The 55,922-nt window shown below is 69.4% G+C and carries 53 protein-coding genes and 3 pseudogenes; 29 read left to right on the forward strand and 27 right to left on the reverse strand.

Features of this window, described 5'->3' with window-relative positions:
• Positions 1-110: 110 nt before the first annotated feature.
• Positions 111-1,307 (reverse strand): ATP-grasp domain-containing protein, encoded by a 1,197-nt coding sequence (locus tag ABZX90_RS11145; RefSeq protein WP_351119134.1) that lies wholly within the window; start codon positions 1,305-1,307, stop codon positions 111-113.
• A gap of 251 nt (positions 1,308-1,558) precedes the next feature.
• On the opposite strand from ABZX90_RS11145, the gene ABZX90_RS11150 reads away from it, so the two are divergent.
• Positions 1,559-2,467 (forward strand): metallophosphoesterase, encoded by a 909-nt coding sequence (locus tag ABZX90_RS11150; RefSeq protein WP_351119135.1) that lies wholly within the window; start codon positions 1,559-1,561, stop codon positions 2,465-2,467.
• The gene (locus ABZX90_RS11155; RefSeq protein WP_355203635.1) at positions 2,415-3,134 is read left to right on the forward strand and encodes a 4'-phosphopantetheinyl transferase superfamily protein; all 720 of its coding nucleotides are present in this window, start codon (positions 2,415-2,417) and stop codon (positions 3,132-3,134) included. Before ABZX90_RS11150 ends, ABZX90_RS11155 begins: the two co-directional genes overlap by 53 nt.
• 561 nt (positions 3,135-3,695) lie before the next feature.
• On the opposite strand, the gene ABZX90_RS11160 is transcribed toward ABZX90_RS11155, so the two are convergent.
• The 3 genes from ABZX90_RS11160 to ABZX90_RS11170 all read right to left on the reverse strand — a co-directional run bounded on the left by ABZX90_RS11160 (position 3,696) and on the right by ABZX90_RS11170 (position 6,289).
• On the reverse strand, positions 3,696-4,340 hold the full coding sequence (locus ABZX90_RS11160) for a hypothetical protein (protein ID WP_351119137.1): 645 nt from the start codon (positions 4,338-4,340) through the stop codon (positions 3,696-3,698).
• Complete coding sequence (locus ABZX90_RS11165) at positions 4,318-5,322, reverse strand: hypothetical protein (RefSeq protein WP_351119138.1); 1,005 nt, start codon at positions 5,320-5,322, stop codon at positions 4,318-4,320. Before ABZX90_RS11165 ends, ABZX90_RS11160 begins: the two co-directional genes overlap by 23 nt.
• Positions 5,323-6,052: 730 nt before the next feature.
• Positions 6,053-6,289 (reverse strand): hypothetical protein, encoded by a 237-nt coding sequence (locus ABZX90_RS11170; RefSeq protein ID WP_351119139.1) that lies wholly within the window; start codon positions 6,287-6,289, stop codon positions 6,053-6,055.
• Between the two features lie 254 nt (positions 6,290-6,543).
• On the opposite strand from ABZX90_RS11170, the gene ABZX90_RS11175 reads away from it, so the two are divergent.
• Positions 6,544-7,587 carry an alpha/beta hydrolase gene (locus tag ABZX90_RS11175; RefSeq protein WP_351119141.1) on the forward strand — a complete coding sequence of 348 codons (1,044 nt, stop codon included), beginning with the start codon at positions 6,544-6,546 and terminating at the stop codon, positions 7,585-7,587.
• Between the two features lie 170 nt (positions 7,588-7,757).
• On the opposite strand, the gene ABZX90_RS11180 is transcribed toward ABZX90_RS11175, so the two are convergent.
• From ABZX90_RS11180 to ABZX90_RS11190, 3 genes are read right to left on the reverse strand one after another with little or no spacing between them, the layout of a single operon-like run.
• On the reverse strand, positions 7,758-8,984 hold the full coding sequence (locus tag ABZX90_RS11180; RefSeq protein WP_355203640.1) for an MAB_1171c family putative transporter: 1,227 nt from the start codon (positions 8,982-8,984) through the stop codon (positions 7,758-7,760).
• 14 nt (positions 8,985-8,998) lie between these two features.
• A complete protein-coding gene (locus ABZX90_RS11185) occupies positions 8,999-9,529 on the reverse strand; it encodes a toxin-antitoxin system, toxin component (RefSeq protein WP_351119383.1) in 531 nt (176 codons plus the stop codon).
• A 32-nt stretch (positions 9,530-9,561) separates the two neighbouring features.
• Entirely contained in the window at positions 9,562-10,218 is a 657-nt protein-coding gene (locus tag ABZX90_RS11190; RefSeq protein WP_351119145.1) for a helix-turn-helix transcriptional regulator, read from the reverse strand.
• A 269-nt stretch (positions 10,219-10,487) separates the two neighbouring features.
• Between ABZX90_RS11190 and ABZX90_RS11195 the strand changes: the two genes are divergently transcribed.
• Positions 10,488-11,147, forward strand: coding sequence for a hypothetical protein (locus ABZX90_RS11195; protein WP_351119147.1), 660 nt, complete (start codon positions 10,488-10,490; stop codon positions 11,145-11,147).
• Positions 11,148-11,292: 145 nt separating this feature from the next.
• On the opposite strand, the gene ABZX90_RS11200 is transcribed toward ABZX90_RS11195, so the two are convergent.
• Both ABZX90_RS11200 and ABZX90_RS11205 read right to left on the reverse strand, forming a co-directional pair.
• On the reverse strand, positions 11,293-12,072 hold the full coding sequence (locus tag ABZX90_RS11200; protein WP_351119149.1) for a cache domain-containing protein: 780 nt from the start codon (positions 12,070-12,072) through the stop codon (positions 11,293-11,295).
• Positions 12,029-12,847 carry a GntR family transcriptional regulator gene (locus tag ABZX90_RS11205; RefSeq protein ID WP_351119151.1) on the reverse strand — a complete coding sequence of 273 codons (819 nt, stop codon included), beginning with the start codon at positions 12,845-12,847 and terminating at the stop codon, positions 12,029-12,031. The genes ABZX90_RS11200 and ABZX90_RS11205 overlap by 44 nt, the downstream gene beginning before the upstream one ends.
• A 122-nt stretch (positions 12,848-12,969) precedes the next feature.
• Here ABZX90_RS11205 and ABZX90_RS11210 point away from each other — a divergent pair, with 122 nt between their 5' ends.
• The 4 genes from ABZX90_RS11210 to ABZX90_RS11225 are packed head-to-tail and all read left to right on the forward strand — an operon-like array spanning position 12,970 to position 16,984.
• Complete coding sequence (locus ABZX90_RS11210) at positions 12,970-14,025, forward strand: ABC transporter ATP-binding protein (RefSeq protein WP_351119153.1); 1,056 nt, start codon at positions 12,970-12,972, stop codon at positions 14,023-14,025.
• A gap of 26 nt (positions 14,026-14,051) precedes the next feature.
• The gene (locus tag ABZX90_RS11215) at positions 14,052-15,260 is read left to right on the forward strand and encodes an ABC transporter substrate-binding protein (protein WP_351119154.1); all 1,209 of its coding nucleotides are present in this window, start codon (positions 14,052-14,054) and stop codon (positions 15,258-15,260) included.
• Between the two features lie 7 nt (positions 15,261-15,267).
• Positions 15,268-16,158 (forward strand): ABC transporter permease, encoded by an 891-nt coding sequence (locus tag ABZX90_RS11220; protein ID WP_351119156.1) that lies wholly within the window; start codon positions 15,268-15,270, stop codon positions 16,156-16,158.
• Positions 16,159-16,168: 10 nt separating this feature from the next.
• Positions 16,169-16,984, forward strand: coding sequence for an ABC transporter permease (locus tag ABZX90_RS11225; RefSeq protein ID WP_355203647.1), 816 nt, complete (start codon positions 16,169-16,171; stop codon positions 16,982-16,984).
• A gap of 73 nt (positions 16,985-17,057) precedes the next feature.
• Here ABZX90_RS11225 and ABZX90_RS11230 read toward each other — a convergent pair whose 3' ends face one another.
• Positions 17,058-18,467: an aminopeptidase P family protein gene (locus ABZX90_RS11230; protein WP_355203650.1), complete on the reverse strand. Its 1,410-nt coding sequence runs from the start codon at positions 18,465-18,467 to the stop codon at positions 17,058-17,060.
• 156 nt (positions 18,468-18,623) lie between these two features.
• Between ABZX90_RS11230 and ABZX90_RS11235 the strand changes: the two genes are divergently transcribed.
• The 11 genes from ABZX90_RS11235 to ABZX90_RS11285 all read left to right on the forward strand — a co-directional run bounded on the left by ABZX90_RS11235 (position 18,624) and on the right by ABZX90_RS11285 (position 30,598).
• Entirely contained in the window at positions 18,624-19,775 is a 1,152-nt protein-coding gene (locus ABZX90_RS11235) for an FAD-binding oxidoreductase (protein WP_355203653.1), read from the forward strand.
• Positions 19,772-20,071 carry a (2Fe-2S)-binding protein gene (locus tag ABZX90_RS11240; protein WP_355203656.1) on the forward strand — a complete coding sequence of 100 codons (300 nt, stop codon included), beginning with the start codon at positions 19,772-19,774 and terminating at the stop codon, positions 20,069-20,071. Before ABZX90_RS11235 ends, ABZX90_RS11240 begins: the two co-directional genes overlap by 4 nt.
• Positions 20,064-21,476, forward strand: a complete 1,413-nt coding sequence (locus ABZX90_RS11245; RefSeq protein WP_355203659.1) for an FAD-dependent oxidoreductase — start codon at positions 20,064-20,066, stop codon at positions 21,474-21,476. The genes ABZX90_RS11240 and ABZX90_RS11245 overlap by 8 nt, the downstream gene beginning before the upstream one ends.
• A 233-nt stretch (positions 21,477-21,709) precedes the next feature.
• Positions 21,710-22,609, forward strand: coding sequence for a dihydrodipicolinate synthase family protein (locus ABZX90_RS11250; protein ID WP_355203662.1), 900 nt, complete (start codon positions 21,710-21,712; stop codon positions 22,607-22,609).
• A gap of 60 nt (positions 22,610-22,669) precedes the next feature.
• Complete coding sequence (locus ABZX90_RS11255; RefSeq protein WP_355203665.1) at positions 22,670-23,671, forward strand: proline racemase family protein; 1,002 nt, start codon at positions 22,670-22,672, stop codon at positions 23,669-23,671.
• 113 nt (positions 23,672-23,784) lie between these two features.
• Positions 23,785-24,474 carry a GntR family transcriptional regulator gene (locus ABZX90_RS11260; protein ID WP_351119171.1) on the forward strand — a complete coding sequence of 230 codons (690 nt, stop codon included), beginning with the start codon at positions 23,785-23,787 and terminating at the stop codon, positions 24,472-24,474.
• 79 nt (positions 24,475-24,553) lie between these two features.
• The gene (locus ABZX90_RS11265) at positions 24,554-25,552 is read left to right on the forward strand and encodes a LacI family DNA-binding transcriptional regulator (protein WP_351119172.1); all 999 of its coding nucleotides are present in this window, start codon (positions 24,554-24,556) and stop codon (positions 25,550-25,552) included.
• 203 nt (positions 25,553-25,755) lie between these two features.
• A complete protein-coding gene (locus tag ABZX90_RS11270; RefSeq protein ID WP_355203669.1) occupies positions 25,756-27,105 on the forward strand; it encodes a sugar ABC transporter substrate-binding protein in 1,350 nt (449 codons plus the stop codon).
• An 8-nt stretch (positions 27,106-27,113) separates the two neighbouring features.
• Positions 27,114-28,085 (forward strand): sugar ABC transporter permease, encoded by a 972-nt coding sequence (locus tag ABZX90_RS11275; RefSeq protein WP_351119176.1) that lies wholly within the window; start codon positions 27,114-27,116, stop codon positions 28,083-28,085.
• Entirely contained in the window at positions 28,082-28,957 is an 876-nt protein-coding gene (locus ABZX90_RS11280; protein WP_351119177.1) for a carbohydrate ABC transporter permease, read from the forward strand. Before ABZX90_RS11275 ends, ABZX90_RS11280 begins: the two co-directional genes overlap by 4 nt.
• 39 nt (positions 28,958-28,996) lie before the next feature.
• Positions 28,997-30,598 (forward strand): alpha-amylase family glycosyl hydrolase, encoded by a 1,602-nt coding sequence (locus tag ABZX90_RS11285; protein WP_355203673.1) that lies wholly within the window; start codon positions 28,997-28,999, stop codon positions 30,596-30,598.
• 67 nt (positions 30,599-30,665) lie between these two features.
• Here the strand turns inward: ABZX90_RS11285 and ABZX90_RS11290 are convergent, their stop codons facing one another.
• The 4 genes from ABZX90_RS11290 to ABZX90_RS11305 are packed head-to-tail and all read right to left on the reverse strand — an operon-like array spanning position 30,666 to position 34,091.
• A complete protein-coding gene (locus tag ABZX90_RS11290; RefSeq protein ID WP_351119179.1) occupies positions 30,666-31,478 on the reverse strand; it encodes an ABC transporter ATP-binding protein in 813 nt (270 codons plus the stop codon).
• A 20-nt stretch (positions 31,479-31,498) separates the two neighbouring features.
• A complete protein-coding gene (locus ABZX90_RS11295; RefSeq protein WP_355203677.1) occupies positions 31,499-32,317 on the reverse strand; it encodes an ABC transporter permease subunit in 819 nt (272 codons plus the stop codon).
• Positions 32,314-33,123: an ABC transporter permease gene (locus tag ABZX90_RS11300; protein WP_355203680.1), complete on the reverse strand. Its 810-nt coding sequence runs from the start codon at positions 33,121-33,123 to the stop codon at positions 32,314-32,316. The genes ABZX90_RS11295 and ABZX90_RS11300 overlap by 4 nt, the downstream gene beginning before the upstream one ends.
• Complete coding sequence (locus tag ABZX90_RS11305) at positions 33,120-34,091, reverse strand: ABC transporter substrate-binding protein (RefSeq protein ID WP_355203683.1); 972 nt, start codon at positions 34,089-34,091, stop codon at positions 33,120-33,122. The genes ABZX90_RS11300 and ABZX90_RS11305 overlap by 4 nt, the downstream gene beginning before the upstream one ends.
• 186 nt (positions 34,092-34,277) lie before the next feature.
• Here ABZX90_RS11305 and ABZX90_RS11310 point away from each other — a divergent pair, with 186 nt between their 5' ends.
• Positions 34,278-35,093 carry an IclR family transcriptional regulator C-terminal domain-containing protein gene (locus ABZX90_RS11310; protein WP_355203686.1) on the forward strand — a complete coding sequence of 272 codons (816 nt, stop codon included), beginning with the start codon at positions 34,278-34,280 and terminating at the stop codon, positions 35,091-35,093.
• Here ABZX90_RS11310 and ABZX90_RS11315 read toward each other — a convergent pair.
• From ABZX90_RS11315 to ABZX90_RS11330, 4 genes are all read right to left on the reverse strand, one after another.
• Positions 35,044-35,979, reverse strand: coding sequence for a PDR/VanB family oxidoreductase (locus ABZX90_RS11315; RefSeq protein ID WP_355203689.1), 936 nt, complete (start codon positions 35,977-35,979; stop codon positions 35,044-35,046). The genes ABZX90_RS11310 and ABZX90_RS11315 overlap by 50 nt on opposite strands.
• Positions 35,976-36,188: a hypothetical protein gene (locus ABZX90_RS11320; protein ID WP_355203692.1), complete on the reverse strand. Its 213-nt coding sequence runs from the start codon at positions 36,186-36,188 to the stop codon at positions 35,976-35,978. The genes ABZX90_RS11315 and ABZX90_RS11320 overlap by 4 nt, the downstream gene beginning before the upstream one ends.
• Entirely contained in the window at positions 36,185-37,249 is a 1,065-nt protein-coding gene (locus tag ABZX90_RS11325; protein WP_355203695.1) for an aromatic ring-hydroxylating dioxygenase subunit alpha, read from the reverse strand. The genes ABZX90_RS11320 and ABZX90_RS11325 overlap by 4 nt, the downstream gene beginning before the upstream one ends.
• Before the next feature lie 622 nt (positions 37,250-37,871).
• Positions 37,872-38,783, reverse strand: coding sequence for a LysR substrate-binding domain-containing protein (locus ABZX90_RS11330; RefSeq protein WP_351119187.1), 912 nt, complete (start codon positions 38,781-38,783; stop codon positions 37,872-37,874).
• A gap of 209 nt (positions 38,784-38,992) precedes the next feature.
• Between ABZX90_RS11330 and ABZX90_RS11335 the strand changes: the two genes are divergently transcribed.
• The 6 genes and pseudogenes from ABZX90_RS11335 to ABZX90_RS11360 form a co-directional block, all read left to right on the forward strand.
• Positions 38,993-39,727, forward strand: a complete 735-nt coding sequence (locus ABZX90_RS11335) for an SDR family oxidoreductase (RefSeq protein WP_355203698.1) — start codon at positions 38,993-38,995, stop codon at positions 39,725-39,727.
• A 238-nt stretch (positions 39,728-39,965) separates the two neighbouring features.
• On the forward strand, positions 39,966-40,589 hold the full coding sequence (locus ABZX90_RS11340) for an NAD(P)-binding domain-containing protein (protein ID WP_355203701.1): 624 nt from the start codon (positions 39,966-39,968) through the stop codon (positions 40,587-40,589).
• An 89-nt stretch (positions 40,590-40,678) separates the two neighbouring features.
• A complete protein-coding gene (locus ABZX90_RS11345) occupies positions 40,679-40,882 on the forward strand; it encodes a hypothetical protein (RefSeq protein ID WP_351119191.1) in 204 nt (67 codons plus the stop codon).
• 96 nt (positions 40,883-40,978) lie between these two features.
• Complete coding sequence (locus ABZX90_RS11350) at positions 40,979-41,914, forward strand: SDR family oxidoreductase (RefSeq protein ID WP_355203704.1); 936 nt, start codon at positions 40,979-40,981, stop codon at positions 41,912-41,914.
• A 72-nt stretch (positions 41,915-41,986) separates the two neighbouring features.
• A pseudogene (locus ABZX90_RS11355) lies at positions 41,987-42,334 on the forward strand (NAD(P)-binding domain-containing protein); the annotation flags it as partial.
• A 180-nt stretch (positions 42,335-42,514) separates the two neighbouring features.
• Positions 42,515-42,733: pseudogene (locus ABZX90_RS11360) on the forward strand (VOC family protein); the annotation flags it as partial.
• Here the strand turns inward: ABZX90_RS11360 and ABZX90_RS11365 are convergent.
• Positions 42,685-43,632 (reverse strand): SDR family NAD(P)-dependent oxidoreductase, encoded by a 948-nt coding sequence (locus ABZX90_RS11365; RefSeq protein ID WP_355203707.1) that lies wholly within the window; start codon positions 43,630-43,632, stop codon positions 42,685-42,687. The pseudogene ABZX90_RS11360 and the gene ABZX90_RS11365 sit on opposite strands and share 49 nt — an antisense overlap.
• Positions 43,633-43,738: 106 nt before the next feature.
• Here ABZX90_RS11365 and ABZX90_RS11370 point away from each other — a divergent pair, with 106 nt between their 5' ends.
• The gene (locus ABZX90_RS11370) at positions 43,739-44,404 is read left to right on the forward strand and encodes a TetR/AcrR family transcriptional regulator (RefSeq protein ID WP_355203710.1); all 666 of its coding nucleotides are present in this window, start codon (positions 43,739-43,741) and stop codon (positions 44,402-44,404) included.
• 917 nt (positions 44,405-45,321) lie between these two features.
• Here ABZX90_RS11370 and ABZX90_RS11375 read toward each other — a convergent pair.
• Complete coding sequence (locus ABZX90_RS11375; protein WP_351119195.1) at positions 45,322-45,597, reverse strand: hypothetical protein; 276 nt, start codon at positions 45,595-45,597, stop codon at positions 45,322-45,324.
• Positions 45,598-45,815: 218 nt separating this feature from the next.
• Between ABZX90_RS11375 and ABZX90_RS11380 the strand changes: the two genes are divergently transcribed.
• Complete coding sequence (locus tag ABZX90_RS11380) at positions 45,816-47,321, forward strand: GMC family oxidoreductase N-terminal domain-containing protein (RefSeq protein WP_355204156.1); 1,506 nt, start codon at positions 45,816-45,818, stop codon at positions 47,319-47,321.
• Positions 47,322-47,783: 462 nt separating this feature from the next.
• On the opposite strand, the gene ABZX90_RS11385 is transcribed toward ABZX90_RS11380, so the two are convergent.
• From ABZX90_RS11385 to ABZX90_RS11395, 3 genes and pseudogenes are all read right to left on the reverse strand, one after another.
• The gene (locus ABZX90_RS11385) at positions 47,784-48,821 is read right to left on the reverse strand and encodes a helix-turn-helix domain-containing protein (protein WP_355203713.1); all 1,038 of its coding nucleotides are present in this window, start codon (positions 48,819-48,821) and stop codon (positions 47,784-47,786) included.
• 110 nt (positions 48,822-48,931) lie between these two features.
• Positions 48,932-49,415, reverse strand: a pseudogene (locus tag ABZX90_RS11390) (IS5 family transposase); the annotation flags it as partial.
• Between the two features lie 65 nt (positions 49,416-49,480).
• Positions 49,481-50,494, reverse strand: a complete 1,014-nt coding sequence (locus tag ABZX90_RS11395) for an NADP-dependent oxidoreductase (RefSeq protein ID WP_355203716.1) — start codon at positions 50,492-50,494, stop codon at positions 49,481-49,483.
• Between the two features lie 109 nt (positions 50,495-50,603).
• Here ABZX90_RS11395 and ABZX90_RS11400 point away from each other — a divergent pair, with 109 nt between their 5' ends.
• The gene (locus ABZX90_RS11400) at positions 50,604-51,197 is read left to right on the forward strand and encodes a helix-turn-helix domain-containing protein (RefSeq protein WP_355203719.1); all 594 of its coding nucleotides are present in this window, start codon (positions 50,604-50,606) and stop codon (positions 51,195-51,197) included.
• Positions 51,198-51,714: 517 nt separating this feature from the next.
• Here the strand turns inward: ABZX90_RS11400 and ABZX90_RS11405 are convergent.
• From ABZX90_RS11405 to ABZX90_RS11420, 4 genes are all read right to left on the reverse strand, one after another.
• Positions 51,715-52,248 carry a hypothetical protein gene (locus ABZX90_RS11405; protein WP_355203722.1) on the reverse strand — a complete coding sequence of 178 codons (534 nt, stop codon included), beginning with the start codon at positions 52,246-52,248 and terminating at the stop codon, positions 51,715-51,717.
• Between the two features lie 725 nt (positions 52,249-52,973).
• Positions 52,974-53,996, reverse strand: coding sequence for a LacI family DNA-binding transcriptional regulator (locus tag ABZX90_RS11410; protein ID WP_355203725.1), 1,023 nt, complete (start codon positions 53,994-53,996; stop codon positions 52,974-52,976).
• Between the two features lie 76 nt (positions 53,997-54,072).
• Positions 54,073-54,909 (reverse strand): ATP-binding cassette domain-containing protein, encoded by an 837-nt coding sequence (locus tag ABZX90_RS11415; RefSeq protein WP_351119201.1) that lies wholly within the window; start codon positions 54,907-54,909, stop codon positions 54,073-54,075.
• The gene (locus ABZX90_RS11420) at positions 54,909-55,901 is read right to left on the reverse strand and encodes an ABC transporter permease (RefSeq protein WP_351119202.1); all 993 of its coding nucleotides are present in this window, start codon (positions 55,899-55,901) and stop codon (positions 54,909-54,911) included. Before ABZX90_RS11420 ends, ABZX90_RS11415 begins: the two co-directional genes overlap by 1 nt.
• Between the last annotated feature and the right edge of the window lie 21 nt (positions 55,902-55,922).

The raw sequence follows: 55,922 nt of genomic DNA on the forward strand, positions 1-55,922 counted from the left end.
CTTTCACACGGGTCACGCTGCTGCGCAACTATCGCAGCGGAGCTCAAGAACCCTGGACTGAGTGCGGTCTCCTACCGTCAAAGAGACAGGCTCTAGGCGGGCTAGGCGGGCTAGGCGGGCGCGGTGGCCGCGGACGCGGCTGCGGTGGCCTGGGCGGACGCAGCGGAAGAGACGGAAACGGTCGTGTCGACCGGGGCGGAGACCGCGGACACGGACTCGACAGCCTGCGCGGGCACCGCCGGCAGTGTCGTCACGGGCACCTCGGTCCGCTGGTGGACCAGCGACACCGGACGCACCGGACGCGGCCCCGAGACCACCGTGTAGTCCTGCCCGAGGAACGGCGGGACCACCTCGCCCGTCTCCTCGCCCAGCGCCAACTGCACAGCCGCCCAAGGGGCGTTCACCCCGCACTGGGAGAGCTGGTGCAGCCCGCCCGCCGGACGGGTGTTCACGTCCATCAGGACCGGCTCGTCGCCGTACATACGGAACTGGATGTTCGACAGATAGTGCAGCCCGAACGCCTCCGCGAGCAGCCGCGCGGGCTCGATCCACGCGTCGTCGAGGGTGAATCCGCGACGCCGCCCGTTCTTGGTGCGGCCGATCGCCATCCGGACCCGGCCGTCCGGCCCGGTCAGGCAGTCCACCGACACCTCAGGCTGACCGAGGTGCGGCATCACCAGCCAGTCGACGGGCTCGTCGGCCGCGCGCAGCGCCTCCACGACCAGCTCCAGAGGCACGTACGCGCTCGGGAAACCGTTGAGATGCATGAGCGAGAAGGGAGTGCGGGTGATCACCCGGAAGCCCACGCCGCCGGCTCCGGCCGCGGGCTTGAAGCAGGCCCGCTGACCCGCGGCCTCCAGTGCCTCGACCGCCTCGACCAGCTCGTCCTCCGTACGCACCCGCCACCACGGAGGGACCGGAACACCCACGGCCTCGACGGCCTGGTACGCGGTTGCCTTGTCGTGGAAGACCGCGACGGCCTCCGCGGGCGGCGCCAGCAGCGCCGTACCGAGCGCCGCGAACTCGGCGCGCTGCGCCACGATCGCCGCCTGGTACAGGACCGGCACGAACACGTCGACGGAACGGCGTGCGCACATGTCGAGGGCGTACTCGACATAGGCGCGCGGCGACAGGCCCTCCGGCTCCATCTCGGCGGTGTCGGCGGCGGCCAGTACGGGAGAGTCGGCGTCGCCGTGGGTGGCATGGATCTCGACCGCACGATGCTGCGGATTGCTTCGCAGCTGATCCATGAAGAACACGTTCTCCGCGTACGTGCGGTTGAGCCAGACGCGTACGCGAGAGCCCATGCAAGCCACCTTTCACGGTTCGCGGGCACGGCGGAGCAGGCCGGGCCCGGCCAGGGGTAGGGGAGGTACACCGATCCGCCGCACGACAGAGCAGATTCGAGGCGGTGGTGTTGGGGCGATCATAAGGGGCGCGGGACCCCGGTGCTGCTACAGGGATGTTACGGATTCACCGATGTGCCGACCGGGCCTCCTTGTCCGGCGGCGGGGGCGTGTGTTCTTGTGTTGCCAATCGCTTTCTACGGGGGTGGCGCGTGCGGCCGACAGACGGCGGCGACGGGAACCTGCTGGCCATCAGCGATCTGCACATCGCCTACGCCGAGAACCGCGCCCTGGTCGAGAACATGCGCCCCGAGTCGGACGACGACTGGCTCCTGGTGGCCGGCGACATCGGCGAGATCGTCGACGACATCCGGTGGACCCTGGAGACGCTCAGCGGCCGCTTCCGCAAGGTCGTCTGGGTACCCGGCAACCACGAACTGTGGACCCACCCCAAGGACCCCGTCCAGCTTCGGGGTGTGGCCCGCTACGACCATCTGGTCGCCCTGTGCCGGGAGTTGGGCGTCACGACCCCCGAGGACCCCTACCCCGTCTGGAACGGGCCGGGAGGGCCCGCCGTCGTCGCGCCGCTCTTCCTGCTCTACGACTACTCGTTCCTGCCGCAGGGCTGTGCCACCAAGGACCAGGGGCTGGCGTACGCCCGCACGACCGGCATCGTCTGCACGGACGAGCACCTGCTCCACCCCGACCCCTACCCGAGCCGCGAGGCATGGTGCCGGGCCCGGGTCGCCGAGACCGAGCGCAGACTCGCCGAAGTCCCCGACGACCTGCCGATCATCCCGGTCAACCACTACCCGCTGGACCGTCACCCGATGGACGTCCTGTGGCACCCCGAGTTCGCCATGTGGTGCGGCACCCTGGCGACCGCCGACTGGCACCGCAGGTTCCGCGTCGAGACCATGGTCTACGGTCATCTGCACATCCCCCGGACCACCTGGCACGAGGGTGTCCGCTTCGAAGAGGTGTCGGTGGGCTATCCGCGAGAATGGCGTAAGCGACCGGGCCCGCCGGGCGCTCTGCGCCGCATTCTGCCGATGGAGGTCAAAGCCGGTGATCGAGGAGCTGCTCCCGGAGTCGGTCGTGGCCGTGGAGAGCCACGGTGACGACGTGGCCGAGGGCGCGACCCTGTACCCCGAGGAACAGGCGCTCGTGGCGCGCGCCGTGGAGAAGCGGCGCCGGGAGTTCACCATCGTGCGTACCTGCGCGCGACGTGCCATGGAGAAACTGGGTGTGACCCCGGGCCCCGTACTGCCGGGCGAGCGCGGAGCCCCGCGGTGGCCGGCCGGCGTCATCGGCAGCATGACCCACTGCGACGGCTACGCCGCCGCCGCGCTCGCCCGCTCCACCGATCTGGCCTCCCTCGGCATCGACGCCGAACCCCACATGGCGCTCCCTGACGACGTCCTGGAGGCCGTCGCCCTGCCCGGCGAGAGGAACCGCCTGGACCGCCTCGGCGCCCGGGCACCCGCCGTCCACTGGGACCGGCTGCTGTTCAGCGCGAAGGAGTCGGTCTACAAGGCGTGGTTCCCGCTGACCGGCGCGTGGCTGGACTTCTCCGAGGCGGACATCGACATCTCCCTCGGCCCCACGCCCCCCGGCCCCGTCCTCTCGGGAAGCTTCCGCGCCCAACTCCTGGTACCGGGGCCGGTGGTGGACGGCGTACGCGTTCCGGCCTTCGACGGACTCTGGACCGTCCAGCACGGATTGGTCGCGACGGCGGTCACGGTGCCGCACACGGTGGCCGGTCGGGCGGAGGGGACTGCCGACTGAACTGACCCCGGAGCCAACGCCGTTGAGCTTGAGCCTGGCCGCGTCGCCACTCCCACCTCACCGCGCCGCGCCCCCGGACCGAGGATGCCGACATCCGTCGGATCGCGGCCCGGTCCCGAGTCGCCGCATCGCGGGGAGTCGACTACCTGCACGTCGAGGCGTCCGCTGCCGGCGCCCCGACCCTCGAACGCTTGTCGGTGACGTCGCTCAGTACGGCACCCGCGAGGCTACCGTCAGAGGCAACGCCACTTGGTGACGTACATCGTGTTTTTGTACTCCATGACGCCGCGGATGCAGTCCCCTGCGTCGGGAGTGATTCGTCGATGCAGTCGCACAGGGCTTCGCGTTCGTCGGTTTCGAAGGTGCCGCCGTTGTCGGAGTCGTTCACCGCGTTGAGGGCCAGGACGACGCGTTCGACCACAGCAAGGATCTGTTCGTCGCTCGCCTCGCTGAGTCCAGGAAGCTCGCCCTCAAAAGCGACTACGCAAGCGTCGGATCCTGCCGGTCGATTCCCGCCAGAAAACCACGAACCCAAGCCGAGGCCAGGGACTTCCGCACCACTCAACTTTGGAGATCCAGGATGCGCTGCACCAGGTCGCGGACCTCGTGCGGGGGGCAGGCGACGCGCGGTAGGTCGGGTCGTGGGGCTGCGTCCAGGGGGCCGAGGACGAGGTTCTGGCGCTCCGCGTGGTGCTCGCCGAGCACGATCGTCGCGGTGAGGCCACGGTGGCCGCTTCGGTGGAACACACCTGAGGAGAGCCGGTAGATGCCGCCGACGGGGATCTCCTGCGGGGCCTGGGGCGTGCAGGAGACGAGGCGCTCCGTTGCGCGGATCGCGTCGACGCGACCCACGCTCCTCGCCTCGTACAGCCGGTGCTCGGGACGCTCGGCGCAGTCGCTTACGGTGACGACCTGATTGAAGACGGTTCCGCACAGGACGTAGCTCCACAGGTCCCAGCTGTGTGCGTGGACGACGGGCGAGACCATCTCTTCGTCCTGTGGCCATACATGCAGGCAAAGGCCGCTGTGCCCATGCCGGTACAGCGGCAGGCAGGTGAACTCCAACGGATGCCGCACGGCGGGGGCGGTAGTCCGCCCGGGAACGACCGTGCGCAGGGCGCACCATGCCCACTCCCCGACGGTGGCCGCATCGCCGTCGCGGAGAGCCGGGATGATGACGTCTTCAGGCGTAGGGGTTTTCGGCATTGACAGCTTGTGTGATGACGTGTTCCACATCGTCGTCGGTGAAGCTTTCCGGAAGTTCCAACTCTAGCCGGGAGAACAGCTCCCGCACCTCGTCGACGGTCGGGCGCTCGCTGAGAGGGCACGCGTTCCGGAGCAGCAACTCGCGTGCCTGGTTGAAGTGTTCCTGCAGTTCGTTGCGCCAGTAGTCGTAATAGAAGCGCCCCTCGTTGATCATCAGCGCCGGGAAGCTCGGGCCGCGCTGGGTGATGAGGAGGCGGTTCTGAGTCATGTCCCAGCGGAAGAGGGTCATGGTCGGCGAGAGCGCGACCGCGATTTCCAGCGACGGATAGCGTTGCTTCCACCAACACGAGGCGACGATGGTGGCGAACAGCTCCACCTGCGTCCCCTTGGCGTCCCAGGTCTGCTCGTCCTCGTTGGGGTTATCGACGCCGTACCGGAAGAAGTTGGCGTAGCGCTCGCAGAGCGCGACGTTCCCGGGGTCGAGGATCTCCATGCGGACGCGCAGCGGGCGGTGGTTCCTGCGGGCGCGCTTTACGCACTCGGGGAGGACGACGGCCCGTACGAACGTCGCCGTGCCGCCCCGGAAGATCCACTCCTTCGCCTCGATCCGCGCCTCCGTCAAGGACTCGTCGATGTCGTTCCCGCGCAGCACCGTGATGGTGGACCCTTCGTCGAGGGCCGCCCGGCGCTCGGCGAGTGTCCCCTCGATGACGGCGATCCGCTCGATGTGCGCCGGCAGCTGCTCCAGGGACTGGTGGGCGGCGAGCAGGGTCGCCCGCGAGTTGGGCTCGGTCTCGGCGTTCCAGCGGTCACGCAACACGGAGAGCGACAGGGCTGCGAGGGTGACGAGGATGGCGCTGTTGACGACCGAGGTGGGCACGGCACCGGACAGGCCGAGCGCGCCGACGATCGCCGCCGTTACGAGCGCCAGCACCGCCTCGGTGTTGACCCCGAGCCAGCGCACAACAGCCCGCAGCCGCATAGACAGTTCCCCCCTACGCTCATGCCGTACCGGGTGGCCACCGAGCCGAGGCAAGCATCGCGCAGCGGATCAACGCTGCGCAACCACGCGGGTGTTGGCGGTCGACGAATGCGTGCCAACGGCTTTGTCGTACCGGGCGATTTCAGCGGGGACGTGACGCGCTGGTGCGCGACGAAATCGGACACCGGAGGCGGCTTGGCGAGCGGCTCACCTACTGCGGCTTATGCGTGAGGCTCCGCTGGCGTAGCTGTCGGTATATGTCGAAGCAAGCGATCAAGAACACGGTTCCGGCGGCGAGCGCCCACAGGATGGTGCTTCCCCGGAGGTACAGCCGCAGGCCCTGAACCAGCAGGTAGATCGATGTGATCAAGCCTATGTAAGGCATTGCCTTGTTCAGCGAGCCTCCGTGCATCGACGGACCCTTCACGATCGACCCCTCCGAAATCCGAAAACCGGCAGCTTACCGCGCCGTCGGTGGAGTCCCAGTGGTCGAGTCCAGGTTCTGCCGACGTCGTTGCTGTCAGGTGCCGGTGCCGGTGCCGGTGCCGGTGCCCGTGCCGGTGGCCTTGGTCTGCATGCGCAGCCTGACCGGGGCCGGTGACCGAGTCGGTCCCGGTCGCCGTGCCATGCCCCACTCCTCATCCCGCCCCTGGCCGGCAGGCCCCACGCCTGGATGGGTGCCGGGTCCAGGGGCGGGGTCTCATGCCCTACCCGGTCCCCGGCCCCGGGCTCACGTCCAGTCCGGTTCGGGGCACCAGGAGTGCAGGAGTTCGAAGAACGCCTCCTCGTTGCCCGCGAGGCCGGCCGCGGTCAGGGCGCGCTCCGCCTCGGCGAGGACGGCGGGCGGCACCATGGGTGGTCGGTCGCCGTCCGGTGGGCCGTCGAAAGCCGCTCGTACCGTCTGGAGAAGGCGGAGGTAGGCCTGCACGGCGGCGCGTTCGTGTTCGGTCAGTACGGCGGTCGGCATCGGACGGCTCTCCCGGGTCGGCTTGTCGTGACACTGGTCCTGACCCCAGCTTGCCGTCCACCACTGACAATCCGGTTTCGGTCCGTGGAGGTTCGCCCGCTTAGCGGAGGCGAAACCTCACGGAAATCCCTTGTGGGACAGGGGCCCTACGCTGGAGACGAGAGCTGGGGCCGCCTACCGGACGGCCCTCGAAGCCGTCTGCTCGGCGGCTCGGGAGCCGCCTCCGCGGCGGCCTGGGAACGGGAGGTCTGCCCGTGGTCGACGTACAGGCTCGGCAGCCGCGGCGCACCCCGCGGCTGCGTTCGGTCGGTGACGGGGAACTGCGCCTGCACCACCGCGTCGTGCACGGTTACCGGCGTGCCTACCGGATGGCCGGTGAGGGTCCGGCGCTCGTCCTGATCCATGGCATAGGCGACTCCTCCGCGACCTGGGCGGAGTTGATCCCCGACCTCGCCCGCACCCACACCGTCATCGCGCCCGACCTGCTCGGCCACGGCGCCTCCGACAAACCGCGCGCCGACTACTCGGTGGCCGCCTACGCCAACGGTGTCCGTGATCTGCTGTCCACGCTCGACATCGAGTCCGCCACCCTGGTGGGGCATTCGCTGGGCGGGGGAGTGGCGATGCAGTTCGCGTACCAGTTCCCCGAGCGCACCGAGCGGCTGATCCTGGTCAGCGCGGGCGGTGTCGGAGGCGAGGTCAACCCCGTGCTGCGCGCCGTGTCGCTCCCCGGCGCCCATCTGATGCTCTCCGCGCTGCGACTGCCCGGGATGCGCCTCCAAGTGGGCCTCTTCCTCAGTCTGATGCGCCTGCTCGACACCGATCTGGCGCAGGACGCACCGGAGTTGGTGAACCTCGTGGACGCGCTGCCCGACGCGACCTCCCGCAGCGCGTTCATCCGGACGCTGCGGGCCGTGGTCGACTGGCGCGGCCAGGCGGTCACCATGCTCGACCGCTGCTACCTCACCGAGGGCATGCCCACCATGCTCCTCTGGGGGGACCGGGACAGCGTGGTGCCGGTGCGGCACGCCCACGGGGCGCACGAGGCCATGCCGGGCAGCCGCCTGGAGATCTTCGAGGGGGCCGGTCACTTTCCCTTCCACAGCGATCCGGCGCGCTTCCTCGCCCTGGTCGAGGAGTTCACGACCACCACCAGCGCGGCCGACTGGAGCCGCGAGCGCTGGCGGGGGCTGCTGCGCACCGGACGCCCGGGTACGGCGGCCGGGCAGCCGGACACCGTCCAGAACCGCGCGGTGGAAAGGGACCTGCGCGAGGCGAGCGAACGCAGCGCGACCTGAGGCCCTCTCGGGAGCCGCCGCACGATGCCGCCCGGCGGCGTCATATCGCCGCCGCCGTGCCGCCGTGCCGCCGTGCTGCCGCGCTGCCGGGCCACGGGGCTGCCGTGCCGCCGCGTCACGGCGCCGCCGAGCCACCAGGCCCGTCGGACCGATCAGCGGGCCGCGACCGGCTAGCCCGTTCGTTCGTGGGAGTTGCTCTCCGACCTGGTCGTCGCCTGACCTCGGGCGGCGGCGACCACGGGTGAGCGGCGGAGCGCGATGGACATGCGCACGAGGTCGCGCGGGCCGTCGGTGGGCGCGGACGTGGAACCCGCCGCGGGCGGCGCGGTGGCCGCCTCCGCCGAGCTGATGACCCGGCCCTCCGGGTCGGCGGCCCTGGCCCGTACCGCCATCGTCACCATGGCGGCGTCCGCCTCGGCGTGCGCCTCGGTGGGGGAGGAGCCCGCCGCGACCGCGGCGCCGTAGGCGCGGGAACGCAGGTGGGAATCGAAGTAGGGGTAGAGGCTCAGCATGCCGTCGTGGATGTCGGACTCCCGCTGGGTGACCTGGAGTTCGGCGGGCGACCACCAGGAGATCCGCACCGCGCGGTCCTCCGGTACGGAGACCGGCTTCAGTTCGCGCCACAACGGCCCGAGCCTGCGATAGGTCGACCAGGTGTTCCAGCTGTCCCCGATGCGCTGGCAGGCCAGCGGAAGGCAGAAGCCGACGGCGGTGATCTGGGCCCCGGCCGAGGCCAGCATGGGTGCCACATCGGTGCTCAGGCCGTCGAGGTTCCCGCCGTTCCAGCGGGCCACCACGGCGGTGAACTTGGCCGCCGAGTAAGGGATGTTGCACAGGGTGCCGAACGCGATGATCGCCAGGCCCGCGCGCAGCCGGCCGCGCACCTGAACCGCCCAGCGCCAGCACACGATGTTCATCGCGACACCCGCGACGGTGAGCGACGCGAGGTAGAGCACGATCATCTCGCGGATGAAAGGGGTGTTGGCGTAGTAGGTGTCGAGGTCCCGCAGCCGTTCGACGGAGGCGTCCCCGAGGGCGAACAGCACGATCAGCGCCACGCCCACCACGGTGTAACCGAGGATCCAGCGGCGTGAGAGCCGTCGGGTCACTTCGGGCGGCCCGCCGCGCCAGTTGATGATCAGCACCAGACACGAAGCGCTGTAGGCGCTCAACAGACAGTAGACCAGGGGGGCCGAGATGTTGGGTATCCCGGTTACGTCGTTGACCGCGGCGATGGTCGGCGGGGCGGCGAAGAGGAACACCAGGCCGGCGAGGGCGAGCAGCACGCCCACGGAGCGCAGCAGCGGGTCGCGCCAGCCGCGCAGCAGCGCGGGCCCCTTGAAGGTGATCGCGGCGCCCATGGCGACGGCCGGGATGTAGTAGCTGGATCCGTCCATGGCTCCGGGGACCTTCAGCCCTGCGGTCCGCGACAGCCGAGGGACGCTTCGATGCGGCCGGCCAGACCGTGCCGATGCACCGGGCCGCGCAGTGACGAACCGGCCAGCCAGGTACGGCATTTGCTGGCGAGCAGCAGACCGAAGCTCTCGGCCTCCTTCTCGTCGTCGAGGTCGAAGCGGGTCCGCGCGGCCACGTTCAGGACGGTGGCCTGAAGGTCCGCGCTGTCGCTGAGTAAGCGCGCCGCGACGGCCGCGCCCTCGACGTGATGGCTGCTGTGCCCGGCCTTCATGTGCCACAGCTCGTGGCCGAGGATGACCAACTGATGGTCCGGCGCGGTGCGTTCCTCGATGACGACGAGGTCCTGTTCGGCCATGTCGAGCCACAGACCGCTGGCGGTGCCGGGCGGGAAGGCGGCCGTACGGAACTGGACGGGACGGCCGCGGCGTCTGCTCATCGCGCAGCACAGCGCGGTGTAGAGGTCGGCGGGTGCCGCCGGCGCCGGGAGCGAGAGCTCCGAGACCAACTCGCCGCACAGACGGCGCATTTCCCTTCCGATGCCCACTGATCTCCCCCGGCTCACGACTCTGGCCGTTTGACGCTCTCCAGGAGCATGTCCAGCCATTCCGCGACCTTGTCCCGGTGCTGGTCGGTGGGCAACTGCGCGGCGCGCCAGGCGATTCCGCGAACCCCGTGGTCGAGGAGCAGACGCTCCAGCGGATCGTCGGCGACGGTGAGGGCGGCGCGTTCGCGGTCGGCGAGCCGTTGCAGGAGTTCCTGTTCCGAGCGCTGGAGGGCGCCCACGAGGGCTTCGGAGTCCTCGGCCGTGAGGAATCCGGCGTGCACCCGGAAGAAGCGCTGGATGGCGTCGCAGTGCTCCATGGTGGGGCGCCGGTCGCCGTTGATGAGGGCGCCCGCCTGCTGGCGCGACATTCCGGCGCCGTCCGCGATCTCCTGCTGCGTGTAGCGGCGACCGTTGGGCTTGAGCCGGGTGCGGCGCAGCAGGTCCAGGCGTTGCAGGAACCGTGCCTGCAGATCGGGCTCCCCGGCGGGCCGGCCGTTGAGCAGGGCCTTCACCACGGGTTCGGGGACGCCGGACTCGGCCGACAGTCGCCGGACGTCGAAGACTTCGGCGTGCAGTACGCCGAGCCGGTCGGCGAGTGCGGTGACCCGGGCCACGACGGCCTGCAGCAGAACCGTCGCCGTGGCGCCCGGAACCTCGAAGCCATCCGTCACCGACAGATCTCCTACGTCTCTCTCAGGTGGCTCTCACGAAGGTCGGGAACCATGTGGACACGAAGGTCAGAAACCATCCCGGCGTCAAGACCGGGGACCATCCGGAGCGTAGCCCCTCGCTCGAACTCACATCCAGGTCTCGCCACAACTGTGGCGAGATTCAGCCGTCAACAGGCGCCAAATGCCACGATAGTTGACACGCCTGGGCCCGTGGCATCAGGATCGGGGCGCCGCGTGAAGGCCGCAGAGGCAAGAGGGGTGACCTCCCGATGGCGTACCAGGCAGGAAGGCAGCGGTCCCAGCCGCGACCTGTCCCCGAGAGTCTCGAAGCGCAGGCGTACCTCCAGGACTACGCCACGCTGCTCGAGGCTGTCCCCTTCCCCTCCGTCGTCTTCGATCACCGCTGGGACGTCGTTCTGTCCAACGCCGCGTTCGAGACACTTTTCGAGGGCGTCGGTGCCCATCCGACCGCCATGCCGGGCGACAACTTCCTGCGGTTCATCCTGTTTCATCCGGACGCGGGGTCGATCCTCGGCGAGCACGAGTCGAGCTGGTGTCTTCCGATGCTCGCGTGCTTCGCCGCGGCGGTGGAGCGGCACGGCCAGGACCGCGGACTCCAGTCGATCCGGCGGGACATCGCCCAGGACCCGATCATGGACGCGGCCTATCGACACGGCCTGCCGCACTGGATCCAGGCGGTCGGCCCGCGCGCGGTCGAGCACGACGGCGCCGTCCGCCCGCTGGTGCATCCCGACCCGCGCTGGGGCAGGACGGACTGCCGGATCGTCGACGACACCCCCAAGACGCTTCAGGACATGGGCTACAAGCGGATGACCCTGGTGCTGCGCGAGCCGGACCGGCCCGTCACGGGCGGACCGCGCAAGGCCCGCAAGACGCGCAACGGCGCGGCGGAGCTGCGGGCGGTGTGAGACCCGGCCCTCTCGTCGGCCGCGCCGGTCTGACGGGCGTGCGAGGGGCTTGTCTCCGGCAGGATGGCGGGCGGTCTCGAGTCGCCGCGCAGTTCTTCGAGCCAGGTTCCATGTCGATCGCGGGCCCCCGTCACGGCGGGTCCGTTCAGTCGGTCGGCATCACGAGGACGAGGGGCACGCCGGCGCACGGGACGAGCCGCATGTCCTCGTAGCGCGTGCTCCGGGCCGCCGCCAGTACGGCCGCAAAGTCCGGTCCCTTGGTGAGGGATCCGGCCAGATGGGCCGGGTCGGCGGACGCGGCCACCCGTCCCCGCGCGTTCACCAGGTAGGCGGCTCCGGGCAGCCGTTGGAGGAGCGGGACGACCGCGCCCTCGAAGTGCCGCAGATAGACGTCGGCCGCGGCGACCCCCACGAAACGGCCGTCCACGTGAACGGGCGCGGACAGGGTCAGGCTGTACTCGTCGGAGCAGAGGTAGTCGACATAGGGCCCCGCGACCGCACGCTGCCCCGTGTCGCGGGGGAGTGCGAACCAGTCCCAGTGCGTGTAGTCGGAGTACGCGGAGTGCGCCGGATCGAGGTCGAGCAGCAGCGGTCGTACGCCCCCGTCGGAGCCCTGCTGCCACCACTCCAGCCACGCCGGTACGTCACCGAGCAGGCCCGGTGCCGCGACGAAACCGGCGCCCGACACCAACTCCTGCCGGGTGAGCCGCAGATGCAGCCCCGGGCGCAGTGCCGCCAGATCCACCGTCGCCGGGCGGCGGCCCTGCGCGGCGACGCGCGTGAGCAGCGCGGTCGTATCGGCCCGGGTCTCGGCGACCGCGGTGAAGACGGTCTCCAGTGTGGAGCGGACCTGCGTGGCGACAGCGGCCTCGGGGGCGGCGTCAAGCGTCGCCGTCGCGCCGACCGGGCCGGGGCTCCTGCTCATGGGTGCCCTCCAGCGGACGGTGACCGGACACGGCGCGCGGCATCGCGAGGCGGAGGTTGATGAGCCGCGCCGTCGAGTCCTGTACGCACCGCTCGGCCAGCGCTCTGGCCGAATCGTGGGCCCCATCTTGCACGGCTGAGATTACGGCGCGGTGACGGTCTGCGACTTCTTCACGATATTCGTCGTCCCCGAGCACGAGGCACATCAGCGCCCCCACCTCCGTCTGGAGCACGACCTGTTCACGGGTCAGCCGGGCGGACTGCGCCGCCGCGGCGAGCTCGACGTGGAACCGGCCGTAGACGCGGCTCCGGGCGGCGGCGTCCTCGGCGGAGGTGAGGTCGTCCAGGGTGCGCCGGAGTGCCTTGAGGTCGTCCGGTTCCGTCCGCTGGGCCGCGAGCCGGGCGGCCGCTCCGGACACGGCTGCCCAGTGGTCGCCCAGATCGCGCAGTTCCTCGGTGCTCCAGCCGGCCAGCCGGGCCTTCAGCCGTTCCTCGCCGGGCACTTCGGGCAGTGACACGAAGCTGCCGCCCCCGCGCCCCCGCCGCGTGGTGACCAGACCCTGCTGCCGCAGGGCCATCAGGGCCTCGCGCAGGGTGACCGTGGACACGCCGAGCTGCCCGGCCAGCTCCATCTCGCCGGGCAGCTGCTCGCCGTCGGCGAGCAGCCCGAGCTCGATCGCGTCGCTGAGGCGGTGCACGACCGTCTCGACGCGCGCGCGGTTGTCCACGGGAGTGAAGACGGCTCTGCGGACGCCGTCGACCCTGTGTTGCTTCACGGTCACCACCTTGTGCGTTGACTCAACCTTTACTCTAAGGGGGTCTTGAGATTTGAACTATGACTTCATATCTTTCCGGTCAGTGTTCCAACGCACACCTGCACCAGAAAGGTTCCCCGCCCATGGAGGCAAAGGCGATCCGGCTCCAGGGCCTGCGAAAGGCGTTCGGTGACACGACCGCCGTGGCCGGAGTCGATCTGGAGATAGCCGACGGCGAGTTCTTCTCGATGCTCGGCCCGTCCGGTTCGGGCAAGACGACCGTGCTGCGGATGATCGCCGGATTCGAGAGCCCGACCGCGGGCCGGATCGAACTGGCCGGCCAGGAGGTCACGGGTCTCGCCCCCTTCGAACGGGACGTGCACACCGTCTTCCAGGACTACGCCCTGTTCCCGCACATGACCGTCGAGCAGAACGTCGCCTACGGCCTCAAGGTCCGCAAGGTGCACAAGGCCGAGCGGCTCGTCCGGGCCCGCAAGGCGCTCGCCGACGTACGCCTCGAAGGGTTCGGCCGACGCCGTCCGGGCCAGCTCTCCGGCGGTCAGCGCCAGCGCGTCGCCCTCGCCAGGGCCCTCGTCGGCCGGCCCCGCGTCCTGCTGCTCGACGAGCCGCTCGGTGCCCTCGACCTCAAGCTGCGCGAGCAGATGCAGGTCGAACTCAAGGCGATCCAGCGCGAGGTCGGCATCACCTTCGTGTTCGTCACCCACGACCAGGAGGAGGCCCTGACGATGAGCGACCGTATCGCCGTCTTCAACCAGGGCCGCGTCGAACAGGTCGGCACCCCGGCCGAGATCTACGAACGCCCCGCCACCCCGTTCGTCGCGGGCTTCGTCGGCACGTCCAACCTGCTCGACGGGCAGTCGGCGCAGCAGGTCGTCGGCGCCCCGGGCACCTACAGCATTCGCCCGGAGAAGATCCGGGTCCTCAAGGAGTCAGCCGATTCCGCCGATTCCGCCGAGGCGGACGATCCGGAGCACTCCACCACCACCGGCACCGTCGCCGAGGTCGTCTACCTGGGCGACGCCACCCGCTTCCTGGTGGACCTCGACGCGGGCGGCCGCCTCACCGCGCTCCAGCAGAACCTGGAGACCTCCTCCGAGGACGTCGCCGCCCTGCGCGGCACCCGGGTCCGGCTCCAGTGGCACCGCCGCCACACCTTCCAGGTCCCCGACCCCCGCTGACTCCCCCGCCCAGTCCCCCGTCACGTATGGAGTACGTCGTGCGCCTCACCCCAACCCTCAAGGCCGTCACCGCCGTCGCGGTGCTCCTCGCGGCCACCGCCTGTGGATCGTCCGACACCGGCTCCTCCTCGTCCACCGGCCTCAACCCGCCCGACCTCAAGGCGCAGTCGAAGCTCGGCAAGACCGAGGGGCAGGTCAACCTGATCGCCTGGGCCGGCTACGTCGAGGACGGTTCCAACGACCCCAAGGTCGACTGGGTCGGCGACTTCGAGAAGCAGACCGGCTGCCAGGTCAACTCCAAGGTGGCCGCCAGCTCCGACGAGATGGTCAAGCTGATGAAGACCGGCCAGTACGACGCTGTCTCCGCCTCCGGGGACGCCTCCCTGCGCCTCATAGCCTCGGGCGACGCGGCCCCGGTCAACACCGGCCTCGTACCGAACTACAAGGACGTCTTCAGCGGTCTGAAGAAGGGCGCCTGGAACTCCGTCGAGGGCCAGATGTACGGCATCCCGCACGGCCGGGGCGCCAACCTCCTGATGTACAACACCGAGAAGGTCACCCCCGCGCCCACGTCCTGGTCCGCCGTCTTCGACGACGCCTCGGCGCACAAGGGCCACGTCACCGCGTACGACTCGCCGATCTACATCGCCGACGCGGCGCTCTATCTGAAGTCGGCCAGGCCCGAGTTGAAGATCAAGGACCCCTACGCCCTCGACCAGAAGCAGTTCGACGCGGCCGTCGCCCTGCTGAAGAAGCAGAGCGCGAACGTGGGGGAGTACTGGAGCGACTACCTCAAGGAGATCTCCGCGTTCAAGAGCGGGGACTCCGAGGTCGGCACCACCTGGCAGGTCATCGCCAACCTCACGGCCGACGAGGGCGCCAAGGTGAAGGCCTTCGTGCCCAAGGAGGGTTCCACCGGCTGGTCCGACACCTGGATGGTCTCGGCCAAGGCCGAGCACCCCAACTGCGCCTACAAGTGGATGGACTGGATCATCTCGCCGAAGGTGAACGCCCAGGTCGCCGAGTACTTCGGTGAGGCGCCGGCCAACTCCAAGGCGTGCGTGGAGACCAGCGACAAGACCTTCTGCGACACCTACCACGCGACCGACGAGAGCTACTGGAAGAACATCGCGTTCTGGAACACGCCCATCGAGCAGTGCCTGGACGGCCGCACCGACGTCAAGTGCGTCCCGTACGCGAAGTGGGTCCAGGCCTGGACCGAGATCAAGGGCTGAACGAGAGATGACCTCCACCCCGCAGGCCGCCGGACGCTCCCCCGTCCGGCGGCTCGCCGGGACCCTGCACCGGCACTCCCGGCTACGGCTGTCCCTGCTCCTGACCGCACCCCTGCTCTGGCTCGCGGTGCTCTATCTCGGCTCGCTGGCCGTGCTGTTCGTGTCGGCGTTCTGGACGACGAACTCCTTCACCTCCGAGGTCGTGAAGGTCTGGTCGACCGACAACTTCCACCAGCTCTTCACCACGCCCGTGTACCGGCAGGTGATCCTGCGCAGCATCGGCGTCGCCCTCGCGGTCACCGTCCTGTGCGCGGTGATCGCCTTCCCGGTCGCCTTCTACACGGCCCGCATCGCCCGGCCCGAGCGGCGTCCGCTGCTCGTGGTCGCCATCCTCACCCCGCTGTGGGCGAGTTACCTCGTCAAGGTGTACGCCTGGCGGCTGATCCTCTCCCAAGGCGGCCTCGCCGACTGGATGTTGAAGCCCTTCGGACTGAGCGGACCCGGGTACGGACTCGTCGCGGCGATCATCGCGCTGACCTATCTCTGGCTGCCGTACATGATCCTGCCGATCCACACCGCGCTGGAGCAGTTGCCCGCCAACCTGCTGGACGCGTCAGCGGACTTGGGGGCCGGCGCGGCCCGCACCTTCCGATCCGTCGTACTGCCGATGGTCCTGCCGTCCGTGGCCGCCGGCTCGGTCTTCACCTTCTCGCTCAGCCTCGGCGACTACATCACCGTGCAGATCGTCGGCGGCAAGACCCAGCTCATCGGCAACGTCGTCTACTCGAACATCGAACTGAACCTGCCCATGGCCGCCGCACTCGGCACGGTCCCCGTCGTGGTCATCGTGGTGTACCTCCTCGCGATGCGCCGCACGGGCGCCCTGAGCAGTCTCTGAGGAGCCCGCTGTGCAACTCTCCCGTTCCGCGCGTGTCGCGCTGCGCGTCGCCGCCGGGATCGGCTTCGCGTTCATCTACGTGCCGCTCGCGCTCGTCATGGTCAACTCCTTCAACCCGGACCGCAGCGCGAGCTGGCCGCCGTCGGGGCTCACCTTCCACTGGTGGACGGTCGCCTGGACGAACGAGGGCGCCCGCGCGGCCCTGTGGGTCTCGGTCAAGGCGGGCCTCGGTGCCACGGCGATCGCCCTCGTGCTGGGCACGCTCATCGCCTTCGCGGTCGCCCGCCACCGCTTCTTCGGCCGCGACGCCATCTCCTTCGTGGTCGTCCTGCCGATCGCGCTGCCCGGCATCGTCACGGGCATCGCGCTCAACTCGGCGTTCAGCACGGTGCTCGAACCGCTCGGCGTCGGACTCGGCATGTTCACCGTGATCGTCGGCCACGCGACCTTCTGCATCGTCGTCGTCTTCAACAACGTCGTCGCACGACTGCGCCGCACGTCCGGCACGTACGAGGAAGCCGCGATGGACCTGGGCGCGGACACCTTCCGCGCCTTCGTCGACGTCACCTTCCCGCTGGTGCGCTCGGCGCTGCTGGCCGGCGGACTGCTCGCCTTCGCGCTGTCCTTCGACGAGATCGTCGTGACGACGTTCACGGCCGGGCCCGGCATCGAGACACTGCCGATCTGGATCTTCAACAACATGACCAGGCCCCGGCAGGCCCCGGTCGTGAACGTCGTGGCCGCCGTACTCGTCCTGCTCTCGGTGATTCCGATCTACGCGGCACAGCGGCTGTCCGCCGACACGGCGGCCGAGAGCAGGATCTGAACGGGCGGCGAGTGGCCGGTGAGCCCGCTCCCGGCGGCGAGCGGGCCACGGCCGGGCCCCCGGCGGGCCGGGACTATCCGGCGAACTCTCCCATCCACGCCTCGACTTCGTCGGCCGAGCGGGGGAGCGCGCCCGAGAGGTTCTCGTAGCCGTCGTCCGTGACCAGGAGGTCGTCCTCGATCCGAACACCGATGCCGCGCCACTCCTCGGGCACCGTCAGGTCGTCCGGCTGGAAGTAGAGGCCCGGCTCCACGGTGAGGACCATGCCCGGCTCCAGGACGCCACCGACATAGTCCTCGTTGCGGGCCCGGGCACAGTCGTGGACATCGAGCCCGAGCATGTGTCCGGTGCCCGCCATGGTGAAGCGGCGCTGCAGACCGAGGTCGAAGGCGCGCTCCACCGGGCCCTCGATGAAGCCCCAGGCCACCAGCCGCTCGGTCATCGACCACTGGGCGGCGTCATGGAAGTCGCGGTACCGGGCACCCGGCTTCACCGCCGCCATGCCCGCCTCCTGCGCCGCGTACACCGCGTCGTAGACCTTCCGCTGGAGCGGAGTGAACGTGCCGCTGATCGGGAGGGTGCGGGTCACGTCGGCGGTGTAGAGGGTGCGGGTCTCCACGCCCGCGTCGAGCAGCAGCAGTTCGCCGGGGCGGACCGGTCCGTCGTTCTCCACCCAGTGCATGATCGTGGCGTGCTCGCCGGCCGCGCAGATCGAGCCGTAGCCGACGTCGTTGCCCTCGACGCGGGCGCGGCGGAAGAAGGTGGCCTCGATCCAGCGCTCCGAGGTGGCGACCGCCTGCGACAACTCCCGTACGACATCGGTGAATCCGCGGACGGTGGAGTCCACCGCCCGGCGCAGCTCGCCGATCTCCCACGCGTCCTTGACCAGCCGCAGCCCGGACAGCGCCTCCTCCAGCTCGGCGTCCCGGTCCTCGTCCGTGACGAGCGCCGCCTCGATCGCGGGGGCATGGCCGCGGACGACACGGGTCGGGACACCGCTGCCCGCCAGGTCCTCGGAGATCGCGCGGATGTCACGGCAGGGGAGCCCGAGCACCTGCTGCGACTCGGCGAGGGAGCGGCGGCGGCCCATCCACAGCTCGGCCGTCATGCCCGTCCAGAACTCGTCGCTGTCCCGGCTGTCGCGGGGGAGCTGGTAGCAGTGCGCGTCGTGACCGCCCTCGGCGCGCGGCTCCAACACGAGTGCGCCGTCACGGGTCTGATCACCCGTCAGATGGACATAGCCCGAGTACGGGCGGAACGGGTAGTGGGTGTCGTTCGACCGGGTCTTCAGACCTCCGGACGGGATGACCAGCCGCTCGCCCGGGAAGAGGACGGAGAGCGCGGCGCGACGGCGGGCCGCGTGGGCCGCCTGCTCGTCCGGCCGCAGCTCGTGCTGCTCGGTGTCGGCCCAGCCCGTGCGCATCAGGGCGGACAGCTCGTCGGAGATTCCTCGGTAGAGACCGTTCTTTCGGCCCTTGGCCACGTCAGGCACCTTCTCGTGTAGGTCGTGTCGCGCAGGTCCAGGTCGTTTCGCGCGGGTCGGGCCGTCCGGAGCGCGCCCGACGGGACGTACGGGTGCAGCGTCCGTGCGGGGGCGTCGACCGTTCCGCGCGAGAGAAGCATGTGACATAGTACTGATGTGAGCAAGCCATTTACCTGCGATGTCGTGGTCGTCGGGGCCGGAATGGTGGGCGCGGCCTGCGCACTGTACGCGGCTCGCGCGGGCCTCGACGTCACCGTGGTGGACCGCGGCCCGGTGGCCGGCGGCACGACCGGCGCGGGCGAGGGAAACCTGCTCGTCTCCGACAAGGAACCCGGGCCCGAGCTCGACCTCGCACTGCTCTCCGGGCGCCTGTGGACCGACCTCGCCCAGGAACGGGCGGAAGCGATCGAGTACGAGGCCAAGGGCGGCGTCGTGGTGGCCTCCACGCCCGAAGGGCTGACCGCGCTGGAGACTTTCGCGGCGGGCCAGCGGGCGGCCGGTGTCCTCGCCGAGTCGGTCGCCGCCGACCGACTCCACGACCTGGAACCGTACTTGGCGCCCGGACTCGCGGGTGCCGTGCACTATCCGCAGGACACCCAGGTGATGCCCGCCCTGGCCGCCGCGCATCTTCTACGGGCCTCGGGGGCGCGGCTGCTGACCGGGCGCACCGTGACCGAGGTGCAGCGCGCGGGGGACGGCTCGGTCCGCGGCGTGCGCACCGACCGGGGTGATCTGCACGCGCCGGCCGTCGTCAACGCGGCCGGGACCTGGGGCGCGGCGGTGGCCTCCCTCGCCGGTGTCACTCTCCCCGTGCTGCCCCGCCGAGGCTTCGTCCTCGTCACCGAACCCCTGCCGCGCCGGGTGCGCCACAAGGTGTACGCCGCGGACTACGTCGCCGATGTCGCCAGCGACTCGGCCGCTCTGCAGACCTCGCCGGTGGTGGAGGGGACAGCGGCCGGGCCCATCCTGATCGGCGCCAGCCGGGAACGGGTGGGCTTCGACCGGTCGTTCTCGCTGCCCGTCGTCCGGGAACTGGCCGCGGGCGCCACGCGCCTCTTCCCCTTCCTGTCGGACGTACGCGCCCTGCGGACCTACCTCGGCTTCCGGCCCTACCTGCCCGACCATCTGCCGGCGATCGGCCCCGACCCCCGGGCGCCAGGTCTCTTCCACGCCTGCGGGCACGAGGGGGCGGGCATCGGACTGTCCACCGGGACCGGACAGCTCATCGCGCAGGTCCTGGCCGGCCTCACACCCGACCTCGACCTCACGCCGTTCCGGCCCGACCGCTTCTCCGAGGAGGCCGCGTGAACCCTCTGGACCTGGTGCGGGCCGCGCCCGGCCCCGCGTTCACCGTCACGCTCGACGGCCGGGACGTCGAGGCGCTGCCCGGCCAGACCGTCGCCGCCGCACTGTGGGCCGCGGGCATCACCTCCTGGCGCACCACCCGTGACGCCGGCCGGCCCCGCGGTGTCTTCTGCGGCATCGGCGTCTGCTTCGACTGCCTCGTCACCGTCAACGACCGTCCCAACCAGCGGGCCTGTCTGGTCCCGCTGCGGCCGGGCGACACGATCCGCACACAGGAAGGCACGGGCCACGATGACTGAGGGACGCCTCCACCTCGCGGTGATCGGCGCGGGCCCGGCCGGCCTCGCCGCGTCCCTCGCGGCGGCGGCACACGGCATCCACGTCACGCTGATCGACGCGGCCGCGGCGGCGGGCGGGCAGTTCTACCGCCGCCCCGCGAGCGGGCTGGGCGCCCGCCGGCCCCAGGCGCTGCACCATCAGTGGCGCACGTGGGAACGGCTGGAGCAGGGGCTCGCCGGACACCTGGAAGCGGGCACGATCGAGCACTTGACGGACCATCATGTCTGGCTGGTCGAACGGGCCGGGGTGGCCGCCCGACCCGGATTCACGGTCCATTCCCTCCTCGGTCCTCTCCAGGAGCGCTCCGGCACCGTGCGCGCCGACGCCGTGCTCCTCGCCACCGGCGGATACGAGAAGGTGCTGCCCTTTCCCGGCTGGACCCTCCCCGGCGTCGTGACCGCGGGCGGCGCCCAGGCCATGCTCAAGGGCGGCCTCGTCGTGCCGGGGCGGACGGCTGTCGTCGCGGGCACCGGACCGCTGCTGCTGCCCGTGGCGACCGGACTGGCCGCCGCCGGGGTCGAGGTCGCCGCGCTCGTGGAGTCCGCCGAGCCGAGAGCGTTCGTCCGCAGGGCCGGGGCGCTGGCGGCTCAGCCGGGCAAGCTCGCCGAGGGAGCCCGTTACGCCGTTCAACTCCTGCGTCATCGCGTGCCGTTCGTTCCGTCGCACACCGTCGTGGAGGCCCATGGCGAGGAGCGGCTCGACGCCGTCACCGTCGCAGCGCTCGGCCGGGACGGGAGGGTCAGGCCCGGAACCGAGCGCCGTATTCCCTGCGACACGCTCGCCGTCGGACACGGGATGATCCCGCACACCGATCTCGCCGAAGCGCTCGGCTGCCGTATAGACGGGCTGAAGGTCGAGGTGGACGACGAGCAGCGCACCGACGTGCCCGGCATCTGGGCCGCGGGTGAGACCACCGGCATCGGCGGCGCCGCGCTCTCCCTGGCCGAGGGACACATCGCGGGCCGGTCGATCGCCGCCCGGCTCTCCGGCGCGGAACCCGACCCGCGCTCCGTGGCCCGGGCTGCCAGGTCCCGTACAAGAATGCGGAGGTTCTTCGCCGCACTCGACACGGTGTACGCGCCGCCCGCGCACTGGACGGACCAGGTCACCGACGACACCGTCGTGTGCCGCTGCGAGGAGGTCACCGGCGGCCGCGTCCGCGAGGCCGTCGCCGACCTGGGCGCCGGCGACGTACGGACGGTGAAGCTGCTCACCCGCGCCGGGATGGGATGGTGCCAGGGCCGGATGTGCGAACCCGCGGTCGCCGGGCTCGTCGGCTGCGAACAGACGGCCGCACGGCGGCTGTTGGCCCGCCCGGTACCGCTCGGCGTGCTCGCTCGCGCCGGGACGGACGATGACGGCTGACACATGGCCCGGACCCTCCCTCCGGCCCTCCGTGACCCGCCTCGCCGACCCGGCCTCCGGTGACCCGCCTCGCCGACCCCGCCCTCTGGACCCGCCTCACCGCGCCCTCTTCCGGCACGCGCCCTTCCGCCCCTCCGACATGCACCCCTCCGACACGACCCCGCCGACTTGACCTCGCCCCCACCCCGACCGGCAGTAAAATGTCACACCCTATTGAGAGGGATGAACACCTCATGACCGTCACCCCCGACAGCCGCCCCTGGCGCGGAGTCCTCGTCGCCACCGCGCTCCCGCTCGACGACGACCTCTCCGTGAACTACGACCGGTACGCCGAGCACTGCGCCTGGCTCGTCGAGAACGGCTGCGACGGCGTCGTACCGAACGGCTCCCTCGGTGAGTACCAGGTGCTCACGCCCGAAGAGCGCGCCAAGGTCGTCGAGACCGCCGTCGCCGCGGTCGGGGGCTCCCGGGTGATGCCCGGCGTCGCCGCGTACGGCTCGGCCGAGGCCCGCCGCTGGGCCGAGCAGGCGAGGGACGCGGGCTGCGGCGCCGTGATGCTGCTTCCGCCCAACGCCTATCGCGCGGACGAGCGTTCCGTCCTCGCCCACTACGAAGAGGTCGCCCGGGCCGGCGTCCCGGTCGTGGCGTACAACAACCCGATCGACACCAAGGTCGACCTGGTGCCCGAACTCCTCGCGAAGCTGCACGCCGCCGGTTCCATCCAGGGGGTCAAGGAGTTCTCCGGCGATGTGCGCCGCGCCTACCGCATCGCCGAACTGGTCCCGGAACTCGACCTGTTGATCGGCGCCGACGACGTCCTTCTCGAACTCGCCGTCGCGGGGGCCAAGGGCTGGGTGGCCGGCTACCCGAACGCGCTGCCCCGCGCGAGCGTCGAGCTCTACCGCGCCGCCGTCGCCGGTGACCTGGACACGGCGGGCAAGCTCTACCGTGAACTGCACCCGCTGCTGCGCTGGGACTCCCAGGTCGAGTTCGTCCAGGCCATCAAGCTGTCCATGGACATCGTCGGCCGCCACGGAGGTCCGGTCCGGCCGCCGCGCGTCCCCCTGCTGCCCGAGCAGGAGGCCGCCGTGCGCCTGGCCACGCACCGGGCCGTCGCCGCCGGTCTCGCCTGAGCCGTGACCGGCCTCCATGCCCCTGCCGACCTCACTCAGCCGACCTCACTCAGGAGTGCCATGCGCAGCAAACTCGTCCTGCACGCCGTCGACTCGCACACCGAGGGCATGCCCACGCGGGTGATCACCGGCGGGATCGGCACGGTCCCGGGCGCGACCATGAACGAGCGGCGGCTGTACTTCCGTGAGCACCGCGACGACATCAAGCAGTTCCTGATGAACGAGCCGCGCGGCCACGCGGCGATGAGCGGCGCCATCCTCCAGCCGCCCACCCGGCCGGACTGCGACTACGGCGTGATCTACATCGAGGTGTCGGGCTATCTGCCGATGTGCGGACACGGCACCATCGGGGTCGCGACGGTGCTGGTGGAGACCGGCATGGTCGAGGTCGTCGAGCCCGTGACCACGATCCGGCTCGACACCCCGGCGGGTCACGTCGTCGCCGAGGTCGCCGTCGAGGACGGCGCGGCCAAGGCGGTCACGCTGAAGAACGTGCCGTCCTTCGCCGTCGGCCTCGACCGCAAGGCCACCCTCGCCGACGGCCGCACGGTGACGTACGACCTGGCCTACGGCGGGAACTTCTACGCGATCCTGCCGCTGGAGCAGTTCGGCCTGCCCTTCGACCGCTCCCGCAAGGACGAGATCCTCGCGGCGGGACTGGCGCTGATGGACGCGATCAACGCCGAGGGCGAGCCCGTGCACCCGGAGGACCCGTCCATCCGGGGCTGCCACCACGTCCACTTGTACGCGCCCGGGGCCACGGCCCGCTTCTCGCGGCATGCTATGGCGATCCACCCCGGCTGGTTCGACCGTTCGCCCTGCGGTACGGGCACCAGCGCTCGCATGGCCCAGCTGCACGCCCGGGGTGAACTCCCCCTGGACACCGAGTTCGTGAACGAGTCCTTCATCGGGACGCGGTTCACCGGGCGGCTGCTCGGCACGACCGAGGTCGCCGGGATGCCCGCCGTGCTGCCCAGCTTCACGGGGCGCGCGTGGATCACGGGGACCGCCCAGTACCTGCTCGACCCCTCGGACCCGTTCCCGGCCGGGTTCGTCCTGTGAGCGGCCCCGCTCCGGGGCGTGGATACTGGTAGCCCGAGTAACACGTGATATGGCACACGCGCCACCCGGCCGGTACGACGAGACGACGTACCGGCCCGTACGAGGAGACCCCGATGGCCGCCCAGCGCAGCAGCGCACCCTCAGCCGCTCCCGACCTGCCCACGCTGGGGGGCAAGCGGAGCAGCTACCGCGAGCGCGTGGCCGACGCGCTGCGCGCCGCGCTGATCGCGGGCGAACTGCGGGCCGGCGAGATCTACTCGGCGCCCACGCTGGCGGCCCGCTTCGGGGTATCGGCGACGCCGGTCCGCGAGGCCATGCTCGACCTGGCCAAGGAGGGTCTGGTCGACACGGTGCCGAACAAGGGGTTCCGGGTCACGGCGGTCTCGGAGAAGCAGCTCGACGAATACACCCACATCCGCTCGCTCATCGAGATCCCCACCGTCGTGCAGTTGGCCACCACGGCGGACCCCGTCTCGCTGGAGGCGCTGCGGCCGGCCGCCCGGGAGATCGTGACCGCGGCGGCCGCCGGTGATCTCATCGCCTACGTGGAGGCGGACATCCGCTTCCACCTCGGCCTGCTGGCCCTCGCGGGCAACGCGCATCTGGTCGAGGTCGTCGGAGACCTGCGCAAGCGCTCGCGCCTGTACGGGCTCACCGCCCTGGTCGAGGCAGGCCGTCTGGAGGCCTCGGCGGAGGAGCACCTGGAACTCCTCGACGCCCTCGTGGAGCGCGACGAGCGCGCCGTCCGCGCGGTGATGACGCGCCATCTGGGCCATGTCCGCGGTCTGTGGGCGGCACCCTGATGATCGCGGCGGGCGCGAGCGTGAAGTAGGGCGATTCTTTACGCAAGCAGCTTGCATTTCTTGCGCTATTCTTGCGCGCATGACGCGACGACTTGCTCAGGTGGCGAAGAAGGTCGGGGTCAGTGAGGCCACGGTCAGCCGGGTGCTCAACGGCAAGCCCGGAGTCTCCGCCTCCACTCGGCAGGCGGTGCTCTCCGCCCTCGACGTCCTCGGCTACGAGCGGCCGACCCAGCTGCGCGGCGAACGCGCGCGGCTCGTCGGGCTCGTCCTGCCCGAGCTGCAGAACCCGATCTTCCCGGCCTTCGCCGAAGTGATCGGCGGAGCGCTCGCGCAGCTCGGTCTCACCCCGGTGCTCTGCACCCAGACCAAGGGCGGGGTCTCCGAGGCCGACTATGTGGAGCTGCTGCTCCAGCAGCAGGTCTCCGGCGTGGTGTTCGCCGGCGGTCTGTACGCCCAGGCCGACGCGCCGCACGACCACTACCGGCTGCTCGCGGACCGCAATATTCCGGTGGTGCTGGTCAACGCGGCCATCGAGCACCTCGGCTTCCCCTGTGTCTCCTGCGACGACGCCGTCGCCGTCGAGCAGGCCTGGCGTCATCTCGACTCGCTCGGCCACGAGCGGATCGGGCTCGTCCTCGGCCCCGGCGACCACATGCCCTCGGGCCGCAAGCTCGCGGCGGCGCGCGCTCTCGCGCCGGACCTGCCCGACGAGCACGTCGCCCGGGCGATGTTCTCGCTGGAGGGCGGTCAGGCCGCGGCCACCCGGCTGCTCGACCGCGGTGTCACCGGCATCATCTGCGCCAGCGACCCGCTCGCGCTCGGCGCCGTACGGGCCGCCCGCCGCAAGGGGCTCAGCGTCCCGGGTGAGATCTCCGTCGTCGGGTACGACGACTCGGCGTTCATGAACTGCACCGAACCCCCGCTGACCACGGTCCGCCAGCCGATCGAGGCCATGGGGCGCGCGGCGGTGGAGCTGCTGAACGCGCAGATCGGCGGCAGCAGTGTGACCGCCGAAGAGCTCCTTTTCGAACCGGAGTTGGTGGTCCGCGGGTCGACCGGGCAGGCGCCGCGCGGCTGAGGTCCGCGAGGGGCGTCCGTGACGCAGGTCCGTGACGGAGGTCCGCAACCACCCGCCCCAATGACCCCTACCCCTGTCAAATAATTACAGATTCTGCGCGACATCTTGCGGACAGATGTCGGCAGTGCTTGAGTGTGCGGCGCCAGAACACGGCGGCGCGCCCGCCGTGGGCCTTCCTCGCTCCTGCCCGAAGGGGTCCACCAATGAGAAACACCGGGTTCCGCCGTACCTTCGTCATGCTCATGGCGTCCTCCGTCGCGCTCACCGCAACCGCCTGCGGTTCGGGCGACGACGACACGGCCGACGGAAAGACCCGCATCACGGTCAACTGCGAGCCGCCGAAGAGCGCCAAGGTCGACCGCTCGTTCTTCGACGCCGACATCAAGGCGTTCGAGAAGGCCAACCCGGACATCGACGTCGTCGCGCACGACGCGTTCCCGTGTCAGGACCCCAAGACCTTCGACGCCAAGCTGGCGGGCGGTCAGATGGAGGACGTGTTCTACACGTACTTCACCGACGCCAAACACGTCGTCGACGTCAACCAGGCCGCCGACATCACGAGTTACGTCAAGGACCTCAAGAGCTACAGCACCATCCAGCAGCAGCTGCGCGACATCTACACCGTCGACGGCAAGATCTACGGAATCCCCCGCACCGGCTACTCGATGGGCCTCATCTACAACAAGAAGCTCTTCGAGAAGGCCGGCCTCGACCCCGAGAAGCCCCCGGCCACCTGGGAAGAGCTGCGCGCGGACGCCAAGAAGATAGCCGCGCTCGGCAAGGGCACGGTCGGCTACGCCGACTACAGCGCGCAGAACCAGGGCGGCTGGCACTTCACCGCCGAGCTCTACTCGCAGGGCGGGAACGTCGTCGGTGAGGACGGCAAGAAGTCCACGATCGACAGCCCCGAGGGCAAGGCGGTCCTGCAGAACCTCAAGGACATGCGCTGGAGCGACAACTCCATGGGCAGCAAGCAGTTGCTGGTCATCAACGACGTCCAGCAGATGATGGGCTCCGGCAAGCTCGGCATGTACCTCTCCGCGCCCGACAACATCCCGATCCTCGTCAAGGAGAAGGGCGGCAACTACAACGACCTCGCCCTCGCGCCCATGCCCGGCGGCAAGGGCACGCTCATCGGCGGCGACGGCTACATGTTCAACAAGAAAGACACCCCGGAGCAGATCAAGGCCGGCCTCAAGTGGCTCGAGCACATGTTCCTGACGCCCGGCGACGGCTTCCTCGGTGACTACGCCCGCGCCAAGCAGAACAACGCCCCCGTCGGCCTGCCCGAGCCGCGCCTGTTCACCGGCGCCGCGGACACCAAGGACCAAGAGGTCAAGAAGGCCAACGCCAACGTGCCCGTGGAGAACTACCAGGCCTTCCTCGACGGCAACCAGAGCCTGCAGATGAAGATCGAGCCCCCGCAGGCGCAGCAGATCTACTCCGTCCTCGACGGCGCCGTCTCCGCGGTCCTCACCAAGAGGGACGCCGACGTCGACCAGCTCCTCAAGGACGCCTCCGGAAAGATCGACTCCATCCTGGCCCGAGGCTGACACCGTTCATGAAGACCGCATCGAAGCCCCCCGCAGCGCTCCCTCCGGCCGCCGTCGGCGTGCCGGAGGTGCCGCGGTCGGCCGGGCGCCGGACCGGGGGACCGTGGCGCCGGCGCCTGGCCGACCAGTCCCGCGCCTACGCCTTCCTGATCGGCGGCCTGCTCTGCTTCGCCCTGTTCTCCTGGTATCCGGCGATCCGCGCGGTCGTGATCGCCTTCCAGAAGTACACGCCGGGCAGCGGCGGCGAATGGGTCGGCACCGCCAACTTCACCCGGGTCTTCCACGACCCGGAGTTCACCGCCGCCTGGCGCAACACCCTCACCTTCACGCTCCTCGCCCTGCTCATCGGCTTCGCCGTCCCCTTCGTGATGGCGCTGGTGCTCAACGAACTGCGGCACGCGAAAGCCTTCTTCAGAGTCGTGGTCTATCTACCGGTGATGATCCCGCCGGTGGTCAGCGCCCTGCTGTGGAAGTGGTTCTACGATCCCGGAGCGGGCCTCGCCAACGAGACGCTGCGCGCTCTGCACCTGCCGACCTCGAACTGGTCCAACGGCGCCGACACCGCCCTCGTCTCCCTGGTCATCGTCGCCACCTGGGCCAACCTCGGCGGCACCGTCCTGATCTACCTCGCCGCGCTCCAGAGCATCCCCGGCGAGCTGTACGAGGCGGCCGAGCTGGACGGCGCGAACATCTGGCAGCGGGTCCGGCATGTCACGATCCCGCAGACCCGCTTCATCATCCTCATGCTGATGCTGTTGCAGATCATCGCCACCATGCAGGTCTTCACCGAGCCGTTCGTGATCACCGGCGGCGGCCCCGAGGACAAGACCGTCACGGTGCTCTACCTGATCTACAAGTACGCCTTCCTCTACAACGACTTCGGCGGGGCCTGCGCGCTCAGCGTCATGCTGCTCGTCCTGCTCAGCGCCTTCTCCGCGCTGTACCTGCGGCTGACCCGCTCGGAAGGGGACGACACATGAGCACGCGCACCCTGGTCTCCCCGCTCACCCTGTCCCGCCCGCGCGGCAGGGCCGTCTACTGGACGGTCTTCAGCGGTGTCGTCCTGCTCTTCGCGCTGGCCTTCCTCTTCCCCGTCTACTGGATGGTGACCGGCGCCATGAAGTCGCCGGACGAGGTGACGCGCACACCGCCGACCCTCGTGCCGGACCACTGGCACCTCGGCGGGTACACCGACGCGTGGGACCTGATGGACCTGCCCACGCACCTGTGGAACACGGTCGTCCAGGCGGCCGGGGCCTGGCTTCTCCAGCTCGTCTTCTGCACCGCCGCGGCCTACGCCCTGTCCAAGCTGAAGCCGGCCTTCGGCAAGGTGATCCTCGGCGGCATCCTCGCCACCCTGATGGTCCCGGCGCAGGCCCTGGTCGTCCCGAAGTACCTGACGGTCGCCGACCTGCCCCTCATCCACACCAGTCTGCTCAACGACCCGCTGGGCATCTGGCTGCCGGCCGTCGCCAACGCCTTCAACCTCTATCTCCTCAAGCGCTTCTTCGACCAGATCCCGCGCGATGTCCTGGAGGCCGCCGAGATCGACGGCGCCGGACGGCTGCGCACCCTGTGGTCGATCGTGCTGCCGATGTCCCGGCCCGTCCTCGGAGTCGTGTCGATCTTCGCCCTGGTCGCAGTCTGGCAGGACTTCCTCTGGCCGCTGATGGTCTTCTCCGACACCGACAAGCAGCCCATCAGCGTGGCGCTCGTCCAGCTCTCGCAGAACATCCAACTGACCGTGCTCATCGCCGCGATGGTGATCGCCAGCATTCCCATGGTCGTGATGTTCCTGGTGTTCCAGCGGCACATCATCGCCGGAATCAGCGCGGGCAGCACCAAGGGCTGACGCCTGTACGTGACCTCCTCGAACGAAAGGCAACGCACCGTGGGACAGCCCCGCCCTGCCCGAAATCAGTCCGCGTGGTGGCGTTCCGCCGTCATCTACCAGGTGTACGTCCGCAGCTTCGCGGACGGCGACGGCGACGGCACCGGCGACCTCGCGGGCGTCCGCGCCAGACTCCCGTACCTCGCCGAACTCGGCGTGGACGCCCTGTGGTTCAACCCCTGGTATCTCTCCCCCCTGGCCGACGGCGGCTACGACGTCGCCGACTACCGCGCCATCGACCCGGCCTTCGGGACACTCGCCGAGGCGGAGAAACTCATCGCCGAGGCCCGGGAGCTGGGCATCCGCACCCTGGTCGACATCGTGCCGAACCATGTCTCCGACCGACACCCCTGGTTCCGGGCGGCCCTGGCGGGCGGCCCCGAGCGCGACCTCTTCCACTTCCGTCCCGGACGCGGCGAACACGGTGAACTCCCGCCCAACGACTGGCCGTCCCAGTTCGCGGGCTCCGCCGAACCGGTGTGGACCCGGCTGCCCGACGGCGACTGGTACCTCCACCTCTTCACCCCCGAGCAGCCCGACCTCAACTGGGCGCACCCGGCCGTCCGCCAGGAGCACGAGGAGATCCTGCGCTTCTGGTTCGAGCGGGGTGTGGCCGGTGTACGCATCGACTCGGCCGCGCTGCTCGCCAAGGACCCGGACCTGCCCGACTTCGTCGAGGGCCGCGACCCGAACCCGTACGTCGACCGCGACGAGCTCCATGACATCTACCGCTCCTGGCGGGCGGTCGCCGACGCCTACGACGGCATCTTCGTCGGCGAGGTCTGGCTCCCCGACACCGAACGCTTCGCCCGCTATCTGCGCCCCGACGAACTGCACACCGCCTTCAACTTCTCCTTTCTGTCCTGCCCTTGGGACGCCGGCCGGCTGCGCACCTCCATCGACGAGACCCTCGCCGAGCACGCCCCCGTGGGGGCGCCCGCCACCTGGGTGCTGTGCAACCACGACGTGACCCGCACGGTCACCCGCTACGGCCGCACGGACTCCGGCTTCGACTTCACCGCCAAGGCCTTCGGCACCCCCACCGACCTGGCTCTCGGTACCCGCCGGGCCCGCGCCGCCGCTCTGCTCTCGCTCGCCCTGCCCGGTTCCGTGTACGTCTACCAGGGCGAGGAACTCGGCGTGCCCGAGGTGGAGTTGCCACTCGACAGCATCCAGGACCCGATGCACTTCCGCTCAGGCGGCACGGACCCGGGCCGCGACGGCTGCCGGGTCCCGCTGCCCTGGGCCGCCGACGCCCCGTACGCCGGATTCGGCGGCGACCCCTGGCTGCCCCAGCCCGCCGGCTGGCCCGCGTACGCCGCCGACCGCCAGGCGGAGGACTCCACCTCGATGCTGAGCCTCTACCGTGCCGCGCTCCGCATCCGCCGCACCGAACCGGGCTTCGGTGACGGCCCGCTGAGCTGGCGGTCCGCACCCGAGAACGTCCTCGCTTTCGCCCGTCCGGACGGCCTGCTCTGTGTCGTCAACCTCTCCGACGGCGCCGTCGAGCTCCCGGAACACTCCCATGTCCTGCTCGTCAGCGGCCCGTTGGACGCCGACGGGTTCCTTCCGCCGGACACGGCGGTCTGGCTGCGCGCCTGAGACCGCCGGACCGCACAGCGCTGCTTCCGCCCCCACCATGAACGGACCAGCCGGCCCGCGAGCCAGTTCAGCGAGGTGGAGGCGCATCTGTCTTCGTGACCGACTCCCCGCGCTTCGCCGCCTGGATCTGCTCGTACACATGGGTCCGCAACTCGGCGAAGCGCGGGGCGACCCGGGTGTGCAACTGGTCCCGCTCCTCCGGCAGATCGACCTTCAGCTGCTCCTGTACGACGGTGGGGGAGGCCGACAGGACCAGCACCCGCTCGCCCAGATAGACGGCCTCGTCGATGTCATGGGTCACGAACAGGATGGTGATCCCGCGCTGCCGCCACAGCCGACGCACCAGATCCTCCAGATCGGCGCGGGTCTGCGCGTCGACCGCCGCGAACGGCTCGTCCATGAGCAGGACTTCGGGCTCGTACGCCAGTGCCCGCGCGATGGCGACCCGCTGCTGCATCCCGCCGGACAACTGCCAGGGATAGGCCCCCGCGGCATCGGCCAGGCCCACGGACTCCAACGCGTCGGCGACCAGCTCCCGCCGTCGCGCCCTGCTCAGGTTCTTCTGCTTCAGCGGGAGTTCGACGTTCTCGCCGACCCGCATCCAGGGGAACAGACTGCGCCCGTACTCCTGGAACACGAACGCCATGCCCGGCGGCGGGCCGTTCACCCGCCGGCCCCCGAGCAGTACCTCGCCCGAAGTCGGCGTGAGCAGGCCGCCCATGCACTTCAGCAGCGTGGTCTTGCCGCAGCCCGACGGGCCGACCAGGCAGACGAGTTCACCCGCGTCCACCGTGAAGGTGAGGTCCCGGACCGCCTCCACCCGGCGCCCTGACCCCTCGTAGACCTTCCGCAGGCCGGATACGACCAAAGACGCGTGCATGGACCGCCCTTTCGCGAGCGTCACGGGGACCGCCGGGAGGAGTCGCGCAGACCGTGGTACCAGCCGAGCACCCGGCGCTCGACGAGTTGGAAGACGACCGAGAGGAGGAAACCGAGCAGGCCGAGGACCAGGATTCCGGTCCACATGTCGGGGATCGCGAAGCCGCGCTGGAACTGCACGATGGTGAAGCCGAGGCCGTTGCTGGCCGCGAACATCTCGCTGATGACCATCAGGATGATCCCGATGGACAGCGCCTGGCGCAGGCCCGCGAAGATCTGCGGGCTCGCCGACGGCAGGACGACGGCGCGTATCCGGGCCGGGCCGGTGATGCCGTACGAGCGGGCCGTCTCGGACATCACGGAGTCGACGGCACGCACCCCCTCGACAGTGTTGAGCAGGATCGGCCAGACACAGCCGCTCGCGATCACGACGATCTTCATCGTGTCCCCGATGCCCGCGAACAGCATGATGACCGGAACAAGGACGGGCGGCGGCACCGCCCGCAGGAATTCCAGGACCGGCTCGCACACCGCCCGCACCTTCCGGTAGGAGCCGATGACCGTCCCGAGGGCGACGCCCACGACCGCCGCCGACGTGTAGCCGACGAGCAGCCGCAGCAGGCTGGGCACCAGGTCGGCGCGGAGCCGGTCGCCCGTCCAGACGTCGGGGAAGGTCCGGAGGATCGTGCGCAGCGGTGGCCAGTAGACGTCGGTGCTGCCGTCCGACGCGAGCCACCACACGACGATCAGCAGCACGGGGAGCCCGGCGACGAACAGCACCCGCAGGGGGAGGCTGCCCCACGGGCTCGGCCTCGTCGGTTCGGGCGGGATGCCCGTCACACCGCCACCTCCCCGCGCACCGACTGGTGCCAGGCCAGCGCATTCCGCTCCACCGTCCGCGCACCCACGTTGATCAGCAGCCCGAGCAGGCCCGTGACGACGATCAGCGCGTACATCTCGGGCACGGCCTGCGAGGTCTGGGCGACCGCGATGCGCGCTCCCAACCCCGGTGCGCCGATGACGAGTTCGGCGGTCACGGTGAGGATGAGCGCGACCGCCGCGGCCAGCCGGACACCCGTCATGACGTACGGGAGGGCCGTCGGCCACAGCACATGACGGACCCGGGCCCAGGTGCCGAGCCCGTACGAGCGCGCCGTCTCCTCCGCCACCGGGTCGACGTCCCGCACGCCGTACATGACCTGGACGAGGACCTGCCAGAAGGACGCGTACACGACGAGGAGGAGCACCGACCGCAGCTCGGTGCCGTAGAGGAGGACGGCGAGCGGGATCAGGGCCACGGAGGGGATCGGGCGCAGGAACTCGATCGTCGAGGCGGTCACCTCGCGCAGATACGGCACGACCGAGACGACCACGCCCACCACGATGCCCGCGCCGACCGCGATCGCCAGGCCCAGCGCCCAGCCGGTGAGGGTGTCCCCGAGATCGCTCCAGAAGGCGCCGTCGGTGATCTCGTCGCCGAGCGCCCGGGCGATCCTGCTGGTCGGAGGGAAGTACTGCTCCTTGACCACGCCGAGCCGCGGCACCACCTCGCCGAGGGCGAGGAAGGCCGCGAGCCCGGCGGCGCCCAGAGCGGCGTTCACGGCCCACCCGGCGGAGCCACTGCCACGCGCTTGCTTCCGCTTCACGGCAGCAGCTTGTCCAGATCGGGCGCCGTCTTGAAGAGCCCGTCCTGCTCGCCCAGCTTCTCCAGCGCCTCGATGGAGGTCCGGTTCGGCTCGGCCGGCCACTTGGGCAGGGTCACGTTCGCCAGCAGGGCCGTCGGGATCTTCGTGTACGTGGTGACGATGTTCCGGACCTCGTCCGGGTGGGCGTCGGCGTAGGCGAGGGACTCCGCGGTGGCCTCCTGGAACTTCTTCACCACGTCGGGGTGCTGCGTCACGTACTGGTTCGAGGTGAAGTACATGGCGACGGTGAGGTCCTTCGCCACGTCGACCAGGGACGAGGCGATCTCGGTGCCGCCCTGGCTCTTGACCGTCGCGAGCGCGGGCTCGACCACCATGGCGGCGTCGATCTGGCCGCTGTCGAGGGCCGCGGGCATCTGGTCGAAGGCGAGCTCGACGAACTTCACCTCGGACGGATCGCCGCCCGCCTTGCGCACCGACTCGCGCACGGCCGTCTCATTGATGTTCTTCAGCGTGTTGACGGCGACCTTCTTCCCCTCCAGGTCCTTCGCCGAGGTGATGGCGCTGCCCTTCTTGACCGTGATGGCGCCGAAGTCCTTGCCGGCGACACCCGTCGAGGCGACACCGTTCGCGATGGCCTTCACGGGAACGCCGTTGGACTGGGCGATCATCAGCGAGGTCATGTTGGAGAACCCGAACTGGAACTGGCCCGAGACGACACCCGGCACGATCGCCGCGCCGCCCTGTGCGGGCGTCATCGACAGTTTCAGGCCGCGCTTGCTGTAGAAGCCCTTCTTCTGGCCCAGATAGACCGGGGCGACATCGACGATGGGGATGATCCCCACCTTGACGGTGGTGGTACCGCCGGACGAAGAGTTCTTGTCCGAGGCGCCGCCGCCGTCGGACGAACCGCAGGCCGACGCGGCGACCAGGAAGGCTCCGACCGCGATACCGGCGAGCAGACGACGCATGGCTCCTCCTGTGCAGACGAAAGTGTTCCGACAGGTTGTGCGCACACCGCACAATGGTGCTCAGCGCGAAGGTAGAACCCCGTCCGTGCCGGGTCAATGGCCTTGGCTAACAATATTGTTGACAGTTATTGAAGTGCGCTCTCGGCCCGTGCGGAGAGTGCTCCGTATGTCCCTCTGGAGGCGACGATGCCTGCAGCAGCCCGAGAGCCCCACTTCGTCCGATCCTTCGAACGCGGACTCGCCGTCATCCGCGTATTCGGCGCCGACCGAACGGAACTGACACTCAGTGAGGTCGCGCGCGGCTGCGACCTGACCCGCGCCGCGGCACGCCGCTTCCTGCTGACCCTGGTCGATCTCGGGTACGTCCGCACGGACGGCCGTGTCTTCCGGCTCACCCCGCGCGTGCTGGAACTCGGCTACGCCTATCTCTCCGGCTTCACCCTCCCGGAGATCGCCCTGCCGCATCTGGAGCAACTCGCCGAACAGGTGGGGGAGTCGAGCTCGCTCTGTGTCCTCGACGGCGACGACATCGTGTACGTGGCCCGGGTCCCGACCCGGCGCATCATGACGGCGACGATCACCGTCGGCACCCGCTTCCCGGCCCATGTCACCTCCGTGGGCCGGGTGATCCTCGCGCACCTCACGGACGAGGAGATCGACGCCCGGCTGGAGCGAGCCGTTCTGCGCCCTCTGACGGCATGCACGATCGTCGTGCCGGACCTCCTGAAGGAGGAGCTCGGCCAGGTGCGGCGGCAGGGATACGCCATCGTCGACCAGGAGTTGGAGGAGGGCCTGCGCTCGGTCGCCGCCCCGGTGCGGGACCGGGACGGCGCCGTGGTGGCGGCCGTGAACATCCCCGTGCACGCCAGCCGCAACAGCCTCGAATCCGTCCGCCGCGACCTGCTTCCCCACCTGCTGGCGACCGTCGCGCGGATCGAGGGGGACCTCGCGGTCACAGGTCCAGCACGAGCCGGTTCCCGTGGCAGCGGGACACGCAGATGAGCATGGTCTCGCCCGCCTCCCGCTCCTCGTCCGTGAGCACCGAGTCCCGGTGGTCCGGGGTCCCTTCGAGCACATCCGTCTCGCAGGTCCCGCACGTGCCCTCGGTGCAGGAGAAGAGCACCTCGACGCCGGCGGCGCGCACGGTGTCGAGGACGGAGACACCGGGGGCGACGGTCACCGTCCGCCCGGACCGCTCCAGGACGACCTCGAACTCCGTTTCCCCGCCGCCCTCCTGGTACTTCGGCCGGAACCGCTCCACGTGCAGCAGCCCGGCCGGGCAGCGCTCCTCCACCGCGTCGAGAAGCGGCCCGGGACCGCAGCAGTAGACGAGGGTGCCCTCGGCGACCTCGTCCAGCACGGCGGCGACGTCGAGCAGTCCGGTCTCGTCCTGCGGAGCGAGGACGACCCGGTCTCCGTAGCGCCCCAACTCCTCGGTGAACGCCATGGAGCCGCGGGTCCGCCCGCCGTACAGCAGCGTCCACTCCGCGCCCGCCGCCTCGGCCGCGGCGAGCATCGGCAGGATCGGGGTGATGCCGATGCCGCCCGCGACGAACCGGTAGCGCGGGGCGGGCGCGAGCGCGAAGTGATTGCGCGGACCCCGGACACGAACCTTGTCACCTACGCCCAACCGGTCGTGCACGTGGGCCGATCCGCCCCGCCCGTCCGGCTCACGCAGCACCGCGATCCGCCAGATCCCGCGCTGCGCCGGATCACCGCACAGGGAGTACTGCCGCTCCAGGTCCGGCCCGAGCACGACGTCGATGTGCGCGCCCGGCTCCCAGGACGGAAGGTCCGCGCCGAGTGGATGACACAGGGTCAGGGCGAGCACGCCGTCGGCGACGGACTCCCGCCGCTCGACGACGAGTTCGGCCTCGAACGCGGTCATGAGTCCTTTCCCTGTGATCCGCTCCCGCTCCCGTGCCGTCCCTGGCCGGCTCTCCGCGCTCCGTGCCCCTCGGGATGGGCGAGCATCCACTCCCACATCGCGATCGGGTCCTGGGCCGTGTGCTCGGCGCCGCAGTGACAGGTGCCGTGCAGCAAGTCGGTGCCCGGGACCCAGTCGACGCGGTAGATCTCGCCGGTCGGACCGGTCACCGGACCCTCTCCATCGGCTTGTCGCCCTCCTCGGCCAGGTGGGCGAGGATGCGCCGGGCCGCGAGACCGCCGGTGTCGATGTTGATGCTCAGCTCCTGGTAGCCGGGGCGTTCGGTGCCCAGGGACTTCTGGAGGAGGTTGAGGGCGTCGACGTCCTGCATCACGACCGTGTGGTTGAAGTCCCGCAGGAACGTGGTCACATCGTCGTCCGAGCGGGCGAAGTCACGGGAGACCGCCCAGAAGTCGTACACCCTGCCCTCGCCGGACGGCGTGATCGCGTACGTGATCTCGGTGTGGAAGGCGTTCGGGTCACTGCCGTCCGCCTCCGGCAGCACACCGACTGGCGCGATCCTGCTGTGCAGCAGATAGAGGCACGGCGCGTGGTACTCGATGTCCTGCCAGCGTGTGATGCGGCCCTCGATGCCGGTCGAACGGGCGTAGAACGGCGGGCACTCGGCGTCGTCCATGTGCCGGGAGACGCGCACGATGCCGGCGCCCTCGTCGACCTCGGTGGCGATCGGCGTCTCGGCGACCTCGGGCGTACCGATGTAGCCGCCGTGCAGATAGGTCTCGTGCGACAGGTCGAGGAGGTTGTCGACGAGGAGCCCGTAGTCCGCGTCGATGGGTTCCATACCGCTGACCGTCGTCCAGTCGGGCGAGTCCATGTGCGGGGCGCGGGGGACGGCTCCCGGATCGGCGAGGGCCGGGTCGCCGATCCAGACCCACACGAACAAGTCCCGCTCCACGACCGGGTAGGAGGCGACGCGTGCGGTGCGCGGTATCCGTTTCTGCCCCGGCACGTACACGCAGGTGCCCGTCGTGTCGTACGTGAACCCGTGATAGCCGCACACGATCCGGTCACCGTCGAGCCGGCTCTCCGAGAGAGGGAAGCGCCGGTGCACACAGCGGTCCGACAGGGCGACGGCCGTCCCGTCCTCCTCGGTCCGGTAGAGGACGAGCGGTTCACCGAGAACCGTCCGCCCGAGCAACTCGCGCCCCACTTCGTAGGTGTAGGCGGCGACGTACCACTGGTTTCTGGCGAACGACGTCATGTGAGGCATGAAGGCCGGCTCCCGTCTCTGATGGTGGTGGCATCGTTCGGGCAGACATCACTGGGCCGCAATACGACTTCCGTCTCACGGAAGACGTCCGATGAAATGCCACATCAGCGGGGTGGCGCGTGAGTGTCCTCCTGGGGGAGGTGGGGATGCTCGTCCACTTGGCCGCCGCGCCGACCTCGATCTCCCGTCGCTGTTCGAGCCACGTTTTCGCTAGCGCGAGGGATTGGGGGAGGAATCGCGAGCAGATTGCTGACTGAAGGACGCAGAGAGACGGTCATCGACGGGCCGTTCGTCTCCCGGTGACACGCATGGGACGCCTGCTCCGGCTAGCGCGAACAGGGCTGTTGCCGGATGGTGACTCAGCCTAGGAGTGGCCCGGTTGGTTTCGGGCGGTGTGGCCAGGAAGGTTCTGAGTCTGGCTGCTACCAGCCCTATGGCTGGGACTGGGAAGTCAGCGGGGAGCGAATTCGGCGTAGCGCAGAGCAGCGGACTCATAATCCGTCGGCCGTGGGTTCGAGTCCCACCCGCCTCACCATAGACGTGACCTGACCTGCGGAAACGTCCTTTTTTGGGTGTCGGGGCGTCAACTTTGCCTGAACGGACTGAATCCGCTGCTCGTGGGTCAACCGTTCTTTGCAACGGCATCGCTTCCAAGCTGCCACATTTCATAGTTCCCGCATTCTGCCGTGATCTCGGCCGTCGCCTGAGCCGCGGTGAAGAAGTCATCGACCACCCGCGAGGTGCGCGATGCCGCCACCGCGAGGCACACCTGTTCGGGCGCCAGATCCGGGATGGGCACATAGATGACGTCCGGATGTGAGTAGAACACGGACGCCGAACGGGCCAGGAACGAGATGCCCCGGCCGGCCGCGACATGCTCGAGCGTCTCGTCCACCCCGCGCACCAGGTACCCGGCGTTAGGGTGCGGGCGCCTGGTCGGCTGTGTGCTCGGGTCGCCATTCCAGAGCAGCGGTTCGCCGGCCAGGTCGGCCTCGGTGACCTCCTCCTTGCCGGCCAACCGGTGACCGGCGGGCAGCACTGCCACCCGCGGCTCGGTGTACAGCGGGGTGACGCGCAGGCCGGCCTCATTGATGGGGAGCCGCACATAGCCGACATCGATACGGCCGTCGAGCAGCATCGGGGCTTGGTCGTCCCCTTCGATCCGCTGCACGTCCACGACCACGTCCGGGTGCCTGGCCTCGAACGCCCGCGCCGCCGGGATGACCGGGATACCGGCCCGGAAACCGACCATCAGCCGTCGGCTGCCGCGGGCGGCCACGGACACCCGGCGGCGGACCGCGTGCGCGGAGGCCAGCAGCGGACCGGCATCGTCCAGCAGCTGTCGGCCCGCGTCGGTCAGCGCTACGCCGTGGCGATCCCTGGTGAACAGCGAGGCGCCGAGATCCTGCTCGAGCGCGCGGATCTGCCGGCTGAGCACCGGCTGCGCGATATGGAGCTCATCGGCAGCGCGGCCGAAGTGCAACCGGTCGGCCACGGCGACGAAGTACCGCAATTTGCGCAGGTCCAGATCCATGGCGCCTCCCCGGTCCGGTGATACCTCCAGGGTATCACCACGACTAAAAGAGGTCTTGGACACCCACTCAAGCCAATGACAACCTGAATAAACACCCAACGGGGCCGAAGTCAATTCGGCACAAGAATTCGACAGCGGAACTTGATAGCAGGACCCAGGCCCAGAATGCGCACACTGTTTCAGATACCCATCAATTCAATGGAGTGATCGTGGGAAAGCTCGATGGCAAGGTAGCGGTGATCACCGGCGGATCCACCGGCATGGCACTGGCCGGCGCCAAACTGTTCGTCGAGGAAGGAGCGCACGTCTTCATCCAGGCCCGGCGGCAGGAAGCACTGGACGACGCCGTCAAGCTGATCGGCCGCAACGTCACTGCCGTCCAGGGTGACGCGGCCGAACTGGACGACCTGGACCGCTTGTACGACACCGTCAAGCGGGAAAAGGGCTCGATCGACGTGCTGTGGGCCAGCGCCGGGATGGGCGAACCCGCCGTCCTCGGCGAGATCACCGAGGAACAGTTCCACCGCGCCTTCTGGCTCAACGCGCGCGGCACCCTGTTCACCGTGCAGAAGGCGCTGCCGCTGATCAACGACAACGGCTCGATCTTCATGACCGGATCCAACGCCTCCCTCGGCGCCTTCCCCGGCTGGAGCCTCTACGCAGGAAGCAAAGCCGTCCAGCAGGCCTGGGCCCGCGTCTGGCTCAACGAACTGCGCGACCGCAAGATCCGGGTCAACGTCCTGACCCCCGGCCAGGTCGCCACCGCCAAACAGGAAGAACTGTTCGACGAGGCAACCACGGCCGCATTCGAGTCCCTCATCCCCCGCGGAAAGATGGGCCGCCCCGAAGAAATCGCCACCGTCGCCCTGTTCCTCGCCTCCGACGACTCCAGCTACGTCAACGGCCTGGAACTGGTCACCGACGGCGGCACCACCGCGATTTGACCCACACACCAGGAATGCCGCGGGCACACCCACAACAACCCAGTCGCCACAACGAACTGATATCGAACGACGCAACACACCAAAGTGCTGCGCGGGCACCGAATCCGCGTGCTGACGAGCCGGAGGTGCCGGGAAAGGCACGGCAGTTGGCCCAGAAACGCTGCGGCCGACGCCCTGCGACTGACCCGGCACGAACGAGACAGAGCGACACTTCGAGAACAGGAAGAGAGCACACCTCATGAGCAGCATCACCCTCATCGGTACGGGGAACATGGCCCGTACCATCGGCACTCTCGCGGTGGCGAGCGGCAACACCGTCGAGGTCATGGGACGCGATCAGTCCAAGGTCGACGACCTGGCCAAGGCTCTGGGCGGCCGCGTGACGACGGGCAGGTGGGGAGCCGTCCCGGCCGGGGACATCGTCATCACGGCCCTTTTGTACGACGGCGTCGTTCCGGTCGTCGCCGAGTACGCAGACGCCCTCGCGGGCAAGGTCATCGTCGACATCAGCAACCCCTTCAACGCCACGTTCGACGGACTGGCCCACAGCGAGGAGACCTCGATCGCGCAGGAAGTCGCCAAGGTCGCCCCGGCCAGCGCCAGCGTGGTGAAGGCATTCAACACCATATTCCGTAATGTCCTGGAGAAGAGCCGGCCCAACGTCTTCATCGCCGGCGACAATGCGCAGGCCAAGGCGGGTGTGGCGGCATTCATCGAGAGCCTCGGGCTGCGCCCGCTGGATGTCGGCGGCCTGAAAATGGCGCGCTGGCTGGAAGGAATGGGCGTGGTCACGGTGGGCCTCGCTGGCAACGGGGTTGGCCACTGGGACTTCGCCCTCGGCGTCAACGAATTCACAGGCTGAGCCCCCGGGGCCGAGCAGTCGGCGAGCAGGGCGCCGTGCGCCCTGACAATGGTTGACCCGGTCGGAGACATTGTTGTCCTCGCCGTGCATTGGACGCGTTCATCGCCGGCGACGACGCGCAGGCAAAGACACGCGTGTCGGCGTTCATCGAGAGCCTGGGACTACGCCCGATGGACATCGGGGAGCTGGCAATGGCGCGGACGCTGGAGAACGTCGCCCTGTTGCAGCCGGGCCTCGTTGCCCACTCCGTCAAGCACACCGACTTCTTCCTCGGCGTCAGCATCCTCGGCTGAGCGCACCCGCACCACCACTTCTCGCGTTACGTCACGCCAGTCGATCTACGGCACGAGAAGACCAGCCCTTCCACCTCATCTCACAAGGACAGTCGCATGCGCGTTTTCGTCACTGGCGGGACCGGCCATTCCGGTTCGTACATCATCCCCGAGCTCATCGCCGCCGGACATGAGGTCACCGGCCTGGCCCGGTCGGACACGGCCGCGGCGGCGGTGTCCGCGCTCGGCGCGAAGGTGCGTCGCGGCGACCTCGAGGATCTCGACGGGCTCAAGGAGGCGGCCGCGGACTCCGACGGCGTCGTCCACGTCGCGCACCGGCAGGACCTGCTTTTCTCCGGCGGGATCGACGCCGTGGCCGCTGCGGAGCTCCCGATCGTGCTCGCGTACGGCGAGGCACTGGAGGGCACCGGAAAGCCGCTGGTCGCGGCGGGGAGCATAGGCTCGCCAGGGAACCTGGGCCGGCCGGCCACCGAGGAGGACCCGGCCCTTCCCGGCGGCGATGAGTACAAGGGCACCCTGCGGGTTCGGAACGTCGTGGAAACCGCCGTGGTCGGCCTCGCCGAACAGGGAGTGCGGTCTTCGGTCGTGCGGATTGCCAACATCGCGCACAGCACGACCGATCGTGCCGGCTTCCTCGTGCAGCTGATCGCGCTCGCGAAGGAAAAGGGTTTCGTCGGCTACCCCGGAGACGGCGCGAACCTGTTTAACGCCGTGCACGTCCGCGATGTCGCCCCCTTGTTCCGCTTGGCGCTGGAGAAGGGGCCGGCCGGCAAATACTGGCACGCGGTTGGGGACGGGGCCGTCCCGTTCCGCGAGATCGCCGAGGCCATTGGCAGCCGTCTGGGCCTGCCCGCCGTGAGCGTTCCCGCGGACGTACTGATGGTGCCGGGATACTTTGGGTTCCTCGCGAACATCGTCACGCAGAGCTACCCGGCGTCCAACCTCATCACCCGCCGGACCCTCGGCTGGGAACCCGCTCAGCCCGGCCTGCTCGCCGATTTGGACAACGGCCATTACTTCTCCGCCAGCTGACGGCAGGAACCCGAATCGCAACGAGTCCGGCAAATGACAAGGGTTCGGCTCTTCTGAAGGGACGCCGGGAATATGACGACTGTGGGATTCATCGGAAGCGGATTCATCGGCAGTACCCTCGCGCGGCTCGCCATCGAGGCCGGGCACCAGGTCGTGCTCAGCAACTCGGGCGGTCCCGAAACGCTCGCGGACACGGTCGCGGAACTGGGGCCGCGGGCGTCCGCGGCGACGAGCGGGGAGGCCGCGGCGGCCGGTGACATCGTCGTGGTCACGGTGCCGGTCAAGGCGTTCCCCGACTTGCCCGCCGCGCCACTGGCCGGGAAGACGGTCATCGACACGTGCAACTACGGCCCCGAGCGTGACGGGCACATCCCCGAGCTCGACAGCGAGTCGCTCACCTCGAGCGAACTGCTGCTGCGGCAAGCGTCTGGCGATGGCCGAGGGGAAAGAAACGGCCCGAAGAAGAAACGGCCCGGAACCCAGGTGTAGCGGCGGCCTCTGAGAGGCCCACGATCTCTCCCGCAGCAATGCAGAGGCGGGTGATGGCCGCCTGAGCGTGGATCGGCATCCGCGTCGCATGTCGGCCTTGCCCTGGGTGTCCTGCAGGAGGGCAAGCCAGCCAACAACCGCCTGCACCTGGACGTACGCGCCCCACCCGGCCTGCACGGCGACGAGCGGATGGCCGCCCTCGAAGCGGAGTGCGAGCGCCTCGTCGGTCCCGGCGCCACCCGCTTGCGCCGCGACGAGCCGGCGCCTGCTACCAGCGCGGGCTACATCTCGATGGCCGATCCGGAGGGAAACGAGTTCTGCTTGGACTGAACGACGGGGAACTTCACCCCGGTGAGGTCTTCGGAGACGGCCCACAGTCGCTGCTGGACGGCTGCCTCGTACGACTTTGGGCTGGAGGTGACCAGCCGGGGGTGGCCCTTGACCTCGTTGCGTCCGCCGGGACCGTAGTACTGGCCGCCGAGCGCGGCGGGGTCGGTGGCGGCGCGCAGGGTCGGCAGCGCGCCCATCGCCGGCGTCTGGGTGATCACCGGCGCGAGCCAGGTGAGCGGAAGCCGGAGGGCCGCGGGGGTGTTGCGGGCGAGTTCGGTGCTGGACAGGCCGGGGTGCGCGGCCAACGCGACGGTGGTGCCGTGCGTGGCGAGCCGGCGCTGCAGTTCGTACGTGAACATCAGGTTGGCCAGCTTGGACTGACCATAGGCGGCGGCCCGGCTGTACGACCGATCCCACTGCAGGTCGTCGAAGTGGATCGCGGCCCGGATGCGGTGGCCGGTGCTGCTGACCGTCACCACGCGCGAGCCGGGCACCGGCAGCATCAGGTCCAGCAGCAGCCCGGTGAGCGCGAAGTGGCCGAGGTGGTTGGTGCCGAACTGCATCTCGAAGCCGTCCCGGGTGGTCTGCTTCGGGGTGTACATCACGCCGGCGTTGTTGATCAGCAGGTCGAGCCGGTCGAGCCGGGACCGCAGCGCCGCCGCCGCGGTCCGGACGGAGTCGAGCGAGGTCAGGTCCAGCGCCTGCACGGTCACGTCGCCGGTCATGCGGGCCGCGGCCTGCTCGCCCTTCTCGACGTTGCGCACGGCGAGCACCACGGACGCCCCACGCTCGGCGAGCGCCTTGGCGGTCTCGTACCCCAGTCCGGTGTTGGCCCCGGTCACCACGGCCACCCGCCCGCGCTGGTCCGGAATATTCGCCGTCGTCCACTTCTCGTTCATGCCAGGCTCCCAACTAGCTAACGTACCGAAGGTATCTTGTGTCGACGCTAAAGTACTTTCGGTACGTTGTCAACGTACCGCAGGTACCTAAGTTAGGCTGGCGATCGTGACTTTCCAGAGGGCGCGAACCGAAGAGCAGCGGGAGATCCGCCGACGGGCGATCCTCGACACGGCGTCGGCGATGCTCGACGAGATGCCCGTGGCCGCGGTCACCCTGAACGAGCTCAGCCGCCGGGTAGGCCTGGCGAAGCCGAACGTGCTGCGCTACTTCGAGTCCCGCGAGGCGGTGCTGCTGGAACTGCTGGACCACTTCCTGCAGGAGTGGCTGACGGAACTGGCAGACGAGTTGGCCGCCGGCGTCGACGAAAATCTGCCCATGGCCGAGCGAGCGGCAGCGGTGGCCGAGATTCTCAGCCGCTCACTCTCCGGCCGAGTGGTGATGTGCGACCTCTTCGGCGCACAGGGCAGCGTCCTGGAACACAACGTCTCCGTCGACGTCGTAGCACGCTACAAGCGCGCCTCCCTGGACCGCCTGACAAGCATGACCGCCCTGATCCAGAAGTACCTGCCGGAGCTGGGCGAGAACGCAACACTGTTCAGCCTGCAAACCATGGTCATGGCCGGCGCGCTGTCGGCGTACAGCACACCCCCGCCCAGCCTCCAGGCGGCCTACCAGGCCGAACCCGACCTGGCCCGCTTCCACTTGGAGCTGAACGACTACTTGAAGCTGGCCCTGACCGCAACCCTCCTGGGCGTGCTACCCCGCCGCTGACCTGCGTTGCACCGGACAGGTCAAAGCCATGGGCTTTTCCGGCCTCCTCGACAATTGACGAGTCGAACGACTGATCCGCAGCGAGTGCTTCGAGTTCGCCGGCACTCGTCGTGCAGTAGGTCAGGTTGGCGCCACGTTTGACCAGCTCAACGAAGTCGTTCGCCCGACTACCCAAAGCCTCGTTCCTGGACGGCGGGGTCTTGGGCGAGGGGTGAGACGGTCTGCCCCCTCCCGCTGTGTGCTTCCTGCGCCTGCGGATTCACAAAACTCCGATCAGAGCCCCGAAACGGCCCTGCCCGCAGTCCGTGAAGGTCATGGCTGCCCGCAACCGCGAAATTTCTTCCCGGACCTTCTTCTCCCGAGCCTCCCGGTGACCGACCGACGGCACCAGCCACCTCCGCGAGCGGGACGAACGGACGAACTACGCCCATCTCTCCTGCCACAAACCGGAGTTCATGCCCATCACCCCGAACTGAACGATCACGTTCGGAAGGCGGATGACGCCTCAGCACGCCGAGATGAGCTGATCGCCTGCGTACGCGCCGCCGTGGCCGGTTCGGCTGGTTCGGCAACGAGAGACGCGACCCCTGATGATCAGGGATCTCGAAGGCTGATCACGAACAGGCCGATCGCCTCAGGGCCCTCGGACGAGGAGGCCGAGGCGGAGATGCGGCGCCTGCTCGGCATCGTTCCGATGGGGCGTCAGGTTTGGCCTCGTACTGCCGGCGAGTGGGCTTGCGGCGACGCTACGGGCGCCGACCGTGCGGGGCTCCCTGCCGCAGTGCTGTGTGACGCCGACTGTCTCGCCACCCTGCCCGCCCGTGAACGAACCGAAGCATGTGCTCCAACGTTGTCTTATGGCGCTCAGGTTCCGAACGGACGTCGCGGTGGTTCAAGTGCGTGCTGTGTCGGTTTTCCTAAGCTTCGACGGCAGAGGGAACACCCGGGCTGTTCCTGGCCGGATACATACCAAAGTCGAGAAACTCGTGAACCAAGAGAATTCCGGCCGTGTGGCCGTCATCGCAGGCACCGGCGCCGACATGGACATCCCCAACGGGGTGATCGGCAGTGTGCGGATCGCAGGCCCGCCGGATCAAGGTGATCGTTTGCCATCGGGTCACCTCGGTGTCCGTCAGCACCAGCAACGCCCACACCGGCAGGGGCGCGTGGCGGGCCTCCATCCGGACAGCCATGCTCCACTGGAGCCCGCTCGCTGCTGATCAGCCGGTTCCACGCCTTCTGCGCGCCGAGCCCGGACGCGGCTGGGCGACCCACAGGGCTGACGCGAAGACAACCATCTTCACTTTTGGACCCCTTTAGTACACAAGCATAATCAGCTCCTTGATCGTCGAGGAGCTGATTTTCTGAAATCCGGTGGTCGGACAAGGCTGCCGTGGAAAGCGGAGACATGATGGGCAAGAGTCCTTATGACTATGTCGTGGTGGGAGCGGGGACAGCGGGATGCGTGATTGCCTCCCGTCTTTCGGAACGCCCCGGCGTGCGGGTGTTGCTGCTGGAGGCAGGAGCCCGGGACGCAACCGAGACGATGGCATCTCCCTGGGGCTTCCTGGGGTTTGACCCGTCATCCCTCTGGCTGGGCGCCTCGACCGTGCAGGCCGGTACAGGCAGGGCCGCTGACGTGCTGCGCGGCAAGGCGCTCGGCGGATCGTCGAGCATCAACGGCCTCTACCACCTGCGGGGGCACCGCTCCGGTTACGACGAATGGCCCGGCCTCGGTGCTCCAGGCTGGGGTTTCGACGATCTGCTGCCCTATTTCCGCCGCAGCGAGAGCACTCGCAGCCGCAATGCCTCCGTGCGGGGCACGGACGGGCCGGTCGCGGTCGCCCCGGTCCCGGAACCCCATCCCCTGGCCACGGCGGGCGTCGACGCCGCGGTGGAGGCTGGGTTCGCACGCGCCGATGACATCGGCAGCGGGCTTGAGACCGGGTTCGGGTGGAGTGACATGAATCTGCCCGACGGTGCCCGCCAGAGCGCGGCCGACGCCTACATCCGTCCGTTCCTCGACCGGCCGAACCTGGACGTCGTCACGGATGCGACCGTGCAGCGGCTGCGCACCACCGCGGGCCGCTGCACCGGCGTCGAGTACACCATCGGTGGGGAGCACCTGTCCGTCGACAGCGCCGAGGTGGTACTGACCGCGGGAGCCATCGGTTCCGCACACCTCCTGATGCTGTCAGGGATCGGCCCGGCACAACACCTTGAGGAACACGGTATCGACGTCGTCACCGACCTGCCGGGAGTGGGCTCCCATCTGCAGGACCATCCGATGGCGGGCGTGGTGTACGAGGCCATCCAGCCCGTACCGTTCGTTCCTGCCAACCCGCCGGCCGAAATGATGGGCCTGCTGTACAGCGACCCCGCCGCGGCCCGGCCGGACCTTCAGGTCTACATCGTCGCCGCACCGCTCCCGTCGGCATGGGGCCAGCCGCCGGCCAACGGCTACTCCATCGCTTTCTCCGCGATGGCTCCGCACAGCAGTGGCACCGTGCGCCTGGCGGACGCCAATCCCGGCAGCGCTCCCGTCGTCGACCCCGGCTACCTGAGCGACGACCGTGACCTGGAGATCATGCGCAGGGGCCTGGCCCTGGCACGCCGCATCGGGGAGGCCGACGCGTTCGCCGACTGGCGCAAGCAGGAAGCGGTGCCGGGCTCCGGGACGACCGGCGAATCCGTGGACGAGTTCATCCGCAAGGCCACCGGCCCCTACTTCCACTTCACCGGCACCTGCCGCATGGGAACCGACGCCGATGCCGTCGTCGACCCTGCGAACCTTCGCGTGCACGGAATAGCCGGACTGCGGGTCGCCGATGCCTCGGTGATGCCGTCCATCCCCTCGGCCAACACCAACGCGACCGTCTACGCCATCGCCGAACGGGCCGCCGAACTGGTCGACTGAGTTTTCTTCAGCGCCCACGGCGCTTCCACAACACGCTCATCCCCGACGCCTGGACCGTCGGCAGCTGGCCGGAGTCTTCGACCAGTTGCCGGCATCCTGCTTGCCGAACCTCAAGGCGGCCGGCGAGCTCGACGGTTCCAGGCCCTGTGCGGACGGCTGCCACATATGCGCGAAAGGGGGGAGCTGACGCCGGTCCGTCGTGGGTCGGCCAGCGGAAGGCGGCCGGCAAACACGACCCAATGGTGAGCCCAGGGGCGGTGGATCACCTCTCAGCTCGCCGGGAACCGCTGAGGTCCTGAAACGACCGAGGGCCCCGCAGGCAGTGCCGGCGAGGGCACCCAGACCCGCGCCCTCATCGACAACATCCCGCCGCGGTCACATGCCCAGGCCGCCCACAGCGCCGCCCTGCCTTGCTTGGGACACGCGTAGGCGGCATCCGCTGAACTGCGGTCGTACCTTTGGTCACGCGCTTTCGGCCGACCCGTGGCCCGGCGGGTGCCGGTTCGGCGAGAGCGAGGCTGCTCCGGTCGAGCGGGCGTACTCGGTGGGAGTCTGACCGTAGTACTTCTTGAAGGTCCGGGTGAAGTGGCTGCTGTCCGCGAACTGCCAGTGTGCGGCGAGTTCCGAGATGCTCGGGCGACCTGACGGCGCGGAGAGGGCGAGCCGGGCCTCTTGCAGTCGCCGGTGGCGGATGTAGGTGGCCACCTGCTCTCCCACCGCGGCGAATGCCCGGTGCAGTGTACGGACGGAGACGTTGAGTTCACGCGCAAGCATCGCAGGAGAGAGCTCGGGATCAGCGAGCCGGCGGTCCGCGAGGTCCTTGGCTGCCTGCGTGAGCGCGGGAGCCAGCCGGGGTTCTACGTCGTCGAACCGGCCCTTCGTCACCGCCTTGGCCAGCTCGATCAGGGCGGCGTGGGCGGCTTCCACACCGGCCGGGCCGAGGTCGGCCACCGTTGTGTGGATCATGTCCGTGAGGGCCGTCAGCAGGCGTATCTCGGCCGAGTCCGCCGGCCCGGTGATGACCCGGTTCCCGAGCAGGGGTTTGAGCTCGCCGGGGGGCAGGACGAAGAACTTCGCCGTGAGGTGCGCCGACGTCTCGAAGGCCGACAGGCGCCCGAGGTGCCGGACGAGGAACTGCCCGGCCGATACGGTCTGCTCGCCGCAACCCGGCGGGCCGCCCAGAGTCCACGCGCCGCGCTGCACTACGTACATCGCCACCAGATCCTGATCGCCGCCCGGGACGTCCGCGGTCCGGGTTGCCGACGCGGCGTGAAGATCGGCGATCGCCGCGCCCTGCACCTTGGCCACGTGGCCCTTGACCCGGAAGTCACCGATCGTGTCCGGGCTGAAGGCCGGCAGTTGGAAGACATCGTCGCCGATCTGCGTCTCCCACCCGCGCCGGAAGGCGTCGAGTCCCCGCGGTGCGGCGCCCGGGGCGGTCGAGTCCACTGATAACACCCCGCGCGCGCCGTCGACCTCCGCTCCAGTACTGTTCGTCACTCTCCGATCCCTCACATTCATTGCTTCAACGCGGTGCCCGTGTTCCGTACGGACGTCGCCGTGGTTCATGTGGGCGCTGTGCCGATCTTCCTACGAGAGACGCGACCCCTCAGGGGCATCAACTGCGTGACATCGTGGTGATTCCCGCCGGTCAGCGAGACGACCAACGGGGTTCCGTGCCTGTCGACGATCAGGTGGTGTTTGCTGCCGGGCCGGGCCCGGTCGACCGGCGAAGGTCCGGTGTGAGCCCCCTTTGAGCGCCCGGACGTGCGAGCCGTCAACGGCCGCGTCGTCCATGTCCAGCAGGCCCGCGGCCCGCAGCTCGGCCAGCAACACCTCGTGCAGCTGCGGCCAGACCCCGGCTTCGGTCCAGTTCCGCAGACGCCGCCAGGCCGTCACGCCACTGCAGCCGACCTGCTCCGCGGGAAAGTCCCGCCAGCTCACGCTCTTGCACAGCACATAGACGATGCCGCGCAGCGCAGCCCGGTCATCCGCGGGCAACCGTTCGGGATACCGATGCCGCCTGGGCGCATGAGCCGGCAACAGCGGGGCCACACGTTCCCGCAGGTCATCAGGCACAAGATCAGCAGGCACCCAACGGATCCTGCCCACACAACACCCAACTGCCAAGCCCCACACCGCATTTCACTCTGAAACGATCAGTAGGCAACCGTGAGCACGATCTTGCCCTGGATGTGCCCTCGGGCGGCGCGTTCGTGCGCGGCTCGGGCATCCGCGAGCGCAAACGTGCTGTCGATCGCGACGTGGATTGTGCCCGCGTCGAGCAGGCGCCCCAGTTCAGCGAGTTGTGCGCCGTTCGAGCGGACCTGGGCGCTCGAGACCGTGACGCCCAGCTTCGCGGTCTCTTCTTCGTCGAAGTCCCCGGGAAGTACGGGGAACTGGACGCCGCCGCGCTTAAGCGTGCGCAGGAAGCGTTTGCTGTCGGGGCCGCCGACGGTGTCGAGCACGAGGTCGACGTCGTGCACGAGGTCTTCGGGGCGACTCTTGGTGTAGTCGATGAACTGGTCGGCGCCGAGTTCGCTCAGGAACGTTTCGTGCGCGCCCGATGCCACCGCGATGACGCGTGCGCCCTTCCATTTCGCCAGTTGTAGTGCGAAGTGCCCCACGCCGCCCGCGGCGCCGTTGATGAGCACCGTCGTGTCGACGTCGAGTGCCGTCGGGCGATGCCGTGCCTCCTGGAAGGGTGAGGGGTGATCGTGTCCGACCTCGATCAGGAACTGCCACGCGGTGAGCCCGGCCATAGGCGCCCCGGCGGCGTGTACGTGGTCGATGCCGGCCGGCTTGCGTGCGAGGTCCGACGCTGGCGCGGCCACGTACTCGGCGTAGGCGCTGCCGTTGAAGCTGGGAAAACGCAGAAGACCGAAGACTTCATCACCTACGGCGAGGCCGTCCACGTCCGCGGCGACGGCCTCGACGACGCCCGACATGTCCGTCCCCGGAATCACCGGCAGGGTGACCGTCGATTCCGTCTCCCCGGGCATCCTGGTCAGCCCGCCGCGCAGGTACCAGTCCGGAGGATTGATGCCGACCGCGTGAACGCGAACGAGTACTTCGCCCGGCCCCGGCTCGGGAATCGGCACCTCGTCGTAACGCAGAACTTCAGGGCCACCGTGCTCATGGAGCCGGACCGCCCTCATCGTGTGTGTCGGCATCGTTTCTCCTGCCCGCGCTGCGGGATAGACTTATCCGGATCAGTGATCCATATAAACGGACCACTGGTGCGAATATATGGATCACTGATCCGGATAGTCAAGGGGACAGATGCGGGCCGACGCCAGGAAGAACCGCGACCACCTGCTCGCAGTAGCGGGCACCGCCATCACCGAGCAAGGCGTCGACGTGTCACTGCGCGACATCGCGCGCAGGGCCGATGTCGGGCTCGCGACGCTGCTGCGTCACTTCCCGACGCGCGAGGCGCTGCTCGATGCCCTGCTCCGCACGAGCTTCGACGAGCTGGCGGCACAGGCAGCCGAGCTCGAAACGTTGAGCTCACCCGAAGATGCTCTCGTTTCGTGGCTACGCGACTGCGTCGCGTGGACAACCGAGTATCGGGGCGTGACCGTTCTGATGGCAGCCGCCATCGAGGACACCGAGTCCGCACTCCACGCATCGTGCGTCACCCTGCGCGCGGCCGGTGCGCGGCTCCTCACCCGTGCCCAGGCCGCGGGATTGGCGCGGAGCGATATCGATGGCGCCGATTTGTTCGCGCTGGTGGCCATGCTTGCTTGGCTCGGCGATCAACACTCGCTCGCGCCACGCGCCGACCACCTCTTCGAGGTTGTCGCGAGCGCGATTCTGACGAGCGCAGGGAGCAGCGATGCCGAGGAGGAACGCCGCCCTCGGGCCCGTAGCTGAAATCATCGCGCACGCGGACCAGCGAACTCGGCCGCGCGCTCGGCATGAGCGGTTCGACGCCGAGTTCGCCAAGCCGGTCAAGGGCGCCGGCATCGAGCCGCGCGCGACGGCTGAACACTGCACCGGATCCGCCACAGCACCCTGACACACGACACCGAGGGCGGCACCTCCCCCCCCGATGCTGCCGGCCCGCTCCCGTCACGCCTCCGTCCACTCCCTGGAGCGGTACGCACGCCCCAGCGTCGACGCGGTCGCCCGGCACGTCGCCGAACGCGTCAGTCGGCCGATGACGATGGAGTCGATGTCGGCCGTCGTGGCCGTCTCAGGGGTGGTCCACTCCTCAAGTGCCGGGTCGGGGGGAACTGAGTGGTCCGGAGACGAGACGACGGAGTGGGGTTGCCGTGGCTGTGGACAATCTCGTAGACGGCCCGCAGCGTCGTGCGGGATATGCCCGCCACTTCGGCGGCCTGCCGTTCGCTGGCGTGGTGCAGGGGGCCGCCCGCGATCTCGGCGAAGTTCAGGTGCGCTCGCAGGACCCGTAGCGCGGTCCGTCCCCGCTCCCCGCGCCAGGGCGTGGTCTCGATGCGGTCGCGCAGCGAGGCGAGAACCTCGTAGGCGTCGTGGCGGGAGCCCAGCGCCCTGGTGCTGCCGACCGAGTCCGAGGCACTGGCCACACCCGGCAGATGTAGTCCAGGGCGCGTGACTGCCCTGAGCGCAGCGCGATTTGTCGGGCGTGGCGACCACCCTCGTGCTCGGGATGCAGCAGGAACTGCGTCATCTGGTCGAGAGTTCCGTCGGCTCGGGCCACGTGGCAGGCGATGCCCGCGGTGATCCGGTGCCCATGCTCGGCCGCGCGCTGGTGGTCCGCGCGCAGAGACACGGTCCGTCCGTCGGAGGCGAGCCTGCTGTAACTGCCGTTGGCGTAGCGGCCGGTGAGATCTCCGAGCAGGATCAGATCGGCCGCAGCCGACGGCAGTCGGGACAGGCCCAGCGGGCTGTGTACGAAGAGGATGCGTCGTTGGGGGAGTGGCTGGTGGGTGCTGTTGGGCACGGTGGGGTCGTCTCGCAAAGACGTGGACGCCACCCAGGCCCGCTAAAACCACGGGTGGTGTCCGGACCGACCTCCATCGGTGCCGGCGAGGTCTCCAGGACGGCCATCCTGGAGACCTCTCATGCCTGGCCCCGAGCGGGAGGCAGGCGTCCCCATCGCAGCTCGACCGAGGTCGAATCAGAGCGCCGCCAGAGTCGCCCACCCGTGATCCACGCCGGCCAACTCGTGTCCCTCAGAGGCCAGTTACAGAAGCTGCTGCCTCTGACTGCCTCTGAGTGACCCGGGTCGAACCGGGGTCGAGTCAGAGTGATTTCCTCTGACTGCCTCCGATCGCCTCTGCAACCCGTCCTTGCGGGTCACAGCCTCATCGGCCCGCATAAGCGCAGGTCAGAAAGCTGCGCTAGCTGTACCACTGGTTCCGGGCGAAGGCGGTGGTGTGAGGCATGGGGGCTGGCTCCCGTCTCTGATGGTGGTGGCACCGTTCGGGCAGACATCACTGGGCCGCAATACGACTTCCGTCTCACGGAAGATGTCCGATGAATTGCGCCCAGTGGCGGCAGCACTGTGCGATCCGGGCCGGCAGCGAAGCCACCGTCTCCGAAACCGTCCATGCCCACGGTGTCACCTGCGGGTTCGCCGCCATGCCGAAGCGCGGCAATGCCGGCCGGCCGGTCTCGACAGCCTGCCTGGCCGTGCAGTTCGGCGCCAGCTCCAGGTCACGCTTCCTACGACGCAGGCACAGGGAGTTCGCCCGAGCCTCGTACGACCAGGTGGGTGGGGACGATGATGGTGCGGGCGCGGGTGCGGTCGCCGTCGAGTCGGGTCAGCGCGGTGGTCGCGGCTGCCCTGCCGAGTTCTTCCGCGTCCTGGGCGACGACGGTCAGGGCCGGCTCGAGTGCCTCGGCGAGCGAGATGTCGTCGAAGGCCACGACGGCGACGTCCTTGCGCTTGCTGCGGGCCAGTTCGGCGACGATGCCCAGCGCCATGATGTTGTTGCCGGCGAACAGGGCTGTGGGGGGATCGGCCAGGCCGAGGAGGTGGGCGGTCGCGGTCTCGGCTCCTTGCTGGTTGTGGGCGTTGGCGAGGAGCGAGCGGTCGTCGGGGATGTCGGCTTCGTGGAGTGACGAGCGGTAGCCGGCCAGACGTTCACGGCGGGTGTACAGCTTCACGGGCAGGTCGCCGACGAAGCCGATGCGCCGGTGTCCGTGGGCGATGAGGTGGGCGACGCCGTCGTGGGCGCCGGCCCGGTTGGAGCTGACGATGCTGTCGGTGGCGAGGCCGACTCCGGGTCGGTCCAGGAAGATCACGGGCAGTCCCGCCGTACGGTGGGACTTGAGGTGGGAGTGGTCGGCGCCGACGGACGGTACGACGATCAGGATGCTGACGCGGCGGGCGAGGAACTTGTCCGTCAGGGCGCGTTCGCGCTCGGGGTCGTCCGCGGAGGAGCCCATGAGGAGGGTCAGTCCGCGTTCGCGGACGGTGTCCTCGATGGCGCGGGCCACGGCTCCGAAGAAGGGGTTGGCGAGGTCGGGAATCACCAGGCCGATGGTGGTGTCCGGGCCGCCGATGCGGATGTTGCGGGCCATGAGGTTCGGCTGGAAGCCGAGCTTGGCCACTGCGGCGAGTACCTGTTCCCTGGTCTGAGCGGAGGCGGGTCCGTCCTCGTTGAGGACTCGGGAGACCGTCTTGGCGCTGACGCCGACTTCTCGGGCGACGTCGGCCAGGGTGGGGCGGCGGGTCGCTGCCATGGAGGAAACCGTCTCCTGAGGGCTCTCGGTTCCGGCCGCGGCCTCGGCCGGAAGATGTGAGAGCTGGGTTGTGCTGTCAGGTGGCCCGGACTCCGGCGGCCTTCGCGGCCTCCGAATCCGCTACGACAGTATCTCCGGTTTCGTCGACGGTGAGGGCGCCGGTCATGATGGCGACGACCTCGGCCATGGAGTAGTCGGAGGGCTTGATCACGGCAGCGCGCCGGCCGAGGCGGTGGACGTGGATCCGGTCGGCGATCTCGAATACGTGGGGCATGTTGTGACTGATCAGGACGACCGGCATGCCCTTGTCGCGGACCCGGCGGATGAGGTCGAGGACCTGGCCCGACTCCTTGACGCCGAGGGCCGCGGTGGGTTCGTCCATGACGACGACGGAGCGGGCCCAGGCGACGGAACGGGCGACCGCGACGGCCTGCCGCTGTCCACCGGAGAGCGTCTCCACCGACTGCGTCAGCGAGCGCAGGCCGATCTTCAGGTCGGCCATGTGCTCGGCGGCCTCCTGGCGCATGCGCTTCTTGTCCAGCATGCGGAAGACACTGCCGAGGACGCCGGGGCGGCGCAGCTCGCGCCCGAGGAACATGTTCGAGGCGATGTCCATGGAGGCGGCCACGGCGAGGTCCTGATAGACCGTCTCGATGCCGTGGGCGCGTGCGCTCTGCGGGCCGGAGAAGGCGATGCGCTCGCCGTTGAGTCGTATCTCGCCCGCATCGGGGGTCACCGCGCCGGTGAGGGCCTTGATCAGGCTGGTCTTGCCGGCGCCGTTGTCGCCGATCACGGCGAGGACCTCACCGGGGAGCAGGTCGAAGTCGGCGCCGTCGATGGCGGTGACCTGGCCGTACCGCTTGACCAGACCGCGGGCCTGCAGCACGGGCGTGGGGGAGGAGGTGACGGTCATCAGGCCTTCTTCCGGGAGAGCTGGTCGACGGTCACCGCGAGGATCACCAGGACTCCGGTGATCAGGGTCTGGTAGATGGAGGCGACGCCCATCAGCTGGAGGCCGTTGCGGAACACGCCGACGATGAGGACGCCGATGAAGGTGCCCAGGACCGAGCCGCGTCCGCCGAAGAGGCTGGTGCCGCCGAGGACCACGGCGGTGATGCTGTCGAGGTTGTCGGTCTGCCCCGCCTGCGGATCGCCGACTCCGGTGCGGGAGATGAGCAGCAGGGCGGCGATGCCGTACAGCAGACCGGCCACGGTGTAGATGCCGATGGTCAGGCGAGAGGTACGGATGCCGTTGAGCCGGGCGGCCTCGGCGCTGTTGCCCAGGGCGTAGACGTGCCGTCCCCAGCCGGTGCTGCTCAGCGCGTAGGCGAGGAGGAGGAACAGGGCGATGGTGACCAGGGAGCCGTAGGTGATGTCCGTGTGGCCCAGCGGGAAGGTCTCCCCGAGGGCCGTCAGCGGGCCGGGCAGGTTGGTGACCGTCTGCTCCTCGGAGTAGATGTGGGTCAGCGCGAACGCCACGTTGAGCATGCCAAGGGTGACGATGAACGGCGGCAACGGGATCTTCTGCACCAGCAACCCGTTGAGCAGACCGAACCCGCCGCAGACCACCAGGCCCAGGGCGACGGCGAGGAGCGGGGGCAGGGAGCCCTCGGCGGCCATCTTGGCGATCACGATGCTGCCGAACGCCATCACGGCCCCGCACGACAGGTCGATCCCCGCCGTGAGGATGATCAGGGTCTGTCCGATGGCGAGGGTGCCCACGACCATGACCTGCTGCACGATCAGCGAGAAGTTCCCGCCGGTCAGGAACTGGTCGGTCGAGAAGGAGAAGAAGGCGCAGGCCAGGAGGAGGGCGGCCAGGGGGCCGGTGGTCGGCGCCGTGAGCAGTCTGCGGGCTGTGGTCGGTGCCTTGAGCTCCGAGTACGGCGTTGTCGTGGCTGTCATGCGAAGTCCTTGTCGGAAGAC

Source organism: Streptomyces sp. NPDC002935 (genome assembly GCF_040611295.1).
GTDB lineage: Bacteria > Actinomycetota > Actinomycetes > Streptomycetales > Streptomycetaceae > Streptomyces.

What these genes read in the sequence shown, in the direction of transcription:
- ABZX90_RS11145 (WP_351119134.1), bottom strand. Translation starts at nt 1,307, where the DNA reads ATGGGCTCTCGCGTACGCGTCTGGCTCAACCGCACGTACGCGGAGAAC.
- ABZX90_RS11160 (WP_351119137.1), bottom strand. Translation starts at nt 4,340, where the DNA reads ATGCCGAAAACCCCTACGCCTGAAGACGTCATCATCCCGGCTCTCCGC.
- ABZX90_RS11165 (WP_351119138.1), bottom strand. Translation starts at nt 5,322, where the DNA reads ATGCGGCTGCGGGCTGTTGTGCGCTGGCTCGGGGTCAACACCGAGGCG.
- ABZX90_RS11170 (WP_351119139.1), bottom strand. Translation starts at nt 6,289, where the DNA reads ATGCCGACCGCCGTACTGACCGAACACGAACGCGCCGCCGTGCAGGCC.
- ABZX90_RS11180 (WP_355203640.1), bottom strand. Translation starts at nt 8,984, where the DNA reads ATGGACGGATCCAGCTACTACATCCCGGCCGTCGCCATGGGCGCCGCG.
- ABZX90_RS11185 (WP_351119383.1), bottom strand. Translation starts at nt 9,529, where the DNA reads ATGCGCCGTCTGTGCGGCGAGTTGGTCTCGGAGCTCTCGCTCCCGGCG.
- ABZX90_RS11195 (WP_351119147.1), top strand. Translation starts at nt 10,488, where the DNA reads ATGGCGTACCAGGCAGGAAGGCAGCGGTCCCAGCCGCGACCTGTCCCC.
- ABZX90_RS11200 (WP_351119149.1), bottom strand. Translation starts at nt 12,072, where the DNA reads ATGAGCAGGAGCCCCGGCCCGGTCGGCGCGACGGCGACGCTTGACGCC.
- ABZX90_RS11210 (WP_351119153.1), top strand. Translation starts at nt 12,970, where the DNA reads ATGGAGGCAAAGGCGATCCGGCTCCAGGGCCTGCGAAAGGCGTTCGGT.
- ABZX90_RS11215 (WP_351119154.1), top strand. Translation starts at nt 14,052, where the DNA reads ATGGAGTACGTCGTGCGCCTCACCCCAACCCTCAAGGCCGTCACCGCC.
- ABZX90_RS11220 (WP_351119156.1), top strand. Translation starts at nt 15,268, where the DNA reads ATGACCTCCACCCCGCAGGCCGCCGGACGCTCCCCCGTCCGGCGGCTC.
- ABZX90_RS11245 (WP_355203659.1), top strand. Translation starts at nt 20,064, where the DNA reads ATGACTGAGGGACGCCTCCACCTCGCGGTGATCGGCGCGGGCCCGGCC.
- ABZX90_RS11250 (WP_355203662.1), top strand. Translation starts at nt 21,710, where the DNA reads ATGACCGTCACCCCCGACAGCCGCCCCTGGCGCGGAGTCCTCGTCGCC.
- ABZX90_RS11255 (WP_355203665.1), top strand. Translation starts at nt 22,670, where the DNA reads ATGCGCAGCAAACTCGTCCTGCACGCCGTCGACTCGCACACCGAGGGC.
- ABZX90_RS11260 (WP_351119171.1), top strand. Translation starts at nt 23,785, where the DNA reads ATGGCCGCCCAGCGCAGCAGCGCACCCTCAGCCGCTCCCGACCTGCCC.
- ABZX90_RS11265 (WP_351119172.1), top strand. Translation starts at nt 24,554, where the DNA reads ATGACGCGACGACTTGCTCAGGTGGCGAAGAAGGTCGGGGTCAGTGAG.
- ABZX90_RS11270 (WP_355203669.1), top strand. Translation starts at nt 25,756, where the DNA reads ATGAGAAACACCGGGTTCCGCCGTACCTTCGTCATGCTCATGGCGTCC.
- ABZX90_RS11275 (WP_351119176.1), top strand. Translation starts at nt 27,114, where the DNA reads ATGAAGACCGCATCGAAGCCCCCCGCAGCGCTCCCTCCGGCCGCCGTC.
- ABZX90_RS11280 (WP_351119177.1), top strand. Translation starts at nt 28,082, where the DNA reads ATGAGCACGCGCACCCTGGTCTCCCCGCTCACCCTGTCCCGCCCGCGC.
- ABZX90_RS11290 (WP_351119179.1), bottom strand. Translation starts at nt 31,478, where the DNA reads ATGCACGCGTCTTTGGTCGTATCCGGCCTGCGGAAGGTCTACGAGGGG.
- ABZX90_RS11305 (WP_355203683.1), bottom strand. Translation starts at nt 34,091, where the DNA reads ATGCGTCGTCTGCTCGCCGGTATCGCGGTCGGAGCCTTCCTGGTCGCC.
- ABZX90_RS11310 (WP_355203686.1), top strand. Translation starts at nt 34,278, where the DNA reads ATGCCTGCAGCAGCCCGAGAGCCCCACTTCGTCCGATCCTTCGAACGC.
- ABZX90_RS11315 (WP_355203689.1), bottom strand. Translation starts at nt 35,979, where the DNA reads ATGACCGCGTTCGAGGCCGAACTCGTCGTCGAGCGGCGGGAGTCCGTC.
- ABZX90_RS11325 (WP_355203695.1), bottom strand. Translation starts at nt 37,249, where the DNA reads ATGCCTCACATGACGTCGTTCGCCAGAAACCAGTGGTACGTCGCCGCC.
- ABZX90_RS11330 (WP_351119187.1), bottom strand. Translation starts at nt 38,783, where the DNA reads ATGGATCTGGACCTGCGCAAATTGCGGTACTTCGTCGCCGTGGCCGAC.
- ABZX90_RS11340 (WP_355203701.1), top strand. Translation starts at nt 39,966, where the DNA reads ATGAGCAGCATCACCCTCATCGGTACGGGGAACATGGCCCGTACCATC.
- ABZX90_RS11350 (WP_355203704.1), top strand. Translation starts at nt 40,979, where the DNA reads ATGCGCGTTTTCGTCACTGGCGGGACCGGCCATTCCGGTTCGTACATC.
- ABZX90_RS11365 (WP_355203707.1), bottom strand. Translation starts at nt 43,632, where the DNA reads ATGAACGAGAAGTGGACGACGGCGAATATTCCGGACCAGCGCGGGCGG.
- ABZX90_RS11375 (WP_351119195.1), bottom strand. Translation starts at nt 45,597, where the DNA reads ATGGCTGTCCGGATGGAGGCCCGCCACGCGCCCCTGCCGGTGTGGGCG.
- ABZX90_RS11380 (WP_355204156.1), top strand. Translation starts at nt 45,816, where the DNA reads ATGGGCAAGAGTCCTTATGACTATGTCGTGGTGGGAGCGGGGACAGCG.
- ABZX90_RS11395 (WP_355203716.1), bottom strand. Translation starts at nt 50,494, where the DNA reads ATGCCGACACACACGATGAGGGCGGTCCGGCTCCATGAGCACGGTGGC.
- ABZX90_RS11400 (WP_355203719.1), top strand. Translation starts at nt 50,604, where the DNA reads ATGCGGGCCGACGCCAGGAAGAACCGCGACCACCTGCTCGCAGTAGCG.
- ABZX90_RS11410 (WP_355203725.1), bottom strand. Translation starts at nt 53,996, where the DNA reads ATGGCAGCGACCCGCCGCCCCACCCTGGCCGACGTCGCCCGAGAAGTC.
- ABZX90_RS11415 (WP_351119201.1), bottom strand. Translation starts at nt 54,909, where the DNA reads ATGACCGTCACCTCCTCCCCCACGCCCGTGCTGCAGGCCCGCGGTCTG.
- ABZX90_RS11420 (WP_351119202.1), bottom strand. Translation starts at nt 55,901, where the DNA reads ATGACAGCCACGACAACGCCGTACTCGGAGCTCAAGGCACCGACCACA.